56 protein-coding genes, 2 pseudogenes and 2 riboswitches (2 of these 60 only partly in view) are annotated in these 55,903 nt (G+C 70.4%); of the genes and pseudogenes, 22 read left to right on the top strand and 36 right to left on the bottom strand.

From position 1 onward, the window contains the following. Window positions 1–218, top strand: the end of a protein-coding gene (locus tag ACNF49_RS06170) for a M23 family metallopeptidase (protein ID WP_357975212.1). Its footprint begins 691 nt before the window's first position; 218 of the gene's 909 nt are visible here — the last part of the coding sequence; its start codon lies beyond the left edge, outside the window; the stop codon is at window positions 216–218. Between the two features lie 6 nt (window positions 219–224). Here ACNF49_RS06170 and ACNF49_RS06165 read toward each other — a convergent pair whose 3' ends face one another. Beyond that, window positions 225–1,028 carry an FKBP-type peptidyl-prolyl cis-trans isomerase gene (locus tag ACNF49_RS06165; RefSeq protein ID WP_357975215.1) on the bottom strand — a complete coding sequence of 268 codons (804 nt, stop codon included), beginning with the start codon at window positions 1,026–1,028 and terminating at the stop codon, window positions 225–227. 107 nt (window positions 1,029–1,135) lie between these two features. Here ACNF49_RS06165 and ACNF49_RS06160 point away from each other — a divergent pair, with 107 nt between their 5' ends. Together ACNF49_RS06160 and ACNF49_RS06155 are read left to right on the top strand one after the other, a co-directional pair. Next, window positions 1,136–2,182: a DUF2293 domain-containing protein gene (locus ACNF49_RS06160; protein WP_357975218.1), complete on the top strand. Its 1,047-nt coding sequence runs from the start codon at window positions 1,136–1,138 to the stop codon at window positions 2,180–2,182. A 33-nt stretch (window positions 2,183–2,215) separates the two neighbouring features. Continuing rightward, the gene (locus tag ACNF49_RS06155) at window positions 2,216–2,590 is read left to right on the top strand and encodes an MmcQ/YjbR family DNA-binding protein (protein ID WP_482943052.1); all 375 of its coding nucleotides are present in this window, start codon (window positions 2,216–2,218) and stop codon (window positions 2,588–2,590) included. On the opposite strand, the gene ACNF49_RS06150 is transcribed toward ACNF49_RS06155, so the two are convergent. From ACNF49_RS06150 to ACNF49_RS06115, 8 genes are all read right to left on the bottom strand, one after another. Next, complete coding sequence (locus ACNF49_RS06150) at window positions 2,570–3,082, bottom strand: LysE family translocator (RefSeq protein ID WP_482943051.1); 513 nt, start codon at window positions 3,080–3,082, stop codon at window positions 2,570–2,572. The two genes, ACNF49_RS06155 and ACNF49_RS06150, sit on opposite strands and share 21 nt — an antisense overlap. A gap of 316 nt (window positions 3,083–3,398) precedes the next feature. Then, the gene (locus ACNF49_RS06145; protein ID WP_482943050.1) at window positions 3,399–4,589 is read right to left on the bottom strand and encodes a serine hydrolase domain-containing protein; all 1,191 of its coding nucleotides are present in this window, start codon (window positions 4,587–4,589) and stop codon (window positions 3,399–3,401) included. Window positions 4,590–4,711: 122 nt separating this feature from the next. Continuing rightward, complete coding sequence (gene kynU / locus ACNF49_RS06140) at window positions 4,712–5,908, bottom strand: kynureninase (protein WP_357975230.1); 1,197 nt, start codon at window positions 5,906–5,908, stop codon at window positions 4,712–4,714. A gap of 12 nt (window positions 5,909–5,920) precedes the next feature. Further along, entirely contained in the window at window positions 5,921–7,015 is a 1,095-nt protein-coding gene (locus tag ACNF49_RS06135; protein WP_482943049.1) for an ABC transporter substrate-binding protein, read from the bottom strand. A gap of 65 nt (window positions 7,016–7,080) precedes the next feature. Further along, entirely contained in the window at window positions 7,081–7,596 is a 516-nt protein-coding gene (locus ACNF49_RS06130) for a 3-hydroxyanthranilate 3,4-dioxygenase (RefSeq protein WP_482943048.1), read from the bottom strand. Further along, on the bottom strand, window positions 7,593–8,018 hold the full coding sequence (locus ACNF49_RS06125; protein WP_482943047.1) for a RidA family protein: 426 nt from the start codon (window positions 8,016–8,018) through the stop codon (window positions 7,593–7,595). Before ACNF49_RS06125 ends, ACNF49_RS06130 begins: the two co-directional genes overlap by 4 nt. After that, complete coding sequence (locus ACNF49_RS06120; RefSeq protein WP_357975241.1) at window positions 8,015–8,812, bottom strand: 2-keto-4-pentenoate hydratase; 798 nt, start codon at window positions 8,810–8,812, stop codon at window positions 8,015–8,017. Before ACNF49_RS06120 ends, ACNF49_RS06125 begins: the two co-directional genes overlap by 4 nt. After that, window positions 8,805–10,214, bottom strand: a complete 1,410-nt coding sequence (locus tag ACNF49_RS06115) for an aldehyde dehydrogenase family protein (RefSeq protein ID WP_482943046.1) — start codon at window positions 10,212–10,214, stop codon at window positions 8,805–8,807. Before ACNF49_RS06115 ends, ACNF49_RS06120 begins: the two co-directional genes overlap by 8 nt. 259 nt (window positions 10,215–10,473) lie before the next feature. Between ACNF49_RS06115 and ACNF49_RS06110 the strand changes: the two genes are divergently transcribed. The 3 genes from ACNF49_RS06110 to ACNF49_RS06100 all read left to right on the top strand — a co-directional run bounded on the left by ACNF49_RS06110 (window position 10,474) and on the right by ACNF49_RS06100 (window position 12,243). After that, entirely contained in the window at window positions 10,474–10,956 is a 483-nt protein-coding gene (locus ACNF49_RS06110; protein WP_482943045.1) for a VanZ family protein, read from the top strand. A gap of 153 nt (window positions 10,957–11,109) precedes the next feature. Continuing rightward, on the top strand, window positions 11,110–11,862 hold the full coding sequence (locus ACNF49_RS06105) for a GntR family transcriptional regulator (protein WP_357975250.1): 753 nt from the start codon (window positions 11,110–11,112) through the stop codon (window positions 11,860–11,862). 138 nt (window positions 11,863–12,000) lie between these two features. Beyond that, complete coding sequence (locus ACNF49_RS06100) at window positions 12,001–12,243, top strand: hypothetical protein (protein WP_357975253.1); 243 nt, start codon at window positions 12,001–12,003, stop codon at window positions 12,241–12,243. A gap of 156 nt (window positions 12,244–12,399) precedes the next feature. Here the strand turns inward: ACNF49_RS06100 and ACNF49_RS06095 are convergent, their stop codons facing one another. Beyond that, complete coding sequence (locus ACNF49_RS06095) at window positions 12,400–13,431, bottom strand: coiled-coil domain-containing protein (RefSeq protein WP_482943044.1); 1,032 nt, start codon at window positions 13,429–13,431, stop codon at window positions 12,400–12,402. 147 nt (window positions 13,432–13,578) lie between these two features. On the opposite strand from ACNF49_RS06095, the gene ACNF49_RS06090 reads away from it, so the two are divergent. Then, window positions 13,579–14,100 (top strand): gamma carbonic anhydrase family protein, encoded by a 522-nt coding sequence (locus ACNF49_RS06090; RefSeq protein WP_482943043.1) that lies wholly within the window; start codon window positions 13,579–13,581, stop codon window positions 14,098–14,100. On the opposite strand, the gene ACNF49_RS06085 is transcribed toward ACNF49_RS06090, so the two are convergent. After that, entirely contained in the window at window positions 14,072–14,950 is an 879-nt protein-coding gene (locus ACNF49_RS06085; RefSeq protein ID WP_357975260.1) for a DUF1349 domain-containing protein, read from the bottom strand. The two genes, ACNF49_RS06090 and ACNF49_RS06085, sit on opposite strands and share 29 nt — an antisense overlap. Before the next feature lie 74 nt (window positions 14,951–15,024). Here ACNF49_RS06085 and ACNF49_RS06080 point away from each other — a divergent pair, with 74 nt between their 5' ends. Both ACNF49_RS06080 and ACNF49_RS06075 read left to right on the top strand, forming a co-directional pair. Beyond that, window positions 15,025–16,353, top strand: a complete 1,329-nt coding sequence (locus ACNF49_RS06080) for a hypothetical protein (RefSeq protein ID WP_482943042.1) — start codon at window positions 15,025–15,027, stop codon at window positions 16,351–16,353. Between the two features lie 214 nt (window positions 16,354–16,567). Further along, complete coding sequence (locus ACNF49_RS06075; RefSeq protein WP_020540796.1) at window positions 16,568–16,729, top strand: hypothetical protein; 162 nt, start codon at window positions 16,568–16,570, stop codon at window positions 16,727–16,729. A gap of 119 nt (window positions 16,730–16,848) precedes the next feature. On the opposite strand, the gene ACNF49_RS06070 is transcribed toward ACNF49_RS06075, so the two are convergent. The 7 genes from ACNF49_RS06070 to ACNF49_RS06040 all read right to left on the bottom strand — a co-directional run bounded on the left by ACNF49_RS06070 (window position 16,849) and on the right by ACNF49_RS06040 (window position 23,569). Further along, a complete protein-coding gene (locus ACNF49_RS06070) occupies window positions 16,849–17,130 on the bottom strand; it encodes a metal-sensitive transcriptional regulator (RefSeq protein WP_352327377.1) in 282 nt (93 codons plus the stop codon). 29 nt (window positions 17,131–17,159) lie between these two features. Then, window positions 17,160–18,227, bottom strand: a complete 1,068-nt coding sequence (locus ACNF49_RS06065) for a glycosyltransferase (RefSeq protein WP_357975264.1) — start codon at window positions 18,225–18,227, stop codon at window positions 17,160–17,162. Next, window positions 18,224–19,018 carry a hypothetical protein gene (locus tag ACNF49_RS06060; protein WP_357975267.1) on the bottom strand — a complete coding sequence of 265 codons (795 nt, stop codon included), beginning with the start codon at window positions 19,016–19,018 and terminating at the stop codon, window positions 18,224–18,226. The genes ACNF49_RS06065 and ACNF49_RS06060 overlap by 4 nt, the downstream gene beginning before the upstream one ends. 147 nt (window positions 19,019–19,165) lie before the next feature. Next, the gene (locus tag ACNF49_RS06055; protein ID WP_357975270.1) at window positions 19,166–21,265 is read right to left on the bottom strand and encodes a (Fe-S)-binding protein; all 2,100 of its coding nucleotides are present in this window, start codon (window positions 21,263–21,265) and stop codon (window positions 19,166–19,168) included. A gap of 126 nt (window positions 21,266–21,391) precedes the next feature. After that, complete coding sequence (locus tag ACNF49_RS06050) at window positions 21,392–21,976, bottom strand: TetR/AcrR family transcriptional regulator (protein ID WP_357975274.1); 585 nt, start codon at window positions 21,974–21,976, stop codon at window positions 21,392–21,394. A gap of 16 nt (window positions 21,977–21,992) precedes the next feature. After that, on the bottom strand, window positions 21,993–22,763 hold the full coding sequence (locus tag ACNF49_RS06045) for a class I SAM-dependent methyltransferase (RefSeq protein ID WP_357975277.1): 771 nt from the start codon (window positions 22,761–22,763) through the stop codon (window positions 21,993–21,995). Further along, window positions 22,760–23,569: a sugar phosphate isomerase/epimerase family protein gene (locus ACNF49_RS06040; RefSeq protein WP_357975281.1), complete on the bottom strand. Its 810-nt coding sequence runs from the start codon at window positions 23,567–23,569 to the stop codon at window positions 22,760–22,762. The genes ACNF49_RS06045 and ACNF49_RS06040 overlap by 4 nt, the downstream gene beginning before the upstream one ends. A gap of 114 nt (window positions 23,570–23,683) precedes the next feature. On the opposite strand from ACNF49_RS06040, the gene ACNF49_RS06035 reads away from it, so the two are divergent. The 5 genes from ACNF49_RS06035 to disA all read left to right on the top strand — a co-directional run bounded on the left by ACNF49_RS06035 (window position 23,684) and on the right by disA (window position 27,878). Then, on the top strand, window positions 23,684–24,382 hold the full coding sequence (locus ACNF49_RS06035) for a class I SAM-dependent methyltransferase (RefSeq protein WP_357975284.1): 699 nt from the start codon (window positions 23,684–23,686) through the stop codon (window positions 24,380–24,382). A 255-nt stretch (window positions 24,383–24,637) separates the two neighbouring features. Further along, window positions 24,638–25,012, top strand: coding sequence for a MerR family transcriptional regulator (locus ACNF49_RS06030; RefSeq protein ID WP_357975287.1), 375 nt, complete (start codon window positions 24,638–24,640; stop codon window positions 25,010–25,012). Next, the gene (gene trxA / locus ACNF49_RS06025) at window positions 25,009–25,317 is read left to right on the top strand and encodes a thioredoxin (protein ID WP_357975289.1); all 309 of its coding nucleotides are present in this window, start codon (window positions 25,009–25,011) and stop codon (window positions 25,315–25,317) included. The genes ACNF49_RS06030 and trxA overlap by 4 nt, the downstream gene beginning before the upstream one ends. Before the next feature lie 37 nt (window positions 25,318–25,354). Continuing rightward, on the top strand, window positions 25,355–26,761 hold the full coding sequence (gene radA / locus ACNF49_RS06020; protein ID WP_357975292.1) for a DNA repair protein RadA: 1,407 nt from the start codon (window positions 25,355–25,357) through the stop codon (window positions 26,759–26,761). Window positions 26,762–26,777: 16 nt separating this feature from the next. Continuing rightward, window positions 26,778–27,878, top strand: coding sequence for a DNA integrity scanning diadenylate cyclase DisA (gene disA, locus ACNF49_RS06015; protein WP_498702218.1), 1,101 nt, complete (start codon window positions 26,778–26,780; stop codon window positions 27,876–27,878). Between the two features lie 11 nt (window positions 27,879–27,889). Here disA and ACNF49_RS06010 read toward each other — a convergent pair whose 3' ends face one another. Beyond that, window positions 27,890–28,561, bottom strand: coding sequence for a hypothetical protein (locus ACNF49_RS06010; RefSeq protein ID WP_482943040.1), 672 nt, complete (start codon window positions 28,559–28,561; stop codon window positions 27,890–27,892). Between the two features lie 78 nt (window positions 28,562–28,639). Between ACNF49_RS06010 and ACNF49_RS06005 the strand changes: the two genes are divergently transcribed. Next, the gene (locus ACNF49_RS06005; RefSeq protein ID WP_357975301.1) at window positions 28,640–29,515 is read left to right on the top strand and encodes an iron-sulfur binding domain-containing protein; all 876 of its coding nucleotides are present in this window, start codon (window positions 28,640–28,642) and stop codon (window positions 29,513–29,515) included. 16 nt (window positions 29,516–29,531) lie between these two features. Here ACNF49_RS06005 and ACNF49_RS06000 read toward each other — a convergent pair whose 3' ends face one another. Next, window positions 29,532–29,948, bottom strand: a complete 417-nt coding sequence (locus ACNF49_RS06000; protein ID WP_357975304.1) for a cupin domain-containing protein — start codon at window positions 29,946–29,948, stop codon at window positions 29,532–29,534. A gap of 61 nt (window positions 29,949–30,009) precedes the next feature. Next, window positions 30,010–30,387 carry a cupin domain-containing protein gene (locus ACNF49_RS05995; RefSeq protein WP_482943039.1) on the bottom strand — a complete coding sequence of 126 codons (378 nt, stop codon included), beginning with the start codon at window positions 30,385–30,387 and terminating at the stop codon, window positions 30,010–30,012. A gap of 59 nt (window positions 30,388–30,446) precedes the next feature. Here ACNF49_RS05995 and ACNF49_RS05990 point away from each other — a divergent pair, with 59 nt between their 5' ends. Continuing rightward, complete coding sequence (locus ACNF49_RS05990; RefSeq protein WP_482943038.1) at window positions 30,447–30,917, top strand: MarR family winged helix-turn-helix transcriptional regulator; 471 nt, start codon at window positions 30,447–30,449, stop codon at window positions 30,915–30,917. Window positions 30,918–30,959: 42 nt separating this feature from the next. Here the strand turns inward: ACNF49_RS05990 and ACNF49_RS05985 are convergent, their stop codons facing one another. From ACNF49_RS05985 to ACNF49_RS05960, 6 genes are all read right to left on the bottom strand, one after another. Further along, on the bottom strand, window positions 30,960–31,898 hold the full coding sequence (locus ACNF49_RS05985; protein WP_482943037.1) for a sugar phosphate isomerase/epimerase family protein: 939 nt from the start codon (window positions 31,896–31,898) through the stop codon (window positions 30,960–30,962). Window positions 31,899–32,504: 606 nt separating this feature from the next. Next, a complete protein-coding gene (locus ACNF49_RS05980; RefSeq protein WP_357975313.1) occupies window positions 32,505–35,006 on the bottom strand; it encodes an ATP-dependent Clp protease ATP-binding subunit in 2,502 nt (833 codons plus the stop codon). Window positions 35,007–36,076: 1,070 nt separating this feature from the next. Beyond that, entirely contained in the window at window positions 36,077–36,409 is a 333-nt protein-coding gene (locus ACNF49_RS05975) for a histone-like nucleoid-structuring protein Lsr2 (RefSeq protein ID WP_125641669.1), read from the bottom strand. 525 nt (window positions 36,410–36,934) lie between these two features. After that, window positions 36,935–37,423, bottom strand: coding sequence for an RDD family protein (locus tag ACNF49_RS05970; protein WP_482943036.1), 489 nt, complete (start codon window positions 37,421–37,423; stop codon window positions 36,935–36,937). Between the two features lie 106 nt (window positions 37,424–37,529). Further along, window positions 37,530–39,140: an RDD family protein gene (locus ACNF49_RS05965; RefSeq protein WP_482943035.1), complete on the bottom strand. Its 1,611-nt coding sequence runs from the start codon at window positions 39,138–39,140 to the stop codon at window positions 37,530–37,532. A gap of 85 nt (window positions 39,141–39,225) precedes the next feature. Continuing rightward, entirely contained in the window at window positions 39,226–39,795 is a 570-nt protein-coding gene (locus ACNF49_RS05960; RefSeq protein ID WP_357975321.1) for an amino-acid N-acetyltransferase, read from the bottom strand. Between the two features lie 287 nt (window positions 39,796–40,082). Further along, window positions 40,083–40,234, top strand: a riboswitch (cyclic di-AMP (ydaO/yuaA leader). Between the two features lie 6 nt (window positions 40,235–40,240). On the opposite strand from ACNF49_RS05960, the gene ACNF49_RS05955 reads away from it, so the two are divergent. Next, entirely contained in the window at window positions 40,241–41,284 is a 1,044-nt protein-coding gene (locus tag ACNF49_RS05955) for a C40 family peptidase (RefSeq protein ID WP_357975323.1), read from the top strand. Between the two features lie 26 nt (window positions 41,285–41,310). On the opposite strand, the gene ACNF49_RS05950 is transcribed toward ACNF49_RS05955, so the two are convergent. Next, complete coding sequence (locus ACNF49_RS05950) at window positions 41,311–41,451, bottom strand: helix-turn-helix domain-containing protein (protein ID WP_482943034.1); 141 nt, start codon at window positions 41,449–41,451, stop codon at window positions 41,311–41,313. Between the two features lie 347 nt (window positions 41,452–41,798). Here ACNF49_RS05950 and ACNF49_RS05945 point away from each other — a divergent pair, with 347 nt between their 5' ends. After that, complete coding sequence (locus tag ACNF49_RS05945) at window positions 41,799–42,902, top strand: cytochrome P450 (RefSeq protein ID WP_482943033.1); 1,104 nt, start codon at window positions 41,799–41,801, stop codon at window positions 42,900–42,902. On the opposite strand, the gene ACNF49_RS05940 is transcribed toward ACNF49_RS05945, so the two are convergent. Further along, on the bottom strand, window positions 42,892–43,290 hold the full coding sequence (locus ACNF49_RS05940) for a winged helix-turn-helix transcriptional regulator (RefSeq protein WP_482943032.1): 399 nt from the start codon (window positions 43,288–43,290) through the stop codon (window positions 42,892–42,894). The genes ACNF49_RS05945 and ACNF49_RS05940 overlap by 11 nt on opposite strands. Before the next feature lie 80 nt (window positions 43,291–43,370). On the opposite strand from ACNF49_RS05940, the gene ACNF49_RS05935 reads away from it, so the two are divergent. Beyond that, on the top strand, window positions 43,371–44,300 hold the full coding sequence (locus ACNF49_RS05935; protein WP_482943031.1) for an NADP-dependent oxidoreductase: 930 nt from the start codon (window positions 43,371–43,373) through the stop codon (window positions 44,298–44,300). Window positions 44,301–44,356: 56 nt separating this feature from the next. Here the strand turns inward: ACNF49_RS05935 and lysX are convergent. Next, window positions 44,357–45,815 (bottom strand): annotated as a pseudogene (gene lysX / locus ACNF49_RS05930) (bifunctional lysylphosphatidylglycerol synthetase/lysine--tRNA ligase LysX). Between the two features lie 172 nt (window positions 45,816–45,987). On the opposite strand from lysX, the gene ACNF49_RS05925 reads away from it, so the two are divergent. Continuing rightward, the gene (locus ACNF49_RS05925) at window positions 45,988–46,464 is read left to right on the top strand and encodes a hypothetical protein (RefSeq protein WP_357975339.1); all 477 of its coding nucleotides are present in this window, start codon (window positions 45,988–45,990) and stop codon (window positions 46,462–46,464) included. A gap of 65 nt (window positions 46,465–46,529) precedes the next feature. On the opposite strand, the gene ACNF49_RS05920 is transcribed toward ACNF49_RS05925, so the two are convergent. The 5 genes and pseudogenes from ACNF49_RS05920 to ACNF49_RS05900 all read right to left on the bottom strand — a co-directional run bounded on the left by ACNF49_RS05920 (window position 46,530) and on the right by ACNF49_RS05900 (window position 52,230). Further along, window positions 46,530–47,312 (bottom strand): type III pantothenate kinase, encoded by a 783-nt coding sequence (locus ACNF49_RS05920; RefSeq protein WP_352318636.1) that lies wholly within the window; start codon window positions 47,310–47,312, stop codon window positions 46,530–46,532. Between the two features lie 3 nt (window positions 47,313–47,315). Further along, window positions 47,316–49,840, bottom strand: a pseudogene (locus ACNF49_RS05915) (L-aspartate oxidase). An 84-nt stretch (window positions 49,841–49,924) separates the two neighbouring features. Continuing rightward, a complete protein-coding gene (panC, locus tag ACNF49_RS05910) occupies window positions 49,925–50,758 on the bottom strand; it encodes a pantoate--beta-alanine ligase (RefSeq protein ID WP_482943030.1) in 834 nt (277 codons plus the stop codon). A gap of 22 nt (window positions 50,759–50,780) precedes the next feature. Continuing rightward, window positions 50,781–51,671, bottom strand: a complete 891-nt coding sequence (locus ACNF49_RS05905) for a Rossmann-like and DUF2520 domain-containing protein (protein WP_482943029.1) — start codon at window positions 51,669–51,671, stop codon at window positions 50,781–50,783. Between the two features lie 334 nt (window positions 51,672–52,005). Then, window positions 52,006–52,230 carry a chaplin family protein gene (locus ACNF49_RS05900; protein WP_352358570.1) on the bottom strand — a complete coding sequence of 75 codons (225 nt, stop codon included), beginning with the start codon at window positions 52,228–52,230 and terminating at the stop codon, window positions 52,006–52,008. Between the two features lie 194 nt (window positions 52,231–52,424). Between ACNF49_RS05900 and ACNF49_RS05895 the strand changes: the two genes are divergently transcribed. Next, a complete protein-coding gene (locus tag ACNF49_RS05895) occupies window positions 52,425–53,387 on the top strand; it encodes an SAM-dependent methyltransferase (protein ID WP_482943028.1) in 963 nt (320 codons plus the stop codon). Here ACNF49_RS05895 and ACNF49_RS05890 read toward each other — a convergent pair. After that, window positions 53,371–54,570 carry a cytochrome P450 gene (locus tag ACNF49_RS05890; protein WP_357975355.1) on the bottom strand — a complete coding sequence of 400 codons (1,200 nt, stop codon included), beginning with the start codon at window positions 54,568–54,570 and terminating at the stop codon, window positions 53,371–53,373. The two genes, ACNF49_RS05895 and ACNF49_RS05890, sit on opposite strands and share 17 nt — an antisense overlap. 75 nt (window positions 54,571–54,645) lie before the next feature. Further along, window positions 54,646–54,761, top strand: a riboswitch (SAM riboswitch). Between the two features lie 46 nt (window positions 54,762–54,807). Here ACNF49_RS05890 and ACNF49_RS05885 point away from each other — a divergent pair. Continuing rightward, window positions 54,808–55,903, top strand: partial view of an aminotransferase class V-fold PLP-dependent enzyme gene (locus ACNF49_RS05885; protein ID WP_482943027.1) — the 5' portion only. The gene runs 200 nt beyond the window's last position; only the first 1,096 of its 1,296 coding nucleotides appear in the window; its start codon is at window positions 54,808–54,810; its stop codon lies beyond the right edge, outside the window.

Genomic DNA, 55,903 nt, shown 5'->3' with positions numbered 1-55,903 from the left:
GCAACAACTGCGTGGTCACCATGAAGGCGAAGTCGCTCGGCACGGCGACCGCGACGACCGCCTACCTGGAGGTGCAGGGCAGTACGAGAAAGACGGACTCCGGCAATTACGGCTACTACGCCGGGCCGGTCTACGCCGCCGCCGCGAACACGTGCGTCAAGTGGGGCGGCAAGGCCGGCGCCTCGGCCTACGACAGCCCGTTCGAGCACTGCGGCTGAGGCGGCTCAGGCAGGCGTGATCGTGTCGAGGACGTCGATCACGTACAGCATGGGCCTGTCCCCCGGGGACCCCACGGCCAGCCGGCTGCCGACCTGGCTGCCGACCAGCGCCTCCAGCCAGGCGGGCGGCACCGAGCCGGGCCTGAGCGTGAAGGCGCTGGGACCGCCCTTCCGGTAGGACGAGTCCACCACCGAACGGGACGGCCAGGACGCGGCCACGTACTGGATGACCACCTTGGAACCCGCCGTGACGTCCCGTCCCGAACCGTCGATGAGGGTCCGGGGCGGGGAATCCGGCCGCAGGTCGGACGGGATCGCCGGCAGGGCCCGCCCGACGAGCCGCGCGTCGGGCGGGTAGCCGCCGAGGATGTCGAAGACCACCACCAGCGTGTCGGCCGGCGAGACGCCGGTCAGCGGCACGTTCGGGCCGAGGGCCTCGGAGGCCGGGCTGACCAGCATCACCCGGCTGCCGGCCGGCCTGCCGATGAGCGAGGCCCGCCAGGTCTCGGAGACCTGCCTGCCGTCGAAGACGACCGTGGTGGGCTGGTTGCCGTCGTAGGTGCTGAGATACGGCTTGTTTCCCGACCATCGCCGGATGTCCACGTCGGCGAGCACGACGTCCCCCGGGACCGTACGCCGGCCGTTGCCCATGGAGAGCACCGTGATCCGCGGCGTGCGCCCCGGCTTCCCCCGAGGTATGGCGACGACGGGCTTGCTGCCGAACGCACCCGTCACGACGGGCTGCGAGCCGTCCTCGGCGACGCCACACGAGGTGGCCAGCATGAGTACGGCAGGCCAGAGCAGGCGCACGATTTCCCCCAAGATGCCAGATCCGAAGGGGTTACTTGCCGCAATAGCCAAAAGGAAAGCTGCGGGTCTCGCCATCTCACGACAAAGGGCGCGGGAGACTGGACCGCGTGAGCAAGCCCAACCTGGCCCGCAGGGTCGCAGAAGCAGCCGAGATCGCGTTGACCAACCGCCACTACGTGACGTTCATCGACGTCGTGACGGGTTTGCGCTGGCTGCGGTCCCGGCACGTGGACCTCTGGCGGCAGGGCCGCGCCGGCACGCTGGCCGAGCTGGCCGCGGTCGACGAGGAGCGGCTGCTCGTCACGGCCGGGCTGCTGCGGGAATGGGCGCTGGCCAAGGGGCTCAGGCCGGTCGAGACGCCGTACGTGGCCGGCACCCGCGACCGGCGCGACCTGCGCTTCACCTCCGGCCACGGGCAGGACGCCTTCCGCGTCCACTGGCTCTCGCCCGATCTGAGCGAGGCCCGGGTGCGGCGGCTCACCGAGCGGCAGAGCAAGGCCCCCGACCTGGTGGCCGTGGCCTCCGAGGACCCGTGGACGTGCGCGTCCTGCGGCGACACCGGGCCGTACCTGATCATGGAGGACGACCGGCCCCACTGCCTGAGCTGCGCCGACCTGGACCACCTGGTGTTCCTGCCGGCGGGGAACGCGGCGCTCAGCCGGCGGGCCAAGCAGGAGAGCGGGCTGTCGGCGGTGGTCGTCCGGTACAACCGGCGGCGCAAGGTCTACCAGCGCCAGGGTGTCCTGGTCGAGGAGGCCGCGCTGGCCGCGGCCGAGGAGCGTTGCCTGGCCGACGAGGAGGCGCGGCTGCGCCGCCGCGAGCGCGACCAGGTGCGCAGGGCCGAGCAGGACGTCGCCTTCCAGGCGGCGATGGCGGCCGAGATCGCCCGGCTGTTCCCGGGCTGCCCGGCCGATCGGGCCCGCGAGATCGCCGAGCACGCCGGCCGGCGCGGCAGCGGCCGGGTGGGCAGGACGGCGGCGGCCAGGGCGCTCGACGAGAACGCCATCACGCTGGCGGTGATCGCGTCGGTCCGGCATCTCGACACCGACTACGACCGCCTGCTCATGTCCGGCGTCCCCCGGATGGAGGCCCGGGACCGGATCAGGGACGCCATCGAGGCCCGGCTCACGGAGTTCCGGCGACCGCCTCGATGACCGCGCGGGCCCGCCTTCGGTACCGTCCATCACATGGACGATTGGCACACCGTACGTGCGGAACTGCGGGCCTTCGCGCTGGGGCTGCCCGAGACCCACGAGGACCATCCGTGGGGCGAGACGGTCATCAAGGTCAACAAGAAGGTCTTCCTGTTCCTCGGCCTGGACGAGCAGACGGAGAAGTGGGCCCCGACGTTCGGCGTGAAGCTGCTGTCGGAGGCGCACGGCCACGCGCTGACCGTCGAGGGCGCGACCCCCAGCGGGTACGGCCTGGGCAAGGCCGGCTGGGTGACCGTGCCGTTCCTGTCGGCGTTGCCCGAGACCGACGTGCTGCTCGACTGGGTCGAGGAGAGCTACCGGACCATCGCCCCGAAGCGGGCGGTCAAGCTACTGGACGGCGAGCCGTAGCGCGAAGGCGACCAGCAGCACGCCGGTCACCCGCTCGACCCTGGCCCGCACCCGCGGTCTGCGCAGCAGCGCGCTCACCCGGTCGATGATCACGTTGTAGAGGCTGAACCAGAGCACGTAGAGCACGGCGATGATCCCCGACAGCAGCAGGGCCCGTCCCAGGGTGTCGCCGTGGCCGGGCAGGAACTGCGGCAGCCAGGTCACGAAAAGCAGCAGCACCTTGGGGTTGAGCAGGTTCGACAGCAGCCCCCTGCGCACGTGCACGAGCGGCGAGCCGGTCGGGGGCGCGGCGGCCTCCACGACCTTGGCCCGGTTCCGGCTCGACAGCAGGGCGTGCACCCCGAGCCAGAGCAGGTAGCAGATGCCGAGGGCGCGCACCACGGTGAAGGCGGTGGGCGAGGCGACCAGCAGCGCCGACAGGCCGACCGCGGCGGCGGCGGCGTGCACGGACAGGCCCAGCAGGCCGCCGAGCATGGTCAGCAGGCCGGCCACGCGGCCGTGGGCGAGGGGAGTTGCGCATGATCAGCGCGGCGTCGGGGCCGGGGATCATGATCATGATGAGCGTCGTGACCGCGAAGGTCAGCAGCATGGCGGGGGTCTCCCGGAGCTGGGGGCGCGCTCCCGCCCGACCCGCCGGATGTGCGGAGGTCGCACGGTCACGCGGGCGAACATCGTCAGCGCCTTGTGGGCACCGGCCATGATATCGGGATCAGTTTGCTGAAACACGCCAGGGAAGGCGATAAGGGACCTCTGTGACGAAAGCCACCTTGAGGTCCCTGGCCTGTTCGGCGAAGGCCACGCTGGGGCCCTATTCGGCGAAGGCCGCCAGCGCGATGCCGAGGCCGCGTTCGTTCTGGCCCTGGGCCTTGGCGTCGGTGGAGTTGAGCGAGTAGACCACGACGCGGCTCAGGTCCTGGGTGGCGCCGATGCCGGTGGAGCTGCCGTAGCGGGCGCCGGTCTTGCCGTACGCGACGATGCCGCCGGGCAGCCTCAGCTCGGTCAGGCCCGAGGTGTAGTGGGCCGGCTCGTCGTCGGTGCCGAACATGGTCACCTTCGGCACGGTGAACATCAGCCTCAACTGCTCGGCGGGCACGAGTTCGCCGCCGAACAGCGCCTTGGTGAACTTCTCCAGGTCGGCGGTGGTGGCGATGAGGTCGCCCGAGGCCCAGGTGGAGGTGACCTCCATCTCGGTGACGTCCACGACGTACGCGGACCCGTAGGGGAAGGAGTCGGGGAAGCCCTTGGGGACGACCTGGTAGCCCCGGTTGTGCCGGCCGTGGATCTTGACGGACCGGCCGGGGAAGTAGCTCTGGTTCATGCCGAGCGGGCGCAGGATCCGGGCGCCGACCTCCCGCTCGTACGACCTGCCGGTGACCTTCTCGATCACCAGGCCCTCGACGAAGGTGTTGACGTTGAGGTAGTGCTGCTTGGTCCCCGGGGTGAACTCGATCGGGTTGAGCACGGCCTGGCGGACGTACTCCCGCGGGGTGATCGTCTTGAAGCGGTCGGCGTAGACCCGCTCGAAGCCGCCCTCCGACTTCGGCGCGGGCAGGCCGCTGGTGTGGTTGAGCACGTGAGCCAGCTTGACCGGCGGGTAGTCGGCGGGCAGCAGCCCAGGCAGGTAGTCCTGGACCGTGCGGTCGAGGGAGACCTCGCCCTCGGCCACCAGCTGGAGCACGACCGCCGTGGTCAGCACCTTGGTCACGCTGCCCGCCCGGAACCTGGCCCCCTCCCTGGCCGGGTGCTTCCCGCGCAGATCGGTCACACCCGAGACGCCGCGCCAGGAGCCGGCCGAGCCGCTGATCCTGACCTCGGCCGCGGTGGCGTCGGCCGCGGGCAGCCCGGCGATGCTCCTGCGCAGCGCGGTCTCATTGATCGGCGGCACCTGGACGGCGGCGGCGCTGTGGGAGCCCACCTGCGCATGGGCGGGGGCGCTGACGGTCAGGGCGGACAGGGCGGACAGGGCGAGGACGGCGGCGGCGAGACGGGTGCGCTTCATGGGGATCTCTCCAGGTCACATCGGCTTTCGATGGGACAATCCTGGCCAGAGACCCCCCGGCGGCGGATCGCCGACGACGGCGATCTTCCGGCTCGCTCTCAGGAGGGAGGAGGCTCGCCCGATCAGGTGACCGCGAGCCGCCGGGCGTACCGCTCGTCCCGCCACAGCTCCTTGTCCAGCACCTCCAGCAGAGTGGCGGCCGCGTCGTGGACGTCGGTGTAGCCGATGTAGAGCGGCGCGAAGCCGAACCTCAGGACGTCCGGCGCGCGGAAGTCGCCGTGCACCCCCCGGTCGATGAGGGCCCGCATGACCGGGTAGCCGTCCGGGTGGTGGAAGCAGACCTGGCTGCCGCGCGCGTCCGGCTCGGCGGGCGAGACCAGCTTCAGCGCGTCGCCGACCAGGTCGACGAAGAGCGAGGTCAGGGCGACGCTCTTGGCCCGCAGCTGCGCCATCGGCACCCGCTCCCAGATGTCCAGCGCCGCCTCCAGCGCGGCGAACGACACCACGTGCGGCGTGCTGACCGCGAAGCGCCGGATGCCCTCGGCCGGGCGGTAACCGGTCTCGAAGGCGAACGGCTCGGCGTGGCCGTGCCAGCCGGACAGCACGTTCTCGGCGGTGGCGTGGTGGCGCGGGTTGACGTAGAGGAAGGCGGGCGCGCCGGGTCCGGCGTTGAGGTACTTGTACGTGCACCCGACCGCGAAGTCGGCCTGCGACACGTCCACCTCCATGGCGCCCACGCTGTGGCACACGTCCCAGACCATGAGCGCCCCGGCCGCCTGGACCTGGGCGGTCACCGAGGGCACGTGCCGCCGGGCGCCGGTGCGGTAGTCCACCTCCGACAGCAGCACCACGGCCGCATCGTCGAACCGGCCCTCGGCGTGGTCGCGCACCTCGTAGTCGCCGAGCAGCCGGGCCAGGCCCTGGGCGATGTAGTGGTCGGTGGGGAAGTTCCGCGGGTCGGAGACGATCACCTTGCGGCCGGGGCGCAGCCGTACGGCGGCGGCCAGCGCCTGGTAGGCGGCGATCGTGGTGGTGTTGCCCACGACGACCTGGCCGGGGCCGGCCCCGATCAGCGGCGCGAGCCGGTCGCCGGCGGTCAGGGGCTGGTCGTACCAGCCGGCCGCGTTCCAGCCGCCGACCAGCTGGCCGCCCCACTCGTCCTCGACCGTGCGGCGCACCCGTTCCGCGGCGCGGCGGGGCATCGCGCCGAGCGAGTTGCCCACGAGGTAGACGACCCCCTCGGGCAGGACGAACTCGTCCTTGAACGACCGCAGCGGATCGTCGGCGTCGAGGGCGAGGCAGGCGTCGCGGTCCAGCACCGGTTGTGCTCCTTACGGGGGTGAGATGGTGGCGATTATCCGGTTTACACCATTTTGGTACTCGCGGACGTACCAGTTCTGCACCGGATTGTGGGCCGAGTCCAGGCGGAGCGGCCCCCGCGGGCCGTCCAGGTCTCCCACGCCCGCCAGCGCCCTCGTCAGGTCGCCGCCCGCGGCCGCCGCCCGGTCGATCAGCCGCATCGCGTCCCAGCTCTGCAGCGCGACCGCGGACGGGTTCCGCCCGGTACGCGCCCGCCACCCCGCCACGAAGGCGGCGTTGTCCGGGTTCTGCAGCGCGGGCGACCACAGCCCGACGCTGACCATGCCCTCGGCGTCCCGGCCGACCGCGCGCAGGACGTCCTCGTCGGCCAGGTTCTGGCAGGCCAGCAGCTTGATCCTGGCATCGTAGCCGAACCGCTTGAACGCCTTGACGAACGCGACCGCCTCCCCACCCGCGTAGAAGGCGTACAGAAGCCGCGCCTCGCGCGGTATGCGCGCCAGGTACGGCTCCAGGTCGGCCTGCCCCCCGAACGGCGTCAGGATGCGCTTGAGCGGCCCGGCGCCGTATCCCTCGGCGAAGCCGGTCAGGGTCTCGGTGCCCGCGGAGTAGTCCGAGGCCATGAGCACCACGTCCTGGCCGGCGTAGTGCTCGGCGGCGTACCGGCCGGCCGCGTAGCCGTGGGCCCGGTTGGTGTAGGACACCCGGAAGACGCCGGGCCCGCCGAGCTGGTCGGCGCCCGCGTTCGCGATCACCACCGGGGTGCCGGCCGCCTCCTTGACCACCGAGACGGCGACCGGCGAGGCGAGCAGGCCGGTGAGCACGTCGGCCCCGCCGTCGATCAGCTTCCTGGCCTGCTCCGCGCCGATCTCCGGGCTGCTGGCGTCGTCGGCCACGACCAGCCGGGCCGGCCGGCCGCCGAGCAGGCCGTGGTGGTCGTCCAGGTAGAGCCGCATGGCGGTCTCCATGTCGTCGCCGAGGGTGGCGTACACGCCGGTCTGCGAGATGATCGCGCCGACCCGTACGGGCTCGTCCTCGGCGGCGAGGGGCACCGAGCCGCCGCATCCGGCGACCATCAGCGCGACCAGCCCCAGCACGGCAACGCGCATGGGAGCCCCCTTCAGCCCTCGCCCGACGCCCCGGGCACGTGCGGCGCGCGGACGTCGGCGGCCATCTAGCCCTTGCCGGGGTGCAGCGCGCCGCACCGGTCACACGTGCGGGCCTTCTCGTCGGCGTAGAACGCCTCGAAGACCGGCGGCAGGTCCTTGACGATGTCGCGCACCTGGAGCTCGACCTCGTGGACCTTGGCGCCGCACTCCGCGCAGTACCACTGGAACCTCTCCAGCTCGCCCTCGGGCCGGATGCGCTCCACCACCAGCCCGACGGACCCGGCCTCCGGACGCTGCGGCGAGTGCGGCATGCGCGCCGGCAGCAGCCACATCTGGCCCTCGCGGACGTGCACGGTCTCGGGGCCGTTCTCGGTCACCACGTTGACGTGCATGTTGCCGCGTACCTGGTAGAACAGCTCCTCGTACGGATCGGCGTGGAAGTCGGTCCTGGAGTTGGGCCCGCCGACCACCATCACGATGAAGTCGCCGGCCCCCTCGAAGACCACCTTGTTGCCGACCGGCGGCTTGAGCAGGTGGGCGTGCTCGTCGATCCACTTGGTGAAGTCAATGGGGGGAATCATGGTCGCTCCTGTGGATGGTAGGCGACGGCCTGCATCTCGATGAGCAGGTGCGGGTGCGGGAGCTGGTGCACCGCCACCGTGGTCCTGGTCGGACCCTCCTCGTCGAAGAATTCGGCGTACACCTCGTTGTAGCCCTTGAAGTCGTTCATGTTTACCAGGTACGTGGTGATCTGTACGAGGTCCGCGAGCGAGCCTCCGGCGGCCATGAGCAGGTCGCCGACGTTCTCGATGACCGCCCGCGTCTGGGCGCGGATGTCCAGGTCGGTGACGCCGAACCGGTCGGCGCTCGCGCCCGCGAAGGTGCCGTCGGGCCTGCGGGAGCTGGTGCCGGAGACGTACAGGAAGTCGCCCGCGCGCTTGACGTGTGGGAACCGTCCCCGGGGCACGGCCTTGCCGGGGACGCGGATGGCCTCGCGGCTCACGTGCCGAACACCGCCCGCACCGATCCGAGGCCCTCGATCCTGGCCTCGAACACGTTCCCGGCCTCGACCGGCACGACCGGGCCGAGCGCGCCGGTCAGGACGACGTCCCCGGCGCGCAGCGGGCGGTCGGTGGCGGCCAGCGCGCCGGCCAGCCAGAGGGCGGCGTTCAGCGGGTTGCCCATGCACGCGGCTCCGGACCCGGTCGAGACCTCCTCGCCGTCGCGGGTCATCGTCATCGCCGCCGCGCCGAGGTCGAGCTCGGTCAGCAGCTTCGGCGTGGCGCCCAAAACGTACGCGCCGGAGGAGGCGTTGTCGGCGACCGTGTCGGCGATCGTGATGTCCCAGTCGGCGATGCGCGAGTCGGCGATCTCGATGGCGGGCAGCGCGAACTCCACCGCCCTGATCACGTCCACCAGCGTGAACGGCCCGTCGGTCAGGTCCTTGCCGAACACGAGCGCGACCTCGGCCTCGGCACGCGGCTGCAGGAACCGCTCCACCCTGATGGGCCGGCCGTCGAGCTCGGCCATGTCGGCGAAGAGCATGCCGTGGTCGGGCTGGTCGATGCCGAACTTCCGCTGCAGCAGCGGGTTGGTGGCGCCGATCTTCCGGCCGACCGGCCGCCGGCCCTCCGCCAGCGCCCGCCGGGTGTTGATGTCCTGCACCGCGTAGGCGTCGGCCACCGTGGTGATGAGATCCCTGAGCGGCGCGCAGGGCTTGCCGGTACGCGCGGCCTCGACGAGCCGCTCGGCGGCCTGACCCCGGGTGTCGACGGCCAGGGACCATTCGTCATGCATCGGGTTGCTCCAGTTTGATGGTGATCGTGGTGGGCTCGGAGTAGAAGTCGAGCGACTGCGTGCCGCCCTCCCTGCCGATGCCCGACAGCTTCACGCCGCCGAACGGGGTGCGCAGGTCGCGCAGGTACCAGGTGTTGACCCAGACCAGCCCCGCCTCCAGGCGCTGGGCCACGCGATGGGCGCGGTCGAGGTTGGTGGTCCAGAGGGTCGCGGCCAGGCCGTACTCGCTGCTGTTGGCCAGGTCGATCGCCTCGGCCTCGCTGTCGAAAGGAGCCACGTGGCACACGGGACCGAAGATCTCCTCTCGATTGAAACGGGACCACTCCGACAACCCTGTCATTACCGTCGGTTCCACGAAATATCCGGAATCGCGGTTATCACCGAACGTCGGGACGCCGCCTCCCGTGAGCACCTTGGCCCCCTCCGAGCGGGCCAGGGCGTAGTAGGACAGCACCTTCTCCCGATGCCCGGCCGAGATCATCGGCTGCGGCTCGACCTCCTGGGCGCGCGACGCCAGCCGGCCGCAGAAGTCCTCGAAGATCGGCCGCTCGACGTAGAGCCGCTCGGTGCACAGGCACACCTGGCCGCCGTTGGTGAAGACCGACTTCACCGTCCCCTCGACGGCCCGGCCCAGGTCGCAGTCCTCGAAGATCAGGCCGGCGTTCTTGCCGCCCAGCTCGAACGAGATCGGCTTGACCCGGTCGGCGGCCGTCTTCATGATCTGCGTCCCGGTCGCGGTCGAGCCGGTGAACGTCACGCCGTCCACGCCCGGGTGCTCGACGAGGAGCTGGCCCGCCGGGCCGTGCCCGAAGATGATGTTGACCACGCCCGGGGGCAGGCCGGCGTCGGCGCAGATCTCGGCGAAGACTGCGGCCGAGCCTGGCGTGTGCTCCGACGGCTTGACGACCACGGTGTTGCCGGCGACGAGGGCGGGCGCCAGCTTCCACGTCATGAGCAGGAACGGCAGGTTCCACGGCACGATCACGGCGACCACGCCGAGCGGCCTGCGCACGGTGTAGCTGAGCACGCCGGCGAGGTGGAAGGCGTCGTCGGGGCGCTGGGAGGCGATCTCGGCGAACGCGCGGAAGTTCGCGATGCCGCGCGGGACGTCGAGCGTGCGGGTCTGGCCGAGCGGCTTGCCGGTGTCGGCGATCTCGGCCGTGACCAGGTCGTCGAAGCGCACCTCGATGCCCTCGGCGAGGCGGCGCAGCCATCCGGCCCGCTCGGCCACCGGCAGCCCGGCCCAGTCGCGGGCCGCCTCCCTGGCCGCGCGCACCGCCCGGTCGACCACCTCCGGGTCGGCCTCGTGGACCTGCCTGATCACCCCGCCCGTCACCGGGTCGTGGACCGGGAACGCATTACCCGCCGCCACCGGCAGCCCGCCGATGAAATGGGTCAGCACAGCAGCCTCCTCTAGCCTCACTCCCGGTATAGATCGTCGGGCGACGGTCAGACAACAGTCCGGCGGGGGCGGGAAACGCGCGGGCCCGTCATGCCTCGGTGGCGCCGGTGACACTGAGCCACCCCTCAGCCGGACCCCTGGCGGACCTGTCCATACAGACATCTTCCGGTACCCCTCGGCCGCCCGGGATGATGACCAAATGGCGCGCACATGGGAATTGTGGGGAAATATCATTATTGCTGGGGTTTTTGCGCTTCCAGTGGCCCTACTGGCGATCATCCTGCTCGCCCGCCAACGCGCCCGCGCCAGGCATCCGGCGCCGCTGCGCACCTCGCTCGCCGACGTCGGCATCGTCGTCGGGACCGCGCCGTGGGTGTGGATGATCCTCACGCCGTCCGCCGGCCGGGCCGGGGTCGGCCTCGTCCCGTTCATGGACCTCGCCGATCTCGCCGGGGCCTCGTGGGAGACGGTGACGGTGCAGGTCGGGGGCAATCTGCTGGTGTTCGCCGCGCTGGGCGCCCTGCTGCCCGTACGGACCGCCGCGATGGCCTCCTACGGCCGTGTTGCGGCCGTCGCGGCGGCTTTTTCGGTCACGGTCGAGGTCCTCCAGTACGCCCTGAGACTGGGCAGGTTCTCCTCCGTGGACGACGTGATCATGAACACCGCGGGCGCGGTGCTCGCCGCCTTGGTTACTCGCCGCTGGTGGGCCCCGCGAATAGCGGCTGGGACCGTTCCACGATAACGGCCTGCATAAACGTCCTCGAATTCATCACACAGGCACGATCAGCTCAAAAGAAGCTCGGGACCAACCTCTGTATCTGTGCGATCGTGGACAAGACGGGGCAAGTTCTCTGGAGACGCCACAACCTGGTTGGTGACAGAGGGTGATCGAAACGTGTCTGAATCCCCGGTACCCCACGAGCCCCCTATTTATCGCCGCATCGCCGACGGCCTCCGCGCCCGGATCCTGTCCGGCGAACTGCGCGACGGGGACCGCCTACCGGGCGAGAACGCGCTCATGGCCGACTACGCAATCGCACGAGCCACCGCCAGGCAGGCGCTTGCCGTACTGATCAACGAAGGGCTGGCGGTGCCCAAACGAGGTTCGGGGGTCTACGTGCGCCTGTTCAAACCGATCCGCCGACACGGCTCGCGCCGCCTGTCACGAGAGCAGTGGGGTCAGGGGCGTGCCATCTGGGACGCCGACACCCGGGGCCGCCCCTTCACCGTGGACCAGGTGGAGGTGGTGCTGGAGCGCGCCCCGGAGGAGGTGGCGGACGTCCTGGACAGCGGCGAGGTATGGGTGCGTCGGCGCCGCTACTCCGTGGACGGCCGGCCCGTGCAACTGGCGACCTCCTCCTTCCCCGCCCGCCTGGTCCAGGGCAGCGCCATCACCCTGCCCGACACCGGGCCGGGCGGCGTCTATGCCAGGCTCGGCGACCTGGGCCTGCCCCCGGCCCACTTCACCGAGGAGGTGCGGGCCCGCATGCCCGGCCCCCGCGAGACCGGGCTGCTCGACCTGCCCGGCGGCACCCCCGTCATCGTCATCGCCCGCACCGCGTACACGGCGGGCGGCAGGCCCGTCGAGCTCAACGAGATGGTCCTGGACTCGGCGGCATACGTACTCCAGTACGACTTCGACGCCTAGTTCAACCCGATCTGTCAACCGATAGGTTGACCTGTCCGTCACGATCATTGATTTCTCTAGAGAGGTCCCTCATCTTCTAAGGAGATGGAACCGTTCAGGAGATGGAACCTTCGCCTGGGGCCCGGGAGAGGTGCGCGGATGTCCGTTGACCGGCATCTTGCCGAGATCGCCCGGGAGTACCCCAGGTGGACCATCTGGCGGAGCGACGCGGGCCGCTGGTGGGCCACGCGGCACCATCCGCTCGACGCGGCGCAGCGCGAGGCCGGATGTGCGATGACCATCGACGCGGACGACCCGGACGGCCTGCGCGACCAGCTCCGGGACCAGGAGGAACGGACCGGCCGGCAGCCCCGCTGGTGGGCCGGCCCCGCTCCTCCCTGACGCGGGCCGTGGAGCGTTCCGCGGCTCGCACGCGAGCAGCCCGGTGCCGGGTCCAGCGTCTCGGCGGCCCCGGCACCGGGCCCCCAACGGGGCCACGAACGCGGAAGTCTCCGACCCTATCGGGGGCGGGGGCTTCCGCTCCCGCCCCTTCACCCTCTAGGTGTGGTACTCGCCCAGCCGCAGGATGTGCACGTCGGTGTCGTCGGAGACGCCCTCCCTCGGCCTCTCCTCGTCCTCCTCGACGATGACCCGCACGTCGTCCTGCACGGAGTGCTGCGGGGCCGGCGCGGCCTCGATGGCGGGCTCCAGCGCGGGCGCCGGGACGGCCACCGGCTGCTGAGCGGCGACCGGCGCGGGCGGCAGCGCCGACTCCGGCACGAGCTGCCCGGCCGCCGCCTCGGTGCGCATGAGGTCACCCAGCACCGAGCCGATCTCGGTCAGCCGCCGCACGACCTCGGTGTGGGTGTTGGTCAGGTACTCCACCCGGCGCCCGGCGTGCTCGTCGAGCGAGGCCGTGCGCTGACGCGCCGCCGCCAGCATCGACTCGGCCTCCGCGTGCGCCCCCGCCACCAGCTGCTCGGCCTGCGCGTTGGCGGCCGCCATCATGCGCTCCGCCTCGGCCTGCGCCCCGCCGACCACCCGCTCCGCCTCGGCGTGCGCGTCGCGCAGCAGGCCCTCGGCCTCGTTGCGGGCCGATCCGAGCTGTTCCTCGGCGTCCGCGCCCGCCTGGGCCAGCATGCGCTCGGCCGCCTGCGTGGCCTCGGCCACCCGCCGCTCGGCCTCCGCCTGCGCCGAGGTCAGCATCTTGTCGGACGTCTCGCGCGACGTCGTCACCAGCCGCTCTGCCTCGGCCCTGGCGCTCTCCCGCACGGCGGTCGCCTCGGCCTCCGCGTCGGCGCGCTTGGCCGCGGCCTCCTCCTCGCCCAGCTTCAGGATCTGCGCGAGCCTCGGGCTGAGGTCCTCGTAGCTCTGGGGCGCCTCGACCATCCGCCGCCTGGCCTCCGCCAGCTCGACCCGGCCCTGCTCCGCCTGGTCGATCGCCCGCGCCAGCCGCTCTTCCAGATCCCGGATCTGGTTCCGGGTACGGATCATGTAGTCGTGCACCTGACGGCGGTTGTAGCCGCGCATCACGACTTCGAAGGTGTCCTCTTGCATCAGATCGGGAATGCTCTCGTGCTGGTTTGTCATGGGGGTTACCTAAGGGTTTGCGTGAGGCGGGGGAAAACTGCGAGTTGTGAGGGTCTGACGACGAGACGTCAGGAAACGACTTTCCTGCCATCTGCCCACGTCCGCAACCGGAACGCCACACCTGGGGCGGGAATTACGATTGGACGAATGTACATAGCAGCGTTGGACGACGGGGCAGTGCCGGAGATCCACCCGGAGGCGTACATCGCGCCCGGCGCCGTCGTGGTCGGGAGTGTGCGGGTGGGCCGGGCGTCCAGCATCTGGTACGGCTCCGTTCTCCGAGGGGACGACGAGCGGATCGAGATCGGCGAGGAGTGCAACGTACAGGATCTGTGCTGCCTGCACGCCGACGCGGGCCAGCCCGCGATCCTGGAGGACCGCGTCAGCCTGGGCCACAAGGCCATGGTCCACGGCGCGCACGTCGAGACCGGCGCGCTGGTCGGCATCGGCGCGATCGTGCTCGGCGGCGCCCGGGTGGGCGCGGGCACGCTGGTCGCCGCGGGCGCGCTGGTGGGGCCGGGCAAGAAGATCCCGTCCGGGGTGCTGGTCGCCGGTGTGCCCGGCAGGATCGTGCGCGAGCTCACCGACGACGACCGGGCCTCCTTCGCCCGCACGCCGGACAACTACATGGCCAAGGCGGTCAGGCACCGGCAGGCGTCAGCAGTTTGATCAGGACCTGGTCCGACACCGAGGCGGTGTTGAGCGGGTCGGCGTACTCGGGCAGCTCGGGGCGCAGGAAGCGGACGAAGTCGACGGTCAGCTTCAGGTCGGGGACCCCCTTGATCTGCTTGGCGTTGGCCTTGGCGGCGTCCTTCTTGAGCGCGCCGTAGCTGTCCCAGTCGGTGTAGGCGGTGACACCCCATTGCAGCACCTCGGGGAGGTTCGAGGGCCAGCGTCTGGCGACCTTCCAGGCGCCGCCGTCCTCCTTGTAGAGCGCGACGGCGACCCGGCCCAGCCTGGCCAGGACGAGGTCCACCCAGCCGCTCTTGACCGCCACCTCCAGCGGCTTGGAGCTGCCGTCCTGGGTGAACTTGGCCTCGACCTGCCCGGCCGCGTCGGCGGTGCCGGTGGTGACGGACATCCACGCGGGCTTGTCGTACGTGCCGGGCTGGCGGGCCATGAGCCCTCCGAGCGAGAACTTGCGCGCGGGGCTGCCGCCCTTCTTGCCGGCGACCTTGACCCGGGCGTGCATGACGATGTCCCCGGCCAGCTCCTGGTAGACGAAGGGGCCGCGGAAGCCGTCGTACCAGGTGGAGGTCTTCGGCTCCAGGTACAGGGCGCCCTTGGCGGTCTTGTTCACGTCGAGCTTGGCGATCCTGTCGATGTCCTTCTCGGTGTCGCTCAGCTTGCTCCACACGGCCAGCTCTGCGGCGTCGGCGAACTCGCTGGAGGCCGATCCGACCTCGCCGCCGGGCGTGGGCGCCTTGGCGTTCTGGACGGTGAGCACGCCGGGACCGGTGGGAGTGGGCGGCGCCGCGGCTGTCCCGCAGCCGCTCACCACACCCGCCACTGCCAACATCCCTGCCACCTTTGCCCTCATAGCGGACATTCTGCCGTGAAATGCCGACGGGTCGCGTCGGGCGGCCCAGTACGATGACGGCCGTGCGCCCCTGGGATGCGTTCACCTCGGCAGAGGCGGAGGTCCGCGCGATGGTCGCGGACCCGCGCTGGCAGGGCCTGTCCGTGCCCGACCGCGCGCACGTCCTGGCGGCCAGGATCCTGGTGACCCAGGACGGCGACCGCTGGCTCTACGGCGCGTACGCGCGCTGGCACCTGCACGACCCCGGCGACGGCCGCTGGCACCCCGCGCCGCCGCCCAGGGGCGAACGGGCGCGCAAGGTGGGGCACGCCACGGCCGCGCTGCCGGACCAGGTGGTGCCCACCGGGCCCGACTTCGCCGCCGAGCCCGGCTCGACCCAGGCGTTCATCGGCCCCGACGTGCTTCCGGTGGTGACCGGGCAGATCGCGGAGATGGTCCGCGGCGCCGGGCGCAAGTCGGAGCTGGACTACCCGCTGACCGCCTTCGGGGAGATCTTCGCCACCGACGTGCCGAGCACGGTCGCCGCCGTCTGGGGGACGATCATGTGGTGCGCGTACGCGCCGGCCTTCGACGGCAACGAGCGTTTGATCACCCTCTTCGGCGAGTACCTGCGCCGCTCGCTGCCCGGCGACGAATGGGTGCGCTGGCTGCCCGCGCCGCCGCTGCTCGACCTGGTCACGCTGGTGTCCGAGCGCACCCGCGCCGGCCGTCCGCGGGCCGCGCTCCGGCTGGCCGCGCTGATCGCCGACACCGCCCAGGTGCTGCTGTCCGACATCCGGTTCAGGCCGCGGGCGCTGGCGCTGCTCACGATGGTGGAGCCGGTGCTGCGCCGGCCCGGCCGCGACGACGCCACGGCCGCGCGGGGCGACGACGCCGTGCGCCGGGCCTGGCTCGACCGCTGCCCGCCGCGGCTGGCCCTGGCCCTGCTGCCCGAGACCGATCCCGACGCGTACTTCGCCCACTCGGTGTACGACCTGGTCGAGGCGCTGGGCTTCGTGGCAGACGCGTCCGGGGCGGCGGCGGCGTACCTGGCCGACCTGTCGGACTCCAGGAGGATGTTGCCCGAGCGGCTGAACCACCGGTTGCGGCGGGCGTACGTGGAGTTGGAGCGTGCCGGGCTGACGGGCACGTCGGCGGCCGAGCGCACCGAGCCGGAGGGCTTCGCCGTGCGTCCGGGCGGGGAGCCCGCGCCGCAGGCGGCGGTGGTGACGCCGCCCGACCGGGAGAGCAAGGCGGCCGTGCTGGGCGCCGCGTACGCCACGTGCCTGGCGTGGGGCCGGCTGACCGGCGCCAAGGTGCCGCAGCACGGCCTCGCCGGCCAGAGCGCGCTGGTCCGTGAGCTGATCCACGAACGCGACGACCACCACATCGGTCACCCGTAACGCACTATTACCGTAATTTCACCCTTACTCCGCCTATATCCCTCTATCACTTCAGTCACCGGGCAATTCGCTGAATTGTGATCTCGACTTCGGGAAATGATCCCTGTGGGGCCCCCGTGACGCCGAAAGGAATGACTCCGATGGGCCATGTCGCGGGAAGGTCCCTCGCCGTAACCTCGTAGAGGGTGTGGGCTGCGGAAGGAAGGACGACGCGGTGGGGCACGACGACCTGGACTCTCGGGTCCACGACCGTGTCGCGTTGGACGAGATTGCGCTCTACGCCGAGGTGCTCACGGCCGTGGCTGTCAGCGAGCGGCGGCTGACCTTGGACGAACTCGACGACGCGCTCGGATTGCGGACTTCGGCGAGTCGCTGAAGACCATCGAAAATTACCTGTCCCGGGCTCCTGTGGGGTCCGGGACAGTGGTTCCCGGCTATTACAGGTAACTAGTCAATCGAGGGTGTGCCTCTCCTACGTATGGAGGAGGCGACCCCCTACGACTTGACCAGGCGGGCGATGGCGGCCGACGCCTCCTTCACCTTCGCCTCGGCCTCCGGGCCGCCCGTGTTGATCGCGTCGGCGACGCAGTGGGAGATGTGCTCCTCCAGGAGCCCGAGCGCCACGGCCTGAAGGGCCCGCGTGGCCGCGGAGACCTGGGTGAGCACGTCGATGCAGTAGGCATCGTCGTCGACCATGCGCTGCAGGCCCCTGATCTGGCCCTCGATTCGCCGGAGGCGCGTCAGATATGCCTGCTTGTCTCCGCTGTACCCATGCATGCTTCTACGGTACCCGTAACCCGTATGAGCTAGCGGAGATCTGACAGCAGCTTCTCCCACTGTTCGGCGACTTCCTCGGCCGAATGGCGTACGGCGGTGTCGAGGGCGCCCGCCGCGAGCGAGCGCCGGCGGCGTTCGTCGTCGATGAGCGCGAGCAGCGCGCCCGCGAAGTGCTGCGCCTCGCTCTCGCTCTCGGGCACCAGCACGCCGTTGTAGCCGGTCGCGACGAACTCCCTGGGGCCCCTGGCGCCCTCGAAGGCCACCACCGGCACCCCGCACCCCATGGCCTCCAGCACGGTCATGCCCAGGTCTTCGCTGCGGGAGGGGTTGGCCACGATCGACGCCTTGGCGAACTCCCCCGCCAGGTCGGGCGTGACGCCCATGAAGTAGACGTGGTTGTGCAGGTTGAGCTCGTTCACCAGCGACCGCAGCCGCCGCTCCTCGGGGCCGCCGCCGTAGAGCCGCAGCCGCCAGTCCGGGCGCTTGTCCGCCACGATCGCGAACGCCCTGATCAGCCGGTCGTACGCCTTGACCGACACCCACCGGCCCCCGGCCGCCACGATCCGGTTGTCCATCCGCGAACGCGGCCACGGGCCGCCCGGCAGCGCGTCCGGCACGGAGTGGACGGCGGACCCGTCGCCGAGCAGCCTGCCCCACTCCTCCTGGGCCGACTCGGTGGCCGTCACGACGGCGTCGAGGCGGGGGTAGAGCCGCTGGACCGGCCCGGGGACGGCGGGCCGCCCCCACTCCCTGGCGATCTTGAGGGTTTCACGTGGAGCATGCCGCGCCACCTGGACGCCGATGCCCGGCCTGGTGGTGATCAGCACGTCGGACCTGAGCCCGCGCAGCAGCCGCCAGAGCGCCATCTCGGTGCGCATCTGGCCGCGCGGCAGCAGGTGGCGCACCCCCGGACGGGCGTCGACCAGGCTGCGCATGGCCACCTTGGAGCCGATGGGGAAGAACGGCTTCTCCTTCTGCCGCCTGACGCTGATGACCTCGACCTCGTGCCGTTCGGACAGGGCGGTGGCGAGGTTGAGCGTCGCGCGCACGTCGCCGCGCATCCCGTACGCCGAGGCGAGGACCAGGCTGACCTTCATCCGCCCACCTCGATGCGCAGCTCGTCGTCGGCGGTGTAACAGGGCCGGACGGGCACGCCGTCGATCTCGGCCGAGGGATAGTGCAGCCGTCTTCGTTTGCCGTCGACGTCGTCGAGCCAGGCGCCCAGCCGCAGCGGCGTGGGCACGCCCTCGACCTCCAGCGCGGGCGCCCAGGTGCCGGCCGTGTCGGGGTCGGCCTCGACCACGTTCACCAGCGACACCGCCGCGTGGAAGCGCACCCCCTGGACGGTGGCGTTGGCCGACACCCGTTCCCTGGTCGGCCTGCGGTCGAGGGTCAGCGTGGCCTCGCGGCGCGCGTCGTCGTCCTCCAGCCCGGTGTACGCCAGCAGCCCCGTCACCTCGAACCGGCCCTCCCTGAACCAGATCGCCCGCACCTCGGCCACCGGCGCGGCGTCGGCTATCTTCAGGGCCAGAAACCCGTTCCGCGTCCGGTACGACCGGTAGGCCAGCGTCCGCCGGCACAGCGCGTACGCGTCGAGATGGTCGAGCGAGAACCCCGGGTCGACGCTGCGCAGCCTGCTGCGGCTGCCCTCGTGCCGCAGGTAGGCGTCCCAGCGGCCGGCGGTCAGCTCCAGCGGCGCCAGCGAGACGGCCAGCGTGGCCTCCCGCGTCCGGCTTCCCGTGCGGCCCAGGCGCACGTCGCGCTCGACCCCCGTGGCGCGATGGCGCAGCACGAGCTCGGTGCCGTCACGCAGGGGCTCATCGATGGCGAGTCGCAGGGAGAGCACGTCGGCCAGGGTGACTTCGGCGTCCGTGACCACGACGCGCATCACTAGCCCCCTCCCCGTCGAATAAGGCCATGCGACGTTGAGGTTACCGTGATTTTCCCGTTATGTGGATGGGAGATTTCCATCCAGGGGGCCCGTGACGTGCGGAACTCCTCTACAGAGCCTGTAGAGGAGTCCGACTTTCCGTGGTCAGGAAGCGCCCTTGACCGATTTGATCAACAGCTGCGCGACGTCCACGACTTCCAGCGATTCCTTGGCCTCGCCGTTGTTCTTCTTCTCGTTGATCGCGTCACCGAGCATCACCATGCAGAACGGGCACGCGGTCGAGACGGTGTCGGGGTTCGTGGTGAGCGCCTCGTCGACCCGCTCGGTGTTGATGCGCTTGCCGATGCGCTCCTCCATCCACATGCGCGCGCCGCCCGCGCCGCAGCAGAACCCGCGGTCCTTGTGGCGGTGCATCTCCTGGGTCTGCACGCCGGGCACCTTCGACATGATGTCGCGGGGCTGGGAGTAGACCTTGTTGTGGCGGCCGAGGAAGCACGGGTCGTGGTAGGTGATCTTCTCCTCGATCGGCGTGACCGGGGTGAGCAGGCCCTCGTCCACCAGCTTCGACAGCAGCTGCGTGTGGTGCACGACCTCGTAGGTGCCGCCGAGCTGCGGGTATTCGTTGGCCAGGGTGTTGAAGCAGTGGGGGCAGGTCGCGACGATCTTCTTGACGCCGGCCTCGTTGAGCGTCTCGATGTTCTGCTGGGCGAGCATGTTGAACAGGTACTCCATGCCCAGGCGGCGGGCCGGGTCACCGGTGCACGCCTCCATCGGGCCGAGCACCGCGAACTTCACGCCCGCGATGTGCAGCAGCTCGGCGACCGCCTTGGTGGTCTTCTTGGCGCGGTCCTCCAGGGCGCCCGCGCAGCCCACCCAGAACAGGTACTCGGCGTCCTCGGGCATCTTCTCATCGACCAGCTCGACCTCGAAGTCGAGCTCCTCGATCCAGTCGGCCCGCTTCATCTCGGACATGCCCCACGGGTTGCCCTTGTTCTCCAGGTTCTTCACCATCACCCCCGCCTCGGACGGGAACGACGACTCCACCATGACCTGGTACCGGCGCATGTCGAGGATGTGGTCGATGTGCTCGATGTCCACCGGGCACTGCTCGACGCAGGCGCCGCAGTTGGTGCACGACCACAGCACGTCGGGGTGGATGACGCCGTCCTCGCCGACGAGCGGCTTCTCCAGCAGCGCGAGCACGTCGGTGTCGGCGTGCTCGGTGCTCGCGGCCATCAGGTACGGGGCCACCTTGAAGGCGTGGTCGCGCTGGTCGAGGATGAGCATCTTCGGCGAGAGCGGCTTGTCGGTGTTCCAGGCCGGACACTGCGACTGGCAGCGGCCGCACTCGGTGCAGGAGTAGAAGTCGAGGAAGCCCTTCCAGGTGGTGTCGCCGATCTTGCCGCGGCCCAGGCGCTCGGCGTCGAGCTCCTCGTCCTCGAAGTCGACGAGCTTGCCGTCGACGCGCAGCTCCGACGCGGCGCCGAGGCCGTTGGGACGCCGGGAGAAGAGCACGTTGAGCGGCGCGGTGAAGATGTGCAGGTGCTTGGAGTTCACCACGATGACCAGGAACACCAGCATGAAGCCGATGTGCAGGAGCAGCGCGATCTCCTCCAGCAGCGGGCCGGCCGGCAGCACGTCGCCGAGCGCCAGCGAGACGAACGCGCCGGAGGAGTACGGGAAGTTGCCGTTGGCCGCCGAGGCGCCACGGGCCAGGAACAGCGTCCAGATGATGTTGAAGATCATGAACAGGACGAGCCACGCGCCGCCGAGGTGCGAGCCGGAGAAACGCGACTTGCGGCCCAGCGTCTTGGGCGAGTTCTTGACCCGGATGATCGCGAAGGCGACCAGGCCGAGCAGACACGCGACCGCGATGAAGTCCTGGAGGAAGCCGAGCACGCCCCAGGTGCCGATGAGCGGGATGTGGAAGTCGGGCTCGCCGGTGATCGCGCCCTGGATGATCGCGCCGTACGCCTCGATGTAGACGGTCAGCAGGATGAAGAACGCCCACATGACGAAGAAGTGGGCCGTGCCGGACGGCGTCCACTTCAGCAGCTTCTTCTGGCCGAAGACCTCGACGAGCTGGGCCTTGAGCTCGTCGGCGGCGTGCTCCTTGGCGTACTCGACGCGTTCGGGCGCGGGTGGCCCGGAGGTCGCCAGCTTGAACAGGAACAACACCCTGCGGCCGGCGACGGCCACCGCCAGGACGGTCATGACCAGCCCGATGATCGCTACCCAGAGCACGGGGTCCTCCCACAGACGACGATGGCTGCCAGCATACGGACACGTGTTTCCAGGAAGCTTACCGGCCAGTAACTTCCTGGGATGACATCCATACCCTATGGTCAGTGCCCTATACAGAACAATGCTCTACGCCGTGAAGTACCTCTGTATGGTCGGGGCGATCAACTCGACGAGTTCCTCCGGATCGGCGCTGGCCAGCGGCTCCAATTTGATCACGTAGCGGCCCATGATCACGCCGTACATCTGGCCAAAAGCCGCCTCGATCCGTAGGTGCGGAACACCAAGGCGGTCGGCCACCTGGAAGAGCAGCGCGTTGGTGATGAACTCGCGGAACATCGTCGCGGCCTGCTCGTTCGTGAGCGCCGAGCGCATCAGGGCGATCATCGGTTCGCGGGTCTCCGGCTCGGCGGTCACCCGCAGGAGCATCCGCACCAGCCGCTCGCCGATCTCCTCGCGCGGGCCGTCCAGCAACAGCGGGACGACCTCGTCGGGCCTGATCGGCAGCTGCATGGCCGCCGCGAACATGCCCTCCTTGGTCTCGAAGTAGTGGTGGACCAGGGCCGGGTCGACCTTGGCCTCGCGCGCGATCCCGCGCACCGTGGCCTTGTCGAAGCCCTTCTCGGCGAACACCCGCCGCGCCGCCGTCAGGATCTCGCCGCGCGTGTCGGCCGACCCGGGCCTGCGGCCGGGCCGGCGTCGTACGTTGCTCATGGCCGCGCCCCGCCGGTCATCGGCCCACCGCCAGGTACACCCGCATCGGCACCGACAGCACGCCCTCGGGGAAGGCCTTCCTGAGCTCCCCGCGCTGCCGCCCGACCAGCTCGTCGGCCGCGTCCGGCGACAGCGCCGCCATGTACGAGTGGGAGCGCAGGTCGAGCAGGAAGTCCTCGATGCCGACCAGCCTCGTCCACGGGATCCAGCGTTCCTGGACCACCTCGAAGGCCGCGGCGATCGGCGGCACCGACCACTCCTCCACCGCCGGCCCCCAGTAGGTGGGCACCGCCTCGGCCAGCCGCGCCTCGTAGGCGGCCAGCCACTCGGCCTGCGCCGCGTGGTGGAGGTTCCAGCAGCCCACGATCGCGCCGCCGGGCCGCAGCACCCGCCTGGCCTCGGCGATCGAGACGACGGGGTCGAGCCAGTGCCACGACTGGGCGTACGTCACCAGGTCGGCCACTCCGTCGGCCAGCGGCAGCGCGTTGCCGTCGGCGATCACCGCGGCGACCGCCGGCGGCTCGCCGTCGATCCGCGTGACCAGCCGGGCCAGCATCTCCGCACCCGGATCGACCGCGATCACCTGGGAGCCGCGGGCCCGCAGCGCGTGCGTCAGGATGCCCGTGCCCGCGCCCACGTCGATCGTGGTGGCGCCGTCGAGCTCGATCCCGGTCACCTCGGTGAGCGCGCGGTACATCTCGTCGGGATAGGTCGGGCGGCCCGCGTCGTAGGCGTCGGCCACGCTGTCGAAGACTCGGGCGAGGTCTCTGGTCGGCCCCACGTTCATCGGGACGCCGCCAGGTGCAGCCGGGCGAAGGCCAGCGCCTCGGTCAGGTCGTCGACGCGCTCGGTGCGGCTGGCCGCCTTGCGGGTGTTGATCTCCAGCACCACCAGGCCGCCGTAGCCCGAGTTCGCCAGGCGTTCCAGCATCTGGGCGCACGGCTGGTTGCCCCTGCCGGGGACCAGGTGCTCGTCCTTGTTGGTCACGCCCATGCCGTCGGCCAGGTGGAGGTGGGCCAGCCGGTCGCCGAGCTTGGTGGCCATCTCCATGGCGTCTGAGCCGGACACCGCGGTGTGCGACAGGTCGAGGGTGACCTGCGGGAAGTCGTAGTCGATCGGGTTCCAGTCGGGCGAGTACGGCACCACGTCGTTGCCCCTGGCGCGCAGCGGGAACATGTTCTCGACCGCGAACGTGACATCGGTCTCGTCACGCATGCGGGCCAGGCCGTTCTCGAAGTCACGGGCGTAGTCGCGCTGCCAGCGGAACGGCGGGTGCACCACGACGGTCGAGGCGCCGAGGCGCTCAGCGGCCTTCTGCGCCCTGACCAGCTTGGCCCAGGGGTCTCTGCCCCACACCCGCTGCGTCACGAGCAGGCAGGGCGCGTGGATCGCCAGGACGGGTACCTGATAATGCTCCGACAGCCGCTCGATCACGTCGATGTCCTGGCTCACCGGATCGGCGCCGACCATGATCTCGACACCGTCGTAGCCCAGGCGCGCGGCCAGTTCGAACGCGTCGGGAGTGCGTTCTGGATATACCGAGGCGGTGGACAATGCGATCTTCGCATTGGGCACGCGGATGACATCAGCCACGTTGCCAGCCTAAGCCGGAGAAGCGCCTCTGGCGCGTGAGCCCCACCAGATAGCCCTACCCAACCCCCCATCCCATCCCAAAGACACTGCCCGAACCCCACTACGGTTGGGGCCATGCCACGGATAGCCAGAGGCGCGATCCCCAGCCCGAACATCTGGAACGCTCCCCAGGTCTACGAGCTGGAGAACCGCGCCGTCGATCCCCAGGGCGCGGCCGACGCCGCGATGCGCGAGCTGCGCCCATGGGCCGGCGCGACCGTCCTCGACATCGGCTGCGGCACCGGTTTCCACCTGCCCGTCCTGGCCGCCGACGCGGCCGCCGTGATCGGCGTCGAGCCCCACGGCGACCTGGCCGGCCTGGCCCGCCGCCGCTGCGCGAACCTGCCCAACGTCTCGGTGCACGCCGCCACCGCCCAGGACCTCCCGCTGCCCGACGCGAGCGTCGACGTGGCCATGGCCCGCTGGGCCTACTTCTTCGGCCCCGGCTGCGAGCCCGGCCTGCGCGAGCTGTCCCGCGTCGTACGCCGCGGCGGCGCCGCGTTCGTCATCGACCTCGACGCCACCCGCGGCTCGTTCGGCCGCTGGTTCTCCCGCACGGTGCCGACGTACTCGGCGCGCGAGGTGGAGGCGTTCTGGGACCGCCAGGGCTGGCAGCGGCGGCCGCTCGACCTCACGATGGCCTTCGAGCGCCGGGCCGACCTGGAGGCCGTGCTGCGCATCGAGTTCGCCCCCGAGGTGGCCGAGCAGGCCGTCGCGGAGACCCCCGGCCTGGAGATCTTCTACCCGAACGTGCTGCGCTGGCGCTACTTCTGAGCTCATGGCCTCACTCCGTTCGGCGGGCTCGGTCGCCATACGCCGCCGCCTTCCCCGCTCTGGCCGCTCCGCTCCCGCCGCTCCTCCAGGCGACGGCACTTCTGAATTCATGGCCTCACTCCGTTCGGCGGGCTCGGTCGCCATACGCCGCCGCCTTCCCCCGCTCTGGTCGCTCCGCTCCCGCCGCTCCTCCAGGCGACGGCACTCCCTCGCCGGCTTGACATTGACGTCGGTGTCAACGTTTACCGTGGTGGCATGCGCATCGGGGAGCTGGCGGAACGCACCGGGGTGAGCACCCGTTCACTCCGCTACTACGAGCAGCACGGCCTGCTCTCGGCCAGACGCGGCCCCAACGGCTACCGCGAGTACGCCGAGGAGGACATCAAGCTGGTGGCCGAGATCCGGTCGCTGCTCTCGGTCGGCTTCACGCTGGAGGACACCCGTCCCTTCGTCGACTGCCTGCGCTCGGGCCACAGCTCGGGCGGTTCCTGCCGGGAGTCCGTCGAGGTCTACCAGCGCAAGATCATGCAGATCGACGAGGAGATCCGGGTGCTGCTCGCCCGCCGCGCCGAGGTCGCCGCCCAGCTCGCCGAGTCGTGTCCTGGCTGCTTCGTAAGGGGAGACAAATGATCACGCTGACCACCGACAACTTCGAGGAGCAGGTGCTCAAGAGCGACCAGCCGGTGCTGGTCGACTTCTGGGCCGAGTGGTGCCCGCCGTGCCGCATGGTGGCCCCCGTCCTGGACGAGATCGAGGCCGAGCACGGCCTGGCCATCGGCAAGCTCAACACCGACGAGAACCCCGAGATCATGTCCCGCTACGGCGTGATGGGCCTGCCCACGCTGCTGCTGTTCGAGAACGGCGAGCCCGTCAGGCAGATCGTCGGCGCCCGGCCCAAGCGCCTGCTGGTGCAGGAACTGGGCCTCACGCGGTAGTCGAGGATTGTCGGCACGGGCCGCTAGCCTGCTCGACATGGCCAAGACAGCGCAGAAGCCCGGTTACCGCTGTGCCGAGTGCGGCTGGCGCACCAGCAAGTGGGTCGGCAGGTGCGGCGAGTGCCAGGCGTGGGGCACTGTCGACGAGGAGGGCGCGCGCGCCGGGGTCAACGTCGTCCAGGGCGGCGCGACCACCGGGCCCGCGCTGCCCATCGGCCAGGTCAAGGCCGAGGTGGCCGCGGCCCGCACCACCGGGGTGAGCGAGCTCGACCGGGTGCTCGGCGGCGGCCTGGTGCCCGGCGCGGTGGTGCTGCTGGCTGGCGAGCCCGGCATCGGCAAGTCCACGCTGCTGCTGGAGGCCGCGGCCCGCATCGCCGAGCGCACCACCGTCCTCTACGTGACGGGCGAGGAGTCGGCGGCCCAGGTGCGCCTGCGGGCCGACCGCATCGGCGCCATCCAGGACAACCTCTACCTCGCCGCCGAGACCGAGCTGTCGGCGCTGATCACCCACGTCGACAAGGTCGAGCCCGGGCTGCTGGTGGTCGACTCGGTCCAGACGGTCGGCTCGGCCCAGGCCACCGGCGTGCCGGGCGGCGTGACCCAGGTGCGCGAGGTGGCCGCCAACCTGGTGCGCATGGCCAAGGAGCGCAACCTCGCCACGGTCCTCGTGGGCCACGTCACCAAAGACGGCTCGATCGCCGGCCCCCGCACCCTCGAGCACCTGGTCGACGTCGTGCTCAACTTCGAGGGCGACCGCCACTCCAGGCTGCGCATGGTCCGCGCGATCAAGAACAGGTTCGGCCCCACCGACGAGGTCGGCTGCTTCGACCTGCACGAGCGCGGCATCGAGGGCATCACCGACCCGAGCGGGCTGTTCGTCTCGCGGCGCAGCGAGCCGGTCGCCGGCACCTGCGTCACCGTCACCGTCGAGGGCACCCGCCCGCTGCCCGCGGAGGTGCAGGCGCTCGTGGCCCGCACCGAGGCCCAGCAGCCGCGGCGCACCTCCTCCGGGCTCGACACCTACCGCGTCCAGATGATCCTCGCCGTGCTGGAGCGCCGGCTCAACGCCCGGCTCGGCGGCTGCGACGTGTTCACCGCCACCGTGGGCGGCATCAAGCTGGCCGATCCGGCCGTCGACCTGGCGGTCATGCTCGCCGTCGCGAGCGCCGCGGGCGACAAGCCGCTGCCGCCCGGTCTGGTGGCCCTCGGCGAGGTGGGCCTGGCGGGCGAGTTGCGCCCGGTCAAAGACGTGCGCAGGCGGCTGACGGAGGCGTCCAGGCTGGGTTTCAAGCGGGCGCTCGTGCCCGCCGGATCCCTGGAGACGGGCGCCGGGAAGCGCAACGGGCAGCGGGCTCTGGTGCCCGTCGGGCCCGTGGCGTTCGCCCCCGGCTTCGAGGTCGTCCAGGCCGAGAACGTCTGGGACGCACTCACGCACGTCACATAGCACGGCTAAGCTGGGCGTGACCAATCGACACGGGGGTCAGGTGGACAGGAGTCTTGACGACCGCCGTCGCGACGCTTTGGCCGCTGTGGCGCCGGGCACTCCGCTGCGCGACGGCCTGGAGCGCATCCTGCGCGGGCAGACCGGCGGCCTGATCGTGCTCGGCCACAACAGGACCGTCGAAGAGGTCTGCAGCGGCGGCTTCGAGCTCGACGTCGAGTTCTCGGCCACCCGCCTGCGCGAGCTGGCCAAGATGGACGGCGCGATCGTGGTGAGCAACGACCAGAAGATCGTGCGCGCCGCCGTGCACCTCGTCCCCGACCCCGCGATCCCCACCGACGAGTCGGGCACCCGCCACCGCACCGCCCAGCGCGTGGCCAGGCAGACGGGCCTGCCCATCATCGCGATCAGCAAGTCCATGCGGATCATCGCCCTCTACCTCGACGGCATCCGCTACGTGCTGGAGGAGTCCGCGGCCATCCTGTCCAAGGCCAACCAGGCCCTGGCCACCCTTGAGCGCTACAAGCACCGGCTCGACGAGGTCTCCGGCACCCTGTCGGCGCTGGAGATCGAAGACCTCGTCACCGTGCGCGACGTGTCGGCGGTTGCCCAGCGCCTGGAGATGGTCCGGCGCATCTCCGACGAGATCAAGGGCTACGTGGTCGAGCTCGGCACCGACGGGCGGCTGCTGTCGCTGCAGCTCGACGAGCTGGTGGCGGGCGTCGACTCCGAGCGCGAGCTGGTCGTGCGCGACTACCTGCCGGCCCCCGCGGGCCGCCGCCAGAAGCGCCTGGTCGAGGCCCTGCACGACCTCGACCACCTGTCCGGCGCCGAGCTGCTCGACCTGTCGGCCGTGGCGCACGTGCTGGGCCACGGCGGCGCCGAGCGGCTCGACAGCCCGGTGAGCCCGCGCGGCTTCCGCCTGCTGGCCAAGGTGCCCCGGCTGCCCGCCACGGTGGTCGACCGCCTGGTCAACCACTTCGGCGGCCTGCAGAAGCTGCTGGCGGCCAGCATCGACGACCTCCAGGAGGTGGGCGGCGTCGGCGAGTCGCGCGCCCGCAGCGTCCGCGAGGGCCTGTCCCGCCTGGCGGAGTCGTCGATCCTCGAACGTTACGTCTGAGGCCGCGCCGCTCACCGCAGGTGGAAGACGCCCTTGCCGCTGCGGAGCGCGCCCATGCGGGCGGTGGCCACGTACGTGCCGGGCAGGGCGGAGGCCGGGGTCGACCGGCAGTCGGTGCTCGACCTGCGCCGGTCCCATTCCAGGTTGCGCACGTACGGGATCCCGCGCTGCAGCTCCCTGACCTCGGTGCCCACCCCGCTGACGCAGTCGGCGGTGGACCAGATGCGGTCGGCGCCCGAGGTGATGCGGATCTCCATGGCCCGCGGCCCGACGTCGGCCGTGCACATCACCGGCCCGGTGTTGACCAGCGTGACGATGAAGCTCGGCCGCGACGCGCCGGTGTAGATCGGCTCCTTGCCGCCCTGGAGGCTCAGCACCAGGCTGTCCTGCGGGCACGGCTCCCCTGGCCGCCTCGGCTTGGCGGCCGGGCTCTCTTTGGGCGCGGGGGTGGGCGAGGGGCTGGCCGTCCCCATGGCGAGCGTGCGCAGCCCCGCGAGCAGCGGATCTGTGGCGGGCGTCGCGCTCGGTGAGCTCTGCGCGCTGGACGAGCGTTCCGGCCCGGAGCCCCCGCTGGAGCACGCCCACGCCACCACGGCCACCACGACGAGCACGGCCACCAGCACGCTCATGCGACGCCGCCAGTAGACGTCACCGCCGTCGCCACCCATCGAATCCGGATCCATAGGCACAGCATGGTAATTGATCGGCTACCAACAGTGACGACACGCCGAACGAGCCCGGCTACGAATACGCTTGACCGCGTGGTTGAGCCGAACCTCCTGCACGCCCCCGTTCTGGAGTGGTACGAGGACAACGCCCGAGACCTCCCCTGGCGCGCCGACGACGCGACCCCGTGGGGAGTGCTGGTCAGCGAGATCATGCTGCAGCAGACCCCGGTCGTCCGGGTCCTGCCGGTGTGGCTGGAGTGGATGGCCCGCTGGCCCACTCCCAAGTCGCTGGCCGCCGAGCCGCCGGGCGAGGCCGTACGGCATTGGGGCCGGCTCGGTTATCCGCGCCGGGCGCTGCGCCTGCACGCCTGCGCCCGCGCCATCGCCGACGAGCACGGCGGCGAGGTGCCCGCCGACCACGCGACGCTGCTGGCCCTGCCGGGCATCGGGGAGTACACCGCCGCCGCGGTCGCCAGCTTCGCGTACGGCGGCCGGCACGCCGTCCTGGACACCAACGTGCGGCGGGTGTTCGCGCGGGCCGTACGGGCCGAGGAGTACCCTCCCACGGCCACCTCGGCGGCCGAGCGGCGGCTGGCCGAGGCGCTGCTGCCCGAGCTGGGCGCGGCCCGATGGGGTGTGGCCGTGATGGAGCTGGGCGCGCTGGTCTGCACGGCCCGCGCGCCGCGCTGCGCCGACTGCCCGATCGCCGACCTGTGCGCGTGGCGCCTGGCGGGCAAACCACCCCACACCGGTCCCGCCCGCAAGGGCCAGACGTACGCCGGCACCGATCGCCAGTGCCGCGGCCGCCTGCTCGCGGTGCTCCGCGCGGCCCACGGCCCGGTGCCGAAGGCGGCCCTCGACGTGGTGTGGGACGACCCGATCCAGCGCGAACGCGCCCTCGACGGCCTGGTCGCCGACGGCCTGGCCGAGGTGCTCGACGACGGCACGTACCGGCTGCCCCACTCCTGAGCCGGCCGGGCCGCCGCTAGGCCATCCACGGGGGCACGGTGCGGTCCGTGCCCTTCGGCGCCAGGTCGCAGGCGTCGGGCGCGGACTCGCCGCCGGGGTTGTAGACCTCGACCCCCGGGGGCGCGACCACGATCGAGACGAACCCGTGCTCGGGGTCGGCGAACATCTGCCGGCTCACGTCGGCCGGCAGGACCATGGTGTCGCCCGCCCCGACCTCGAACCGCTCGCCGCCCAGCTCGACGACCGCGCCGCCGGCCAGCCAGGTCCACACCAGCTCGCGGTCGGCGGCGTGCACCGGGCCCTCCATGCCGGGGTTGGCGTCCACCCGCCACATGACCTGCCCGGCCCGGCCCTGGGTGGGCGAGGCGAGCGTGGTCATCAGGGCGTTGGGGGTACGGACCGCACGCGCGTCGGCGGACATGACGACAGACATCACACAAGCTCCTTCTTCTCGGCTGGGCACGGCCCCGCGCCGCGCCCGCTCCTCATGACGATCACGCGATCCACGGCGGCGTGCCGGCGTCGGTGCCATCGGGCATGAGGGCCCTGGCGCCGCCGGCGGCGGTGACGACGGCCGTGAAGCCGGCCTGCTCGTCGGCCACCACCCTGCGCAGGACATGAGCGGGCATGACGACGGTGTCGCCCGCGCCCACCGCGAACCGTTCGTCGCCCAGCTCGACGGTGGCACCGCCGGCGAGCCAGCTCCACACCTGCTCGGTGTCGATGCCGTGCTGGGGCCCCGCCACGCCCGGCTTCGCGTCGACCCGCCAGAACGCGCACGAGGCACCGCCCTGCGTCGGCGAGGCGAAGGTGGTCATGACCCCGCTCGGCGTCTCGGAACGCCGGGAATCCGCGTCACGAATGACAGACACGTTCGAACCCCTTAAGATAGGTAACTACGTTGTCTATATAGTTAACCAGGTTGTCTATCTTGTCAAGCGACACCCCAGGCTTCGAACTGCCTCTGCGACTTCTGCTGGCCTTCCGCACGCTCATCGACGAGCTGCACGCCGAGCTGGCCCGCCAGGGCCACCCGGAACTCCGCCCGAACCACGGGTTCGTCATGCAGGCGATCGGCACACACGGCACGACCGCCGTCGACCTGGGCCGCACCCTGGGCGTCTCGAAGCAGGCCGCGGGCAAGACGATCGAGACCCTGGAACGCGCCGGCTACGTCGAGCGCACCAGGGACGACTTCGACACCCGGCGCAAGATCGTGCGCCTCACGCCCCTGGGCGTCGACGCACTCGACCGGTCAGCCCGCATCTTCGACGACCTGCGCGCCCGATGGGCCGCGGAGCTGGGCGAGGACCGCCTGCGGGCCCTGGAGTCGGACCTGCGCAGGATGACGCCGGCGAACATGTGGCGGCTGGACACGCCAGGCTGGTTCGCCGGCCTCTGAGGGGATCAGCTGGTCAGGCGGCCAGTTGCAGGCCGAGGCTGGTCAGGCCGCCAGTTGCAGGCCGAGGCTGGTCAGGTTCGTACGGGCCCAGGCCAGCTCCTCGGCCAGCAGCGACACCAACGCGCCCGGCCCCTTCGCGCGCCCCGGCACGAACAGGTTGTGCGTCTCGACCTCGATGTGCGCGCTCCCGCTGACCGCGCCCGACAACATCGCGGTCAGCGTGTCGTGCAGCACCGCGCCGGTGCTCGGCGTCTCGCCCGTGTGGTTGTGCACGTGGCCAAGCTTGACGACGGGCGCGCCGGCCTCCGCCAGGCCCTTCAGCGCCGCGCCGGGCTCCTCGGCCCCGCAGGCGAGGTGACAGGCGTCCAGGCACACGCCCAGGTGCTCGGAGTCGATGCCGCCCACCCGCTCCAGCGCCTGCTCAGTCGTCTCCAGGACGCACCCCGGCCACGGCTCGAAGCCGACCCTGATGGTCTTCCCGGTCACGCTGTAGATGCCGCGCAGCTCGCGGGCCAGCCGCTCCAGGCGGCGCGTGGCGATGGCGTGCAGGTCGGCGGGCCAGTCGCGGCGCCAGCCGATCGGGATCGTCGAGATGCTGCCGAACCGTACGTCGTCGGGCAGCAGGAAGGCCAGGATCTTGGCCAGCGCCATGGTGTAGCGGTAGCGCTCGGGCTTGGCCCAGTCGGGGCCGGGCACCTCCTGGTTGCGCCCGCCGGTGCCGTTGAGGCTGACGACCTCCAGGCCGCGCTCGTCCAGGGAGCGGCGCAGCCGTACGAGCTCGATGCGGTCGGCCGTGAGATGGTCGGCGACGCCGGGCGACAACCACAGCCCGATGCCCATCCGCTCCACACCCAGCCTCTTGCGCACCGGCACCGCGTAGCGGGTCAGGTGCGCGATCAGGTTCTCCAGGTCCTCGGCAGGGTGGATACCTGCGTTGTAGGCGAGGTGAACGAGCGTTCCGTCGTTGTGACGCAGGCGCATCGGTTCCTCCACGGCTTGCTTGAGTGTTCCCGTCGCCCGCCTCAGACGCGCGAACCCTGTGTGAGCATGCCTGCTTCCGGGTGGCGCACGCGTCCGCCCTGAGTTGATTGCTTACTACTCCCCAGGGAGCAGCTCCGACTCTAGGAACACGCTCTTGCGGATCACTTGGATGAGACTTGGCGATGCTCTACGCAGTGTAGTACTACTACCGGTGGCGGCGTACCCACCCATCCAACAATTACGCAACAACCCACCTTCGGGCCCCTCGGATCCAGGACCGACGCGAACCCCCGCCCTTCAACGGCGGTCAGGATGAACCACTGAATCGGGACACGCACGACGTAACAGCGGCCGGCCACGTGCGGGCTCAGATCCCTTCCTCCTGAAGGCCCTCAGCCACGTACGGCGTCCGACTTCCATCCGGCCCCGCCATAAAGCCAGCGCTCGAAACCGACAACGGGGCCACAGAGCACCGGGAGAAGGGCGGTGGCGGGGAGGGCCGAGCCGAGCATCTGAAGTACGGAGGGTGTCCTCAGCCGGGCGGAGGGGATTGGGCATGGAATGCGAAAACCCCCGCCGGGGCGGGGGTTTTCGGTGGTTGGTCGGTCAGTGCTGGATCGGCGCGGCGATCGCCGCCGCCGAGTCCGGGACCGCCGTGGCGGACTCGCCCTTGAAGATGAACTTGGCGTTGTCGCCTTCGCCCTCGATCGTCACCTTCACGACCTGCCCAGGACGGAGCTCGCCGTAGAGGATCTTCTCGGACAGGGAGTCCTCCAGCTCGCGCTGGATCGTACGGCGCAGCGGCCGGGCGCCCATGACCGGGTCGTAACCGCGGTCGGCGAGCAGCTGCTTGGCCTCCGGCGAGACCTCGAGACCCATGTCGCGGTCCTTCAGCCTGGCGTCGACCTGGGCGAGCATCAGATCGACGATCTTGATGATCTCGTTCGGCGTCAGCTGGTGGAAGACCACGATGTCGTCGACACGGTTGAGGAACTCGGGCCGGAAGTGCTGCTTGAGCTCCTCCTGAACCTTCGCCTTCATCCGCTCGTAGTTGGACTCGGTGTCGTTGGACTTCGCGAACCCGACCCCGATGCCCTTGGAGATGTCACGGGTGCCGAGGTTGGTGGTCATGATGATGACCGTGTTCTTGAAGTCGACCACGCGGCCCTGGGCGTCGGTCAGGCGACCGTCTTCCAGGATCTGCAGCAGCGAGTTGAAGATGTCGGGGTGGGCCTTCTCGATCTCGTCGAACAGGACCACGGAGAACGGCTTGCGCCGCACCTTCTCGGTGAGCTGGCCGCCCTCCTCGTAGCCGACGTAGCCGGGAGGCGAGCCGAACAGCCTGGAGACGGTGTGCTTCTCCATGAACTCCGACATGTCCAGGCTGATCAGAGCGTCTTCGTCGCCGAAGAGGAACTCCGCCAGAGCCTTGGACAGCTCGGTCTTACCGACACCGGACGGGCCCGCGAAGATGAACGAGCCACCGGGACGGCGTGGGTCCTTCAGACCGGCGCGGGTACGCCGGATGGACCGCGACAGACCCTTGATGGCGTCGTCCTGGCCGATGATCCGCTTGTGGAGCTCGTCCTCCATGCGGAGCAGGCGCTGGGACTCCTCCTCGGTCAGCTTGAAGACCGGGATGCCGGTGGCGGTCGCCAGGACCTCGGCGATGAGCTCCTGGGTGACCTCGGCCACGACGTCCATGTCGCCGGCCTTCCACTCCTTCTCCCGCCGCTCGCGCTTGAGCTGGAGCTGCTTCTCCTGGTCGCGGAGCGCAGCGGCCTTCTCGAAGTCCTGCGCGTCGATCGCGGACTCCTTGTCGCGGCGGACGTTGGCGATCTTCTCGTCGTACTCGCGCAGGTCCGGCGGAGCGGTCATCCGGCGGATGCGCATCCGGGAACCGGCCTCGTCGATGAGGTCGATCGCCTTGTCGGGCAGGTAGCGGTCGCTGATGTAGCGGTCGGCCAGCTGCGCGGCGGCCACCAGGGCGTCGTCGGTGATGGAGACGCGGTGGTGGGCCTCGTAGCGGTCGCGCAGACCCTTGAGGATCTCGATCGTGTGGCTGAGAGAGGGCTCGGCCACCTGGATCGGCTGGAAGCGGCGCTCCAGCGCGGCGTCCTTCTCGAGGTACTTGCGGTACTCGTCGAGGGTGGTGGCGCCGATCGTCTGCAGCTCGCCACGGGCCAGCATCGGCTTGAGGATGCTGGCGGCGTCGATCGCGCCCTCGGCGGCGCCCGCGCCGACGAGCGTGTGCAGCTCGTCGATGAACAGGATGATGTCGCCGCGCGTGCGGATCTCCTTGAGCACCTTCTTCAGGCGCTCTTCGAAGTCACCGCGGTAGCGGGAGCCGGCGACCAGGGCGCCGAGGTCAAGCGTGTAGAGCTGCTTGTCCTTCAGCGTCTCGGGCACCTCGCCCCTGACGATCTTCTGCGACAGGCCCTCGACGACGGCGGTCTTGCCGACGCCGGGCTCGCCGATCAGCACCGGGTTGTTCTTGGTCCTCCGGGAGAGGACCTGCATGACCCGCTCGATCTCCTTCTCACGGCCGATGACCGGGTCGAGCTTGCCCTCACGGGCCGCCTGGGTCAGGTTGCGGCCGAACTGGTCGAGCACCAGGGACGTGGACGGCGCCGACTCCTGGGGACCGCCCGCGGCGGCCGGCTCCTTGCCCTGGTAACCGTGGAGCAACTGGATGACCTGCTGCCGGACACGGTTGAGATCAGCTCCAAGCTTGACCAGCACCTGGGCGGCCACACCCTCACCCTCACGGATGAGCCCGAGCAGGATGTGCTCGGTGCCGATGTAGTTGTGACCCAGCTGCAAAGCCTCACGGAGCGACAGCTCGAGGACCTTCTTGGCCCGCGGGGTGAACGGAATGTGCCCCGACGGAGCCGACTGGCCCTGGCCGATGATCTCCTCGACCTGCTGGCGCACACCCTCAAGGCTGATGCCGAGGCTCTCCAGAGCCTTGGCGGCTACGCCCTCACCTTCATGGATCAAACCAAGAAGAATGTGCTCAGTGCCGATGTAGTTGTGGTTGAGCATCCTGGCCTCTTCTTGGGCCAAGACGACAACACGCCTCGCTCGGTCGGTGAACCTCTCGAACATCTCGTCGCTCCTCACAGAGCGGTCAGTCAGGCCGGTAAATCCGGTCCCGTCATCCCGCATGCTAGCCCTGGCTCGGCGAACCGTGCCCACTGCCGCTGACACGCTCTATAGCAGAGACGTTCCCCGAGAGCAGGGCGTTCACCCTCTATCCAACTACTGTTCGGGGGTGACGTGTTCCCGATACGCCGCAAGCGAACGATGTTTAGGCGCTTCACGGAAGCGCCTGGAATTCGACGCCCGCGGCCCAGGGCGGACCAACACGGATCGGCCGTCGGACGCCGGGGCGAAGCCGGCCTTGGGGTGCCTGCCGGCCACGCATCTCCGATGCCCGCGCCCGTATCTGTTACGTAATCATCGTATGTGCTGCTCCAAACCGCGTCCAAGCGCGGACGCTACGCCCTGAGCACAACTCGGCACGCAACGCGCGTCGCACCTATTCCCCATCGGGTCAGCCGGGTTACCGATCGCCGGTGCGCACGGGGGTCCCGCGACGGGACAATGCGCGGCACACGGGAGAGGCCGCCGGTTTTCCATCGCGCCCCACCAGCCGCACGCCCGCGTTTTGCCGGTCATCCGCGGCCCTGCCCGCCGAGTGGCCCGAACAAGCCCCAACAAGCCCGGAGAACCCCGCGCAAGACCGTAAGAAGGGTGAAGTGACCGGTGCCAGGAAGAGGGCTTGCGACGGCGCTTCGGGAAGGGCCGGCTGCCCGATAGTGTGGCGGAGCGTCACCGCTTTGCGCGTACGCCGCAGGATCGGGACGGGGAAAGTTGCGGCGGGTGACGGCATTGGCCCGTTCCGGCCGGAGGTGACGACGAAGGCGAGCGAGCCCGGCGGCCCGGAAATTGACACGGACGCCGCCCGCAAAGCCCGGCACGTTCCACTCCCGCGCGGCGCCTTGTACGGCGGCACAGGTGAGCAATACGCCCACATTTGGGCGAATTAGAAGATCAACAAGTGGTCGGGGGATTCACGAACTCCCCACAAAAACGATCATGCGCTTATGGCGCTCGCCGGGGTCCTAGGCGAACGGCATAAGCGCATGGTCAGGAGATGGCTCTCTCGACGAGGCTCAGTGAGCCGCTTCGTACTTCTCCACGACGGTGGAGGCGATCCTGCCGCGCTCGCTGACCGGCAGGCCGTGGGCCTTGGCCCACTGCCGGATCTCCGAGCTCTTCTCGCGGCTCATCGCACGGTTGCCGCCGCGACCACGGCGACGGGCGGACACGGCTCCTGCCCTGCGGGCGTGCTGCACGAAAGGCGTGAGTGCGTCCCTCAGCTTCTTGGCGTTAACGTCGCTGAGGTCAATCTCATAGGAGGAGCCGTCAATAGCGAAGCTGACCGTCTCATTGGCCTCGCCCCCATCGAGGTCATCGATGAGAATCTCCTGGATCTGCTTGGCCATCTACGCAATCCTTTCCCGGAGCATTGTTTCATTCGCTCGCCCAAACATATACCCGGAAAGGCGCGGAGACAATTCAGCGCTACGGGGATTCGGCTGACTGGCAGATCAGTTCTGGTTCTCGGCCTGATCCTGGTGGTTTGCCCGTCGCCCGGCGGCCTCCGATCGCAGCAACTTCACCGCGCCAAAGATGAAGGCACCGCCGACCACGACCGGGGGGATGAGCGCTGACAATACGTCTGTTACGGCTTCCATTCGTCCTCGCCTCCAGGGCTAGCAGGGTTTCGGGGGCGCTAAATACGCATCCCGGCGCGACCTGCGGGACCTGCGGGGGCACGCCGGACGCTCATGACGCCTAGGTGACAACTCACCCGGAACCGACCATAGCCACACACAGTCGCCCTCAGGGAGCAGGGGCACCGACATCCGGCAACCCGGACGTCCCATAGCCTAATGCCAGTCTCTCCAGGCTCCTTACCGGATCAAGGGAAAATTTTGCGAAAAGGCATCTTCCCAGGTGCGGATGCCTCAACGAAGATCTTTTACCACCCGCGTTCCGGCCAGCCTGTCATGCGGCCCGCGCTCCAACGGCTTGTCGATCAGGATGAGCAGCCCGACGCCGAACAGCAGCATTCCGGCCAGCAGATTGGCCACCGGAATGCCCATCAGCATGACAGGCCCGGGATAGACCAGGGCGCGTTTCAGCAGGGCGCCACGTGGAAGGTCGTCCGGCGCCAGGCGAATCTTCATGATCGCCTGGCCGAAGGTCCGCCGGCGCAGGCAATGGGCCCGCCAGTCATAGGCCGTATAACACAGGCCGGCCAGGAACCAGGCCAAGAGCCCGGGGAGCCGCCCGCCGAACGCCTCCGCCATCCCGACAGTCCGGAAGGCGCCCCACAGCGCGATGAACAGAATGTAATAGAAGACCCCGAAGACCAGCGCCTCAATGAAGCGGGCGGCGAGGCGTTCCCACCATTCCGCGGGCACGAGGCCCGGCCACGACGGTGTCCCGGCCATATCCCACCTCACGCGGTCGGCGGTCGTACCCCCCATTTTGGTACGCCCCGCACACACAAAACAGAGGCCGGCGGGAAGCCGGCCCCTGTTTTACGCTGACGCGGGATTACTTGATCTTCACGACCACCGTGCCCGCGAACTTGTCCGCGAACGTCTGCTGCAGCGGCTTGTCCCACAGCTGCGAGGCGCCGTTGACCGCGACGCACGCCCAGGCGAGCAGCGGGCCGAGGAACGGGATGACGCTCAGGATGTAGCCGCCCCAGGTGACGCCGGCGCGCTTGATCGCCAGGTCGGAGCCGAGCCCGCCCGGAGGCAGGGCCTGCCCCACCGGGACGACCTTGATCCCCATGACCATCTTGCCGACCGTCTGGCCGTTCATCTTCGTCAGGAAGAACTCGTAGCAGACCCAGACGGCGGTCGTGACGATCGCCGACAGGATGCCGATGACGAAGCCCGACAGGATGCCGGAGGTCGAGCCGGTCGCCGAGTCGTAGCCGATCGCGAACAGGCCCAGGATGAGGCTGACCACGAAGTTCACGACGCCGAGGATGACGCCGTCGATGATCCTCGCGACCAGACGCTGCCACCACTCCGCCAGGGGGGCCGGAGCGCCCGGAGGCTGCACGCCGACGGGCTGACCGTAGGGCTGGCCGTAGCCGGGCTGGCCGTAGGGCTGCGACTGCTGCTGCTGGCCGTAGGCCTGGCCGTACTGCTGCTGGTCGCCGTACTGCTGCTGGGCGTAACCCTGCTGCTGGTCGCCGTACTGCTGCTGGGCGTAGCCGCCCTGCTGGCCGTACTGGGCGTCCTGGGCGTAGCCCTGCTGCTGGCCGTAGTCGGGCTGCGACTGCTGACCGTAGCCCTGCTGGCCGTACTGGGCCTCCTGGCCGTAACCCTGCTGGGCCTGCTGGCCGTAGCCGGGCTGGGCGTACTGCTGGCCGGAGGACTGCGGCTGCTGGCCGTAGCCCTGCTGGCCCGAGGCGGCCTGCTGGCCGTACTGGGCGTCCTGGCCGTAGCCCTGCTGCTGGCCGTAGTCGGGTTGCGACTGCGGCTGCTGGCCGTACTGCGGTTGCTGGCCGTAACCCTGCTGGCCCGAGGCGGCCTGCTGGCCGTACTGGGCCTCCTGGCCGTAGCCGGGCTGCGTGTACTGCTGGCCCGAGGACTGCGGCTGCTGGCCGTAGCCGGGCTGCTGGCCCGACGCGGGCTGCTGGCCGTAACCCTGCTGGCCGTAGTCGGGCTGCGACTGCTGCCCGTAGCCCTGCTGACCGTAGCCCTGCTGGCCGGAGGACTGCGGCTGCTGGCCGTAACCCTGCTGGCCCGAAGCGGCCTGCTGGCCGTACTGGGCCTCCTGACCGTAGCCGGGCTGCGTGTACTGCTGGCCCGAGGACTGCGGCTGCTGGCCGTAGCCCTGCTGCTGGTCATAGCCCTGCTGCTGGCCGTAGCCCTGCTGACCCGAGGCGGCCTGCTGGCCGTACTGGGGCTGCTGGCCGTAGCCCTGCTGCTGGCCGTACTGCTGCTGTTGCTGGCCGTACTGCTGTTGCTGGCCATAGCCCTGTTGCTGCTGCTGACCGTATGGGGGCTGGCCGAAGGCATCGTCCGCCCGGTAGCCGACCACAGTCACGTCCGGGTCGGGCTCACCGGGCCGACGGCCGTGGTGCTGCCCGTACTCGGGGTTCTCGCCGGAATCGTCCTGTGGGTACGGCGGCTGTCCGGTGCTCACCGTGTCACCTCGCTTCGAGTGCGCATGTGGCACGTGTCAGGACACATGCCTGTGCTGCCCAACGTATCGACATAGGTATCAACAATCACCTTTCCAAGTGGTCAAGGTCCGCGTCACCCGATGTCAGATGCAGCAGCATGCGGGTGTTGCCAAGGGTGTTCGGTTTGACGTGTTCCAGATCAAGGAACTCCGCCACACCCTCGTCGTACGAGGCCAGCAACTCGGCGTAGACCTCGGGTGAGACCGGTGTGCCCTGGATGGGGCGGAAACCGTGCCTCGCGAAGAAGTCGACCTCAAAAGTCAGACAGAATACACGCCGCAGCCCCAGATCCTTCGCCTGCCGGACGAGTGCCGAGACGATCCGCCGCCCGACCCCCAACCCCCGGCACGCGGGATCGACGGCCACCGTACGAACCTCGGCGAGGTCCTCCCAGAGCACGTGGAGCGCGCCGCAGCCGACGACCTCCCCGCTCCGCTCGGCCACCCAGAACTCCTGGACGTCCTCGTACAGCGTGACCGTGGCCTTCTCCAGGAGCCGCGGCCCCGCGCCCGCGTAGGTGTCCACGAGACGCCTGATCGCACGCACGTCGGGCGTGCGCGCACGCCTGACCACGACCGCGGTCTCGGGGACTGCCACTTCGGCCACCTGCTCCATGGCTCTCCAGGGTACAGATCTCATTACGGCTCGGCCCTAAATCCCACGTCTCGGGCATCTCATCACATCCCGTGGTCAGGCGAACACGAGCTGACTTGGAGCTTTCCTCCAGACCTCAGCACCCTGAATGCTGGACAAAAGGTGCAGAAGCCTGCTTCCGTACGGCTACCCACGAGATCACCTTGTGACCCTTCAGTTGTGAAACCTCTACAGACTCGGCAGTTCCGGTTGAGCGTGAACCCGGAGTGCATTAGTGTCCAGCGACGATGTTCTCCGCGTAATGCGCGCGGAAAGACACGCCCAATTCCCGCAAGGGAAGCCGGGGAACCAACGGTGGCGAGCACCTCGCGCCACCACTTGGGGTGAATCCGACCATCTCGGTAGGGCTGCTCCGGCCCGAACCCGTCAGCTAACCCGGCCGGCGTCGATGAGAGGAGCTCGGTTGGTGAAGCGGACGCTCGACCGCTCGGGGAAGTCGGGGGGCAGGCACGCCCGCCCCCAGGAGCAGGCCAGGCGCACACGCCGCCTCGGCGTCATCGGCGTCACCATCGCCGCGATGCTGTTCGCCGTCCCCGTCGGTTCCGCCGCCGCCGACCCGAAGCCGTCGCTCTCCGAACTCGCCGACCAGGTGGAGAAGCTGCACGAAGAGATCGAGACGCTGGCCGAGCAGTACAACGAGCAGCGCGAACGGCTGAAGGCCGCACAGAAGGCCAACGACTCCGCCCAGAAGATCCTGGCCACCAGCGAGTCCGACCTGGCCGCCAGGCGCGCCAGGGCCTCGCTGCTCGCCCAGAACGCCTACATCACCGGCGGCCTGGACAAGGCCCTGGCCTTCGCCCAGTCCGGCGACCCCGAGACCTTCCTCGACCGGGCCGCGACCACGTACGCGCTCGAACAGCAGCAGGGCGAGGAGGTCAACCAGCTCGCCAAGGCCATGGAGGCCGCCGAGCGGGCCAGGGCCGGCGCCAAGACCCGCATCGCCGAGGTCCAGAAGATCGTCACCGATCTCGAGGGCAAGCGCTCGAAGATCACCAAGCTGGTCACCAAGGTCGAGAGCAACCTCTACCGGCGGGCCGTCGGCGAGGCGGGCCGTCCCGGCACCCGCGCCGTACGCGTCAACCTGCCGGTCATCGGCGACGGCAAGGCCGCCCAGGCCGCCAAGTGGGCCCTCACCCAGCAGCTCAAGCCGTACGTGTGGGGCGCGGAGGGGCCGCGCTCCTACGACTGCTCCGGCCTGGTGATGGCCGCCTACCAGCGCGTGGGCATCTCGCTCCCCCACTACACCGGCGACCAGTGGACGGCCGGCACGCACATCAGCCGCGACCAGCTGCGCCCCGGCGACCTGGTGTTCTTCTACAGCGACCTGCACCACGTCGGCATCTACATCGGCGGCGGCATGATGGTCCACGCCCCGCAGACGGGTGACGTCGTGCGGGTCGCCTCGATAGACCGGCGGCCGTTCGCCGGCGGCGTGCGCATCGCGGACTGACCGGCGCGGCACTTCGCCGAGCGCCGCTAGATGAGCTGGCGGCGCGCCGCCCATGCCACGGCCTCGATCGCCGTGGCCACGCCGATGCGGTCGCAGATGCCCCTCAGCCTGCGCCGTACGGTCCGTCCGCTGATATCCAGCCGCCTGCCGACCCGATCGACGGTCACCCCCTGGCCAGCTCGGCCAGTAACGCCAAATCCGCGTGGCTCAGCTCAACGCCTTCTGTGAGCACATCCACCGGGAGCCCTCCCCCAACAGCAGAACTCGGACCTTTCAGGCGAAGCAAGCCGCTCGTCTCGGTGAAGGTAAACGCATCGCGGAAAGGTCGTCAAGCGCGACAATCGGCGCCCTTGACCAGTGCTATTGACATGATCGCTTATATGTGACGTACTCCGCATATGTTGGCACGCCGTGGTCCGCTATGAACGGTCCAAACGATCAATTCGGCGGCCCGGTACCGCCCCCGATGAGCGCCACCGACCTGCTGGGTTTTGATCCATCGGATCCGCAATTTGTGCGCGATCCGTACGTCCGATATCGCGAGCTGCGAGCCGCCGGGCCGATCTTCGCGACGCGCGGTGGGCTGCTCGTCGTGACCACGTACGAGTTGTGCGCGGCGGTATTGCGCGATCCCGGGTTCGGTCACGGAACGTCCGCGCCCGCGCAGGAAGAGCCAGGTCAGCCCGGCAGGTCGTTCCTGCTCATGGACCCGCCCGATCACACCCGGTTGCGTGCTCTGGTCAGCCGCGCGTTCACGCCGCGCATGGTGGCCCGCCTCAGGCCGCGGATCGAGGTGATCACCGCCGACCTGATCGGGCGGCTGCCGGAGGAGGCGGAGCTGATTTCCGGTTTCGCCCACCCGCTGCCGGTGATGGTGATCAGCGAGATGCTCGGGGTGCCGCCGGAGGACCACGACCGCTTCCGCGGATGGAGCGAGGCCCTTGCCCGCGGACTTGACCCGATGCTGACAGACGCCCTCATGTCGGAAACGGAGCGTTCCAGGAACGAGTTCCGCGACTACTTCCGCCGCCTGATCGCGCAGCGGCGCGAGCGTCCCGGCGATGACCTCCTGAGCGCCCTCGCACACGTCGAGGAGCTCACCGAGGCCGAGTTGCTGGCGACCTGCGTGCTGCTGCTCGTGGCCGGCCACGAGACCACCGTCAACCTCATCGCGAACGGCGTGCTGAACCTGCTGCGGCACGGCCTGCTGCACCTCGCCGCCGAGCGGCCGAGGGAGGTGGTCGAGGAGGTGCTGCGCTTCGATCCGCCGGTCCAGCTCACCTCCAGGATCGCGCTGGAGGACCGGGAACTGGGCGGGACGCCGGTGCCCGCCGGCTCGGCCGTGCTCGTGCCGATCGGCGCCGCCAATCGCGACCCGGCCGCGTTCGCCGATCCCGACCGGTTCGACCCCGGCCGCGAGCCCGGCCGGCATCTCGCCTTCGGGCTCGGCCTGCACTTCTGCCTGGGGGCGACGCTGGCCAGGATGGAAGGCGAGATCGCGCTGTCGGCGCTGGCCGCGGCGGCGCCGAAGATGGAGGCCGCCGATCCGGCGCCGCCGTACAAGGAGAACGTGGTGCTGCGCGGGCTGGCCCGGCTGCCGGTGCGGCTCAGGCGGTAGCGTCGTAGCGCTCCCTGGCGGCCTCGACGTCCTCGATGTGCTCCTCGGCCCACGCCTTGATGGCGGTGACCAGCGGCATCAGGCTCTGGCCCAGCGGGGTGAGCGCGTAGTCGACGCGCACCGGCACCTGCGGCGTGACCCGGCGCGCCACGAGGCCGTCGCGCTCCAGGCCGCGCAGGGTCTGGGTGAGCATCTTCTGGCTGACCCCCGCGATGTGCCTGGCCAGGTCGCTGTAGCGGCGCTCGCCGGCGGCCAGCGCGCTGAGCACCAGCGTGACCCATTTGTCGCTGAGCCGGTCGAGCAGCTTGCGGGAAGGGCATTCGGCGAAGTAGGCGTCGAAGGCGAGTCTCGCCTCGTCACGCCGCTGGGCCGCCGTCGTGGTCGCCACCGTCTCACTCCTCGCTGTGTGTTACGCACTTCCAGGTGCCTACTTACCAAAAGAGAGTAACTCTTCCTAGGGTCACCGGCATGACGAACATGCGTGCACTCATCGGCGGCTCCGGCGTTCCCCAGCTGGTGTCCGCGCCGCTGCCGACGGCGGGGCCCGGCCAGGTGCGGGTCAAGGTGGCAGCGGCCGGGGTCAACCCCTTCGACCTGGCCGTGGCGTCCGGAGCGCTGGCCTCGTACGGGCTGGCCAGGAAGCTGGACTCGTACGGGATCGGCTTCGACGCCGCGGGGACCGTGGACCAGGTGGGCCCGGGGACCTCCTTCACCGTGGGAGAGGAGGTCGTGGGGCTCTGCGCGCGGCTGGAGCTGCCGTACAAGGCGCAGGCCGAGTACGTCGTGCTGGACGCCCCGGCGGTGACCCGCGCCCCGCGCGGCGTGAGCCCCGTCCACGCGGCCACGCTGCCGCTGAACGGGCTCACCGCCTGGCAGGCGCTCGACCGGACCGGCGTCGGGCCGGGCGGCACGCTGCTGGTCACGGGGGCGGCGGGGGCCGTCGGGGGCTACCTGGTGGAGCTGGCCGCCGTGCGCGGCGTCAGGGTGGTGGCCGCCGCCGGCGCCGCGGACGAGGAGCTGGTACGCGGCTTCGGGGCGGAGTGGTTCGTCCCCCGCGAGGAGGACCTGGCCGAGGCCGTACGGGCGCGGGTGCCCGGTGGCGTGGACGCCGTCGTGGACGCGGCCGTGCTGGGCCTGCCCGCACTCGACGCCGTACGGGACGGCGGGGCGTTCGTGGCGCTCGCGTCGGGGGTCGCGCCGGTGGCGCTGCGCGGGACGGACGTGGCCACCGTCCTGTTCCGCTCGGACGCCCGGCAGCTCGCGGAGCTGGTGCGCCTGGTCGAGGCCGGACGACTGACGTTGCGGGTGGCCGGAACCTATCCGCTGGACAGGGCCGTCGACGCGCACGCCCGCCTGGCGGAGGGCGGCCTGCGCGGACGGCTCGTGCTGGTGCCCTGACCGCCCGGACCGCCCGGACCGGCGCCCCACTCTTGCGCGGGGCACCGGACGGCGGCTCAGTGGGTGGGCTTGACCAGCGGGAACAGGATGGTCTCGCGGATGTTCTTGCCGGTGAAGGCCATGATCATGCGGTCGATGCCGGCGCCCATGCCACCCGTGGGCGGCATCGCGTACTCGAGGGCCTGCAGGAAGTCCTCGTCGAGCTGCATCGCCTCGAGGTCGCCGCCCGCGGCCAGCAACGACTGCTCCACCAGCCGGTGGCGCTGGTCGATCGGGTCGTTGAGCTCGGAGTAGGCGGTGCCGAGCTCGGTGCCGAACCCGATCAGGTCCCACTTCTCGGTCAGCAGCGGGTTGTCGCGGTGGAGACGGGCCAGCGGCGAGGTCTCCAGCGGGTAGTCCATGACGAACGTCGGCTGCACGAGCGTGTGCTCGACCAGCTCCTCGAAGAGCTCCTCGGACGAGCTTGCCCGACCCCCACTTGGCGTCCCAGTGGACCTCGCGGCGGTCGGCGATCTTCCGCAGCTCCTCAAGGGTGGTCTCGGTGGTGATCTCCTCGCCCACGGCGTCGGACACCAGGTCGTAGAGCCGGATCCGCGGCCACTTCTCCAGACCGAGGTCGATCTCGACGCCGTCGTGCACGACCACGGTGGTGTCCAGGGCGGCCACGACGGCCTTCTGGTACATCCGCTGCGTCAGGTCGGCCATGTCGTTGTAGTCGAGGTAGGTGCCGTAGGCCTCGAGCATGGTGAACTCGGGGTTGTGCGTGGAGTCGGCGCCCTCGTTGCGGAAGTTGCGGTTGATCTCGAAGACCTTCTCGATGCCGCCGACCACCAGCCGCTTGAGGTAGAGCTCGATCGCGATGCGGAGGTAGAGCTCCATGTCGTAGGCGTTGATGTGGGTGCGGAACGGCCGGGCCGTCGCGCCGCCGTGGATGGGCTGCAACATCGGGGTCTCGACCTCGAGGTAGCCCTCCTCGTGCCAGAAGTCGCGCACCGCGCGCACGGTCGCGCTGCGCACCCGCGCCATCTTCCTGGCCTCGTCGTTGACGATGAGGTCGACGTAGCGCTGGCGCACCCGCGCCTCGGGGTCGGTGAGGCCGACGTGCTTCTCCGGCAGCGGGCGCAGGCACTTGGCGGTGATCTGCCAGCTGTCGGCGAGGATCGACAGCTCGCCGCGGCGCGAGGTGATGACCTCGCCGGTCACGCCGACGTGGTCGCCCAGGTCGACGTCGCGCTTCCAGGCCGCCAGCGACTCCTCGCCGACCTTGTCGAGCGAGATCATGACCTGCAGGTCGGCGCCGCCGTCGCGGAGTGTGGCGAAGCAGAGCTTCCCGCCCACGCGGTTGAGCATGACGCGGCCCGCGACCCCCACCGTCTCACCGGTGGCGGTGTCGGGCTCCAGGCCCTGGTGTTTCTCCTTGACCTCGGCGTTGGTCGCCGTGCGTGGGAAGTTCACCGGGTAAGGGTCGACGCCCTCGCTGCGGAGGCGGTCGAGCTTTTCCCTCCGGATGCGCATCTGCTCTGGAAGTTCCTCGCTCACAACAACAAAGCGTAGGGGATACGGCGAACTGCAAGCGCTCGTGACGGTTCCCTGCAGGGGCGCTGCAAGGACCCTTTTGTACCAATGACTCACGAGCTCCGGGGGGAGCCGGCAAGGAGCCGGCCCGAGGGGAGCTCCGGGAGAGATCATGATGAAGAAGATCGCGACGGGCATCCTCGCCATCGCCGCCACCAGCGCCGTGGCCCTGTCGCTTCCTTCGGCCGCCAGCGCCACCACCGCCGACTTCGACGACTACTCCGACTACTGGGGCCCGGTGTACGCCAAGCACCACCTCGCCAAGGCCCAGGGTCACGTCAGCGTCGAGTGGGACGAGGAGGACTCCAACGAGGTCCACGTCACCGGCCGGCTGTACGACCTGGACAACCGCGACTACGACGAGGGCGGCAAGTGCGCGTACGTCAAGTTCCAGGCCGAGGACTCCGACGGCGACTGGTCCACGGTCTACGCCAAGAAGTACTGCGGCTTCCCCGGCTACAAGAAGTTCCACTTCGAGGAGAACGACGTCTTCACCCTGCGGGCCAAGGTCTGCCAGGTTCCCGAGCAGGGCATCTTCGCCACCAAGTGCGGCCCCTGGCGGGAGCTCTACAGCGCCGAGAACGAGTGACCCTCGCCGGCGACACCACGACCGACAGGCGGCCCCCTTCCCGAGCGGGGGCCGCTTGTCACGTTCTAAGCGGTATTGCGGTGATAAATCAGGCGCAAGCCGATGAGGGTCAGCCACGGCTCGTGCACGTCGATCGAGCGCGACTCGCCGACCACCAGCGCCGCGTGGCCGCCGGTCGCCACGACGGTCACCTCGTCGGGGTCGTCGGCCAGCTCGGCGGCCATACGCTCGACGATGCCGTCGACCTGGCCGGCGAAGCCGTAGATGATGCCGGCCTGCAGCGCCTCGACCGTGTTCTTGGCGATCACCGAGCGCGGCCTGACCAGCTCGACCTTGTGCAACTGGGCGCCGGCGGCGGCCAGGGCGTCGACCGAGATCTCGATGCCGGGAGCGGTGACCGCCCCGACGTACTCGCCCTTGGCCGACACCGCGTCGAACGAGGTGGCGGTGCCGAAGTCGACGATGATGCACGGGCCGCCGTACTGGTCGATGGCGGCCAGGGCGTTCACGATGCGGTCGCTGCCCACTTCTTTGGGGTTGTCCATGCGCACCGGCACGCCCGTGCGCACGCCGGGCTCCACGATCACGGCGGTGACGTCGCCGTAGTAACGACGGCACATCTCCCGCATCTCGTTGAGCACGCTCGGCACGGTCGAGCAGATGGCGATGCCGCTGATGTCGGCGCCCTTGAGCAGGGGTGACTGGGCCAACAGCCCCTGGAGCACGACGGCGATCTCGTCGGCGGTGCGGCGGGCGTCGGTGGCCAGCCTCCAGTGCTCGATGACGTCCTCGCCCTCGAACAGCCCCAGCACCGTGTGCGTGTTGCCGACGTCGATCGTGAGCAGCATCAATTACTCCCGCAAATCCAGTGCGATGTCCAGGGCCGGCGCCGAGTGGGTGAGCGCTCCCGCCGCAAGGTAGTCAACGCCAGTTTCAGCCACATCACGAGCCGATTCCAAGGTCAATCCCCCACTCGCTTCAAGCGCAACCCTGTTTTTCGCCCGACTTTTCACGATTTGTACGGCATGTACGGTGTCCTCGATCGTGAAGTTGTCCAGCAGGATCTCCTCGGCGCCCTCGTCCAGCAGGGGCTCCAGCTGGTCGAGACGGTCGATCTCCACCTCGATCGGCAACTCGGGATAGCGCTCCCGCACCGCGCGGTACGCCTCGGCCACGCCGCCGGCCGCCACCACGTGGTTGTCCTTGATCAGGGCCGCGTCCGACAGCGACATGCGGTGGTTGACGCCGCCGCCGCAGCGCACGGCGTACTTCTCCAGGGACCGCAGACCCGGCAGGGTCTTGCGGCTGTCGCGCACCCGCGCCCGCGTGCCCTCGATCGCGGCCACCCATTTGGCGGTCAGCGTGGCCACCCCGGACAGGTGCGTGAGCAGGTTGAGCGCGGTGCGCTCGGCGGTCAGCACGGCCCGCGTCGGGCCCTCGACCGTCATCAGCACGTCGCCGGCCGCCACCCGCTCGCCGTCCTTGGCCCGCCGCTCGGTACGGCCGGCGCCCAGCCGGAGGAAGACCGCCTCGGCCACCGCCAGCCCGGCCACCACGCCGTCCTTGCGGGCCACCACGTCGGCGGCCGAACGCTGCTCGGCCGGGATCGTGGCCAGGCTGGTCACGTCGCCCGCCTCCTGCAGGTCCTCCTCCAGCGCGCGGTCGATCAGCGCGTCGACCTCGGCCGGGTCGAGCCCGGCGGCGGTCAGCTCCTGCGCCAGGCGCGGCGGCATCGCCTCGCCGTGCGGGGTGTACGTCATGCGAAGGCCCTCCTCGGTCAGGGTCACGTCCAGGTGGCCCAGCCACTCATTGTCGTCCCGGCTCTCGTGGTCCTCGCGCCAGTGGGAACCGCGCGTCTCCAGCCTGGCCGCCGCCACGCCGGTCAGGACGGCGGCGACGGTGAGGAGGTTGCTCGCCTCCCAGGACTCGGTGCAGGCGGGCACCTCGACCGGCGTCCAGAGCGCGTCGCGCAGCGCCTTCGACGTGGCCTGCAGCGACGCGCGGCTGCGCAGCACCCCGGCGCCGGCGCTCATGTGCGCCTGGAGCCTGGACCTGACCCTGGGGTCCACCAGGCCCGTCGCGGCCCGCCCCGGAACCGGCTCGCCCGGCTCAGGACGCGTCCGGTGGATGTCCTCGGCGATGCGCTCGGCGAAGACCAGGCCCTCGAGGAGCGAGTTGGAGGCCAGCCGGTTGGCGCCGTGGACGCCGGTGCAGGCCACCTCGCCGCAGGCGTAGAGACCCTCGATCGAGGTACGGCCGGACAGGTCGGCACGGACGCCACCGCTGGCGTAGTGGGCGGCCGGGGCGACGGGGATCGGCTCGGTGGCCGGGTCGATGCCGTGCTCGCGGCAGACGGCGTAGATGGTGGGGAAGCGGCTCTCCCACATGTCCCTGCCGAAGTGGCGGCCGTCGAGGAAGACGTGGTCGCGGCCCGTCTCACGCATGGTCGTGGTGATCGCCTTGGCCACGACGTCGCGCGGGGCCAGGTCGGCCAGCTCGTGCACGCCCTGCATGAACCGGTTGCCCTCGTGGTCGACGAGGAAGGCGCCCTCGCCCCTGACCGCCTCGGAGATCAGCGGCTGCTGGCCGGTCGAGCCCTCCCCCAGCCACAACACGGTCGGGTGGAACTGCACGAATTCGAGGTCGCGCACGACCGCCCCCGCCCTGAGCGCGAGCGCCACGCCGTCGCCGGTGGACACGACCGGGTTGGTGGTCGCGGCGTACACCTGGCCCATGCCGCCGGTGGCCAGCACCACCGCCCGTGCCAGGACCGCGCCGACGCCGTCGCGCGCGCCCTCGCCCATGACGTGCAGGGTCACCCCCTGGCCCGGCCGCGGGCGTCCTTGAGCAGGTCGAGCACGAGCGCGTGCTCGATCACCTCGATCGATCCGGCGCGCACCGCCTCGACCAGCGCCCGCTGCACCTCGGCGCCCGTGGCGTCGCCGCCCGCGTGCACGATCCGGTGGCGCCGGTGGCCGCCTTCCCTGGTGAGCTGGAGCTCGCCGTCGGGGGTGCGGTCGAACCGGGCGCCGCGCTCGATGAGCCGCCGCAGCGCGCCCGGCCCCTCGGTCACCAGGGTTCGTACGGCCTTGGTGTCGCACAGCCCGACCCCGGCGAGCAACGTGTCGCTCAGGTGCTCGTCGGGGGTGTCGCGCGGGTCGAGCACGGCGGCGATGCCCCCCTGGGCCCACTTGGTGGACCCGGCGGACAACACGTCCTTGGTGACGACCAGGACCTTGGCCGTGGGATCCAGCTCGGCGTGGCGCAGCGCCACGGTCAGCCCCGCGACGCCGGAGCCGACGACGACCACGTCCGCCTCGACGGTCCAGCCGGGTTCGGGGGCCGTCAGACGCGGGGGAATCGCCGGTGCACTCATGGGGGTCTCCTCACTGAGGCGATTTCGTCACTATGACGATAACGCCTGCCGCAGCGTGGACATGCCCCGGGGGCACCGTACGGATCAGGAGCGAAGGCTCAGGACGACGTTGTCGATCAGCCGGGTGCTGCCCACCCGGGCCGCCACGGCGAGCACGGCCGAGCCCTCGTAGGACTCGTCGACCTCCTTGAACGTGGCCGGATCGACCAGCGCCAGGTAGTCGAGGTCGAGGTCGGGCCCGGCCTCGGCGAGCACCGCGTGGGCGGTGGACCGGATCGCGCCGGCGGTGAGCTCGGCCGCACCCGCCCGCAGGGCGCGGGACAGGGCCAGCGCGACCGTGCGGTCGTGGGCCGACAGGTAACGGTTGCGGCTGGACAGGGCCAGGCCGTCGGGCTCGCGCACGGTGGGCGCCCCGACGATCTCGATGGACAGGTCGAGGTCGGCCACCATGCGGCGGATGACGGCGAGCTGCTGGGCGTCCTTCTGGCCGAAGATCGCCACGTCGGGGCGCACCAGGTTGAACAGCTTGAGCACCACCGTCAGCACGCCGTCGAAGTGGCCCGGCCTGGAGGCGCCCTCGACGATCGTGCCCATCTCGCCCGCGCAGACGCTCACCTGGCGGTCGGGGCGGTACATGTCCTCGGGCGAGGGCGCGAACACGACGTGGACGTCCTCCTCGCGGCACACGTCGAGGTCGGCGTCGAACGTACGGGGATAGCGGGAAAAATCCTCATTAGGACCGAATTGCAGCGGGTTGACGAAGATGCTGACCACGACCTGGTCGGCGCGTACCCGGGCGGCCCTGATCAGCGATCGGTGGCCCTCGTGCAGCGCGCCCATGGTCGGTACCAGCGCCACCCGGCCCGTGCCACGGGCCTTCGCCAGGTCGTCCCGGTTGCCGGCCACGATCAGATCCATTGCTGCCCTCCACACCCGACGGTCAGGTCCATATATTGCCCCCAAGCGCGTCGAGCAGCCGCTCCGCCTCCTCCGGTTTGAGCAGCCCCGCCGCCAGCGCCCGGTCGGCGGTGAGCCGGGCCAGCGCGATGTAGGCGTCGGCGGCCTCCGGAGCGGCCAGGATCAGCGCGTCGACGTGTCTGCGCACCGTGCCGGCGTCGCCGCGGACGACCGGCCCGGTCAGCCCGGCGATGCCCAGCCGCAGCACGTTGTCGAGCGCCGCGCCGAGCAGCGGGCCCAGCATGCGGCCCGGGTGCTCGACGCCGATGCGCCCGAGCAGCTCCTCGGACTCGGCGATGAGCGTGACCATGTGGTTGGCGGCGTTGGCCAGGGCCGCGTGGTAGAGCGCGCGGTCGCTCTCGGCGATCCAGACCGGCTCGCCGCCCATCTCGATGACCAGCGCCTCGGCGACCGGCCGCAGCATGTCGGGCGCGGTGACGCCGAACGAGATGCCGGTGATCTTGTTGAGGTCGTCGTCGCGGCCGGTGAAGGTCATGACCGGGTGGAGCGCGAGCGGCAGTGCGCCCACCTCGGCGGCGGGGTCGAGCACCGACAGGCCGTACGCGCCGCTGGTGTGGACGAGCAGCTTGCTCTGGAGGTCGGCGCCCGTACGGGCCAGGCCGGCCACCAGGTCGGGCAGCGCGTCGTCGGGGACGGTCAGCAGGATGAGCTGGGCGGCGGCCACCACCTCGTCGGGCCGCGTCAGCTCCACCCCGAGCCGGTCGGCGGCCCACCGCCGCGACCTGTCGGAGACCCCGCTCGCGGCCACGATCCGGTGGCCCGCCTGCGCCAGCGCGGCGCCGAGCGCGGAGCCGACCTTGCCCGCGCCGAGCACGCCGACGGTCAGCCGTGCCGGGCGATCACCTGCGTCCATGACGTCTCACCCCTGTCGACCGTGATGGCACTGCCGACCAGCGTAACCGGCGAGCGGCGCCACGCATGTCGCGGGCCGACGAACGCGATCCGGCATGTCCGCCGCTTTACCGCCCGTTGAGTTAATGACAAATGCGACAGGGGCATACGAATCGTGCACCCCCTGTCGAAAGAGATGAGGAGAGGGGTCCACGCACGACGACGGGCGCCGGGTCCTGACAACCCGACGCCCGCCTGGATGCGACCTCTTGGAGGTGCACTGACCGGTCATCCGCCGACTGACCGGCCGGGATCAGAGCCCGGACCGCGCGCGAGCGGTCCGGGCTCTCCCTGCCTCAGCGGCTGTAGACCGCGGTGTTGGGGCTCCCCTGGCAGCCGTTGATCGGCACGGCCTGGATGCCGATGTTGTTGCCGCAGACGGGCACGACGGCGGTGATGGGGAGGTGGATCGGGCTGCCGCTCAGGATGCCGTTGTTGCCGTGGGTGACGTCGTCGGCGTACGCGGGGGCCGCCAGCGCCAGCAGGGCAATGGCACCTGCCATGACCAGAGTCTTCTTCACGGGGGGCTCCTCTCAGTATGCGGCCGTGGAGGCCGCAATGCTTTGGTGGAGCGATCCGGCTCGCCGCTTACCGCGGATGGGCGAAACGCAGTCGCTCGGTGACAGTACGTAAACGTTAGCGCAATGTAGCGACCAAGTGTAGTCAATCAATGACTTAGCGTGTTGATCGCTGGAGTCATGAGATAGTCAGCGTCATGTGGCTCACCTGGCGCGCCGCGACCGAGCGCGCGCTCTACGGCGAGGAGGGTTTCTACCTCCGCGAACGCCCCTCGGGCCACTTCCGCACCTCGGTCGGGGCCTCGTCCGTGTTCGCCGAGGCGGTCCTGGCCCTGCTGACGGAGGTCGACTCCGACCTCGGCCGCCCCGAGTGGCTCGACCTGGTCGACATCGGCTCCGGCGAGGGCATGCTGGTCCGCCGCGTCCTCGACATGGCCGAGCCCGCTCTGCGCGACCGGCTCCGCGTCACCTGCGTCGACCTGTCACCCAGGCCCCCGGGCCTGCCCGACGAGGTCGAGTGGCGCCGCTGCCTGCCGTCCAGCATCGCCGGCCCGGCCGTCGCCAACGAGTGGCTCGACAACATCCCGCTCGACGTGGCCGAGCAGACCTCCGGCGGCCCGCGTCTGGTCATGGTCAACACCCGGACCGGGGAGGAGCGCCTCGGCGGCCCGCTGCGGCCCGCCGACCGCGAATGGCTCGACCGCTGGTGGCCGCTGCCGCACGTGGGCACCCGCGCCGAGATCGGCCGTCCCCGTGACGACGCCTGGGCCTCCGTTCTGGTACGCCTCGCCCGCGGCCGGGCGATAGCCGTGGATTATGCACACCCTGTGGATAACCGACCGCTCTGTGGCACGCTGACCGGTTACCGCGACGGCGCGGTCGTCGCCCCCGTCCCCGACGGGACCTGCGACATCACCGCCCACGTCGCCCTCGACGCGTGCGCCGAGGCCGGGCGGCGGGCCGGCGCGATATCCACAACCTTGTCCACACAGCGTGACATGTTGCGGGCGCTGGGCCTCACCGGCGCCCGGCCGCCGGTCGACCTCGCCCGCACCGATCCGCGCGCCTACGTACGCGCGTTGTCGAGGGCGTCGGAGGAGGCCGAGCTGATCGATCCGGCCGGGCTCGGCGGGTTCGGCTGGCTCAGCCAGAGCCGGTGACGTCGAGGTCGAGCGAGCGCAGGCCGCGGATGACGAAGCCCGGCTTGTAGACCGGCTCCGCGCGCAGCTCGATCGTCCCGACCCGGTCCAGCAGCGCGGTGAAAGACTCCGTCAGCTCGATCCTGGCCAGCGGCGCGCCCAGGCAGAAGTGGATGCCGGCGCCGAAGGAGATGTGCGGGTTGTCCGGACGACCCAGGTCGAGCCGGTCCGGGTCCTCGAACACCTCGGGGTCCCTGTTGGCCGAGCCGAACAGGCAGGCGACCTCCGAGCCGCGTGGGATCCGCACGCCGTGCACCTCGATGTCCTCCAGCACCCAGCGCTCGAAGAGCTGCAGCGGGGTGTCGTAGCGCAGCAGCTCCTCGATGGCGGTCGGCAGCAGCGAACGATCGGCGCGCAGCCGGGCCAGCTCGCCGGGGTTCTTCAGCAGGGCCCGCCAGCCGTTGCCGGTGACGTTGACCGTGGCCTCGTGGCCCGCGTTGAGCAGCAGCACGCAGGTGCCGGCCAGCTCGTCGAGGGTCAGCTCGGGGATCGCGGCCAGGGCGCTGACCAGGTCCTCGCCGGGGTTCGCGAGCCGGTCGCGGGCCAGGTCCTTGAGGTAGGACTCGAACTCCTCGGCCGCGCGCACCGCCTGGTGCTGGGTCTCCAGGCTGGGGTTGAGCTCGTACATGCCGCACATGTCGGCCGACCACGGGCGCAGCAGGTGGCGGTCCTGCTCGGGGACGCCGAGCATCTCGGCGATGACCGTGACCGGCAGCGGCTCGGCGACCTCGGCGATCAGGTCGCCGCCGCCCTTCTCGACGTACGCGTCGATCAGGCTCTCGGCGATCGCCCGGACGCGCGGGCGCAGCGACTCGACCATGCGCGGCGTGAACGCCTTGGACACCAGCCGGCGCAGCCTCGTGTGGTCCGGCGGCTCGACCTCCAGCATGCCGTTCCTGCTGACCCGCCAGAAGGCCTCCTGGAACTCCGGCTGCGGCTGCCGGCCGAACTCCTCGTGCGTGGCGACGTGGGTGTAGTCGCGGCCCAGCCGCCGGTCCCGGAGCAGCGCGTTGACGTCCGCGTGCCGGGAGATCAGCCACTGGTTGGACGGCTCGAAGTAGCGGACGGGCGCCTCGCGCCTCAGCTCGTCGTACGCCGGATAGGGGTCGACGACAAAATCCGGATTCCAGGGATCAAAGCGCACTATTTCATCTTATGAGACGGGTTGACCTGCTGAGCTTGCGAATCATGCCCGGGTGTCGGTTATAGTGCCGTCGTAGGTCATGAGTGCCAGCGACAAGCCCCGGCTAGCTGGCCGGCAACCCTCGCGTCCGCGGCGGGGTGCCCCGGGTGAAGACCTGGTCCGTCACGAGGTGTGGCGGGCAAGCGCGGGCTCCGTGGCTGCTTCCAGGGGTCCGACCGACCCGTGAGGAGCTGTGCCGTGTCCACTCTGACGATCTTCAACTCCGTTCCCGCCCAGGCCGCCGCCGAGGCCACCGCCCCTGCCGCCGCCTCCGGACGGTTGATCCCCGCCGTGCTCGGCGCCGACCTCGAAGTGCCGGTCAAGGGCGGCCGGCTGGTGAGCTACGCCAACCTCGACTACGCGGCCAGCGCCCCCTGTCTCGAGCCGGTCAGCGCCGCCGTAGCCGCCGCGCTCCCGGCCTACTCCAGCGTCCACCGCGGCGCGGGCTACGCCTCCCAGCTCACCACCGCCCGCTACGAGCAGGCCCGCCACACGGTCCGGGCCTTCGTCGGCGCCCGCCCGGACGACGCCGTCATCTTCACCCGCAACACCACCGACGCCACCAACCTGCTGGCCGGCTGCCTGCCCGAGGGCACGACCGTCGTCGTCTTCGACTCCGAGCACCACGCCTCGCTGCTGCCCTGGGAGCGGTCCGTACGCCTGGCGCCGCCCGCCTTCCCCGGCGAGGCCGTCCGCGCCGCCGACGAGGCGCTGGCCGGGATCGAGGGCCCCAAGCTGCTCGTGGTCACCGCCGCCTCCAACGTCACCGGCGAGCTGTGGCCCATCGCCGCCCTGGCCCACATCGCCCACCGGCACGGCGCCCGGATCCTGGTGGACGCCGCCCAGCTCGTCCCGCACCGCAGGCTCAACCTGACCGCGCTCGACCTGGACTACGTGGCCTTCTCCGGCCACAAGCTGTACGCGCCCTTCGGCGCCGGCGTGCTGGTCGGACGCCGTGACTGGCTGGCGGCGGGCGAGCCGTACCTGAAGGGCGGCGGCGCGGTGCGCTCGGTGGGCGAGACCACCGAGTGGCACGACGACCCCGAGCCCCGCCACGAGGCCGGCACCCCCAACGTGCTCGGCGCCATCGCCCTGGCCGCCGCCTGCGACGCGCTCACCGCCACGGGGTGGACGGAGCTGGTGCGCGAGGAGGAGCGCCTGATCGCCCGGCTGCGTACCGGTCTGGCCTCGATCGACGGGGTGCGCGAGCTGTCGTTGTGGGGCGAGGACCACCCGCGGGTGGGGATCGTGTCGTTCGTCGTGGACGGCTACTCGGCCCGGGAGGTGGCCGAGG

Source organism: Actinomadura sp. ATCC 39365, from assembly GCF_054392275.1.
This window is presented reverse-complemented; position numbering and strand designations above follow the sequence as displayed.

Coding starts and splice junctions, on each gene's coding strand:
- ACNF49_RS05980 (WP_357975313.1), bottom strand. CDS start 35,006: ATGTTCGAGAGGTTCACCGACCGAGCGAGGCGTGTTGTCGTCTTGGCC.
- panC (WP_482943030.1), bottom strand. CDS start 50,758: ATGGATCTGATCGTGGCCGGCAACCGGGACGACCTGGCGAAGGCCCGT.
- ACNF49_RS05975 (WP_125641669.1), bottom strand. CDS start 36,409: ATGGCCAAGCAGATCCAGGAGATTCTCATCGATGACCTCGATGGGGGC.
- ACNF49_RS06100 (WP_357975253.1), top strand. CDS start 12,001: ATGTCCGTTGACCGGCATCTTGCCGAGATCGCCCGGGAGTACCCCAGG.
- ACNF49_RS06060 (WP_357975267.1), bottom strand. CDS start 19,018: ATGCGCGTCGTGGTCACGGACGCCGAAGTCACCCTGGCCGACGTGCTC.
- ACNF49_RS06070 (WP_352327377.1), bottom strand. CDS start 17,130: ATGCATGGGTACAGCGGAGACAAGCAGGCATATCTGACGCGCCTCCGG.
- ACNF49_RS05985 (WP_482943037.1), bottom strand. CDS start 31,898: ATGCGCCTGCGTCACAACGACGGAACGCTCGTTCACCTCGCCTACAAC.
- ACNF49_RS06090 (WP_482943043.1), top strand. CDS start 13,579: ATGTACATAGCAGCGTTGGACGACGGGGCAGTGCCGGAGATCCACCCG.
- ACNF49_RS06155 (WP_482943052.1), top strand. CDS start 2,216: ATGGACGATTGGCACACCGTACGTGCGGAACTGCGGGCCTTCGCGCTG.
- ACNF49_RS06145 (WP_482943050.1), bottom strand. CDS start 4,589: ATGAAGCGCACCCGTCTCGCCGCCGCCGTCCTCGCCCTGTCCGCCCTG.
- ACNF49_RS06050 (WP_357975274.1), bottom strand. CDS start 21,976: ATGAGCAACGTACGACGCCGGCCCGGCCGCAGGCCCGGGTCGGCCGAC.
- ACNF49_RS05905 (WP_482943029.1), bottom strand. CDS start 51,671: ATGGACGCAGGTGATCGCCCGGCACGGCTGACCGTCGGCGTGCTCGGC.
- ACNF49_RS05925 (WP_357975339.1), top strand. CDS start 45,988: ATGATGAAGAAGATCGCGACGGGCATCCTCGCCATCGCCGCCACCAGC.
- ACNF49_RS06010 (WP_482943040.1), bottom strand. CDS start 28,561: ATGGATCCGGATTCGATGGGTGGCGACGGCGGTGACGTCTACTGGCGG.
- ACNF49_RS06095 (WP_482943044.1), bottom strand. CDS start 13,431: ATGACAAACCAGCACGAGAGCATTCCCGATCTGATGCAAGAGGACACC.
- ACNF49_RS05895 (WP_482943028.1), top strand. CDS start 52,425: ATGTGGCTCACCTGGCGCGCCGCGACCGAGCGCGCGCTCTACGGCGAG.
- ACNF49_RS06120 (WP_357975241.1), bottom strand. CDS start 8,812: ATGCATGACGAATGGTCCCTGGCCGTCGACACCCGGGGTCAGGCCGCC.
- ACNF49_RS06085 (WP_357975260.1), bottom strand. CDS start 14,950: ATGTTGGCAGTGGCGGGTGTGGTGAGCGGCTGCGGGACAGCCGCGGCG.
- ACNF49_RS06035 (WP_357975284.1), top strand. CDS start 23,684: ATGCCACGGATAGCCAGAGGCGCGATCCCCAGCCCGAACATCTGGAAC.
- trxA (WP_357975289.1), top strand. CDS start 25,009: ATGATCACGCTGACCACCGACAACTTCGAGGAGCAGGTGCTCAAGAGC.
- ACNF49_RS05935 (WP_482943031.1), top strand. CDS start 43,371: ATGACGAACATGCGTGCACTCATCGGCGGCTCCGGCGTTCCCCAGCTG.
- ACNF49_RS06135 (WP_482943049.1), bottom strand. CDS start 7,015: ATGCGCGTTGCCGTGCTGGGGCTGGTCGCGCTGATGGTCGCCGGATGC.
- ACNF49_RS05970 (WP_482943036.1), bottom strand. CDS start 37,423: ATGGCCGGGACACCGTCGTGGCCGGGCCTCGTGCCCGCGGAATGGTGG.
- ACNF49_RS05960 (WP_357975321.1), bottom strand. CDS start 39,795: ATGGAGCAGGTGGCCGAAGTGGCAGTCCCCGAGACCGCGGTCGTGGTC.
- ACNF49_RS06080 (WP_482943042.1), top strand. CDS start 15,025: ATGACGGCCGTGCGCCCCTGGGATGCGTTCACCTCGGCAGAGGCGGAG.
- ACNF49_RS06045 (WP_357975277.1), bottom strand. CDS start 22,763: ATGAACGTGGGGCCGACCAGAGACCTCGCCCGAGTCTTCGACAGCGTG.
- ACNF49_RS06000 (WP_357975304.1), bottom strand. CDS start 29,948: ATGTCTGTCGTCATGTCCGCCGACGCGCGTGCGGTCCGTACCCCCAAC.
- ACNF49_RS06065 (WP_357975264.1), bottom strand. CDS start 18,227: ATGAAGGTCAGCCTGGTCCTCGCCTCGGCGTACGGGATGCGCGGCGAC.
- ACNF49_RS06130 (WP_482943048.1), bottom strand. CDS start 7,596: ATGATTCCCCCCATTGACTTCACCAAGTGGATCGACGAGCACGCCCAC.
- ACNF49_RS06030 (WP_357975287.1), top strand. CDS start 24,638: ATGCGCATCGGGGAGCTGGCGGAACGCACCGGGGTGAGCACCCGTTCA.
- ACNF49_RS05920 (WP_352318636.1), bottom strand. CDS start 47,312: ATGCTGCTCACGATCGACGTCGGCAACACGCACACGGTGCTGGGGCTG.
- radA (WP_357975292.1), top strand. CDS start 25,355: ATGGCCAAGACAGCGCAGAAGCCCGGTTACCGCTGTGCCGAGTGCGGC.